The organism is Nonomuraea sp. NPDC023979 (genome assembly GCF_040639085.1).
Classification (GTDB): domain Bacteria; phylum Actinomycetota; class Actinomycetes; order Streptosporangiales; family Streptosporangiaceae; genus Nonomuraea; species Nonomuraea ceibae.
This window is the reverse complement of record NZ_JBEZZG010000001.1, coordinates 389,997-444,960: the sequence shown is the minus strand read 5'-3', so window position 1 is coordinate 444,960 and position 54,964 is coordinate 389,997. Positions and strand designations below refer to the sequence as shown.

Here is a 54,964-nt window from a genome sequence, read left to right as displayed (position 1 = left end):
CATGATGACGCCATGATGGCGTCAACGCAAGCGGGGTTGTGACGTCATGAGGGCGTCATGGGGTCGGCGCGGGGTGGCGTCCGGCATTCGGGGAGGCCGGACCGGCCATGAGCACCGAGGAGTCGTTATGCGGCGGACCGGCTGGGCAGCGGGCGGTGAAGGCCTGAACAGGGGAGGACCATCGTGGGGGAACACACGCCAGAGCACGACCCTCGATCCCGCTTCGAGGACGAGGGCATCCCGGACCTCCAGGACGGCACGCCCGAGCAGCAGTGGGCGGTCGATCCACAGGAGGCGCCGCTGCCCGGGGACGAGCCGATCGCGATCGACGACTACGGCACCACGGTCGACGAGCAGATCCAGGGCGAGCCACTGGACAGCCGGCTGGAGCGGGAGGTGCCCGAGGACCAGCCGGTGTTCGGCGCGGACGAGCCACGGGGCCGCGATGGTGGCGGCGACGCCGGGACCGATCGGGTCACCGACGAGTCAGGGCTGGGTGTCGGCTCGGATCTCGACACCGACCGGGAGGCGGACAGCGGGGTCGAGGAGGGCTGGCCGGCGCAACCGGAGGAGCCGTCGGGCCAGGTGTGGGACGACCCACGGCGGGCCGGTCGGCTGGTCGCGCCCGACGAGGGGGCGCACGGTGACATCGAGTCCGACGAGGTGGCGCGGGAGGTCGGTCCTGACAGCGGCGGCTACTCGGCGGAGGAGTCGGCCATGCGGGTGGAGCCCGAGTAAGGGAGGTGGGCCACGTGTCCGACAAGAAGGACCGCGACAAGCGGCGCGAACAGGACAAGGGCACCACGTTCGATGCCGACCTGCACAACATGGGCGGCGACATCGGCCCGGCCTCGATCCGCGGCTCGAACGCGAACCCGGGCAAGCCAGGCGACGACGCCGAGCCTTCCAGCGGCTATGCCGAGCCCATGGGGTACGTGACCGGCCGCGACGACGAGTGGCCGGTCACGGCGGGCTCCGACGAGAAGGCGGTCGCGAGCCGTACGGACGAGGTCGAAGGCCACGTCGAGACGCTGGGGCCGAGCCCGCACCCGATGCCGCCCGACGCCGTGGAGCCGCAGGGTGAAGGCGGTGACCCCGGCTTCCGTGTGCAGGGGCCGGCGGACGAGGCCGAGCACGGCATGATCGACGAAGGCGAGGACGAGACCCCGGCCGCCGAGCCGGACGGCGGGCACGTGGGCGCTGCGGTCGACTGGGTGCCCTCGGACGAGGACGACCCCGACGCCGGTTCCGGCCGCACCGACGCCGACGACGGCGGCTACCTGCCCGGGGAAGGCACCGGCTACGTGGACCGACCATGACAGCCGACCGTTACGTGCCCGCTGGCTGGGAGGCCGTGCCGACCGCATGAGGGTTCTCACGCCACCTCGAACGGGCTGCCGGGAAGGGTGGGGCCGCCGACCGTACGGGAGAGGGGCGGGAGTGACCGTCTCGCGCCACTCGAACGGGTCACCTCGGGGACGGTTGGCGCCGACCGACCGCGGTTGGATGCCGGCCGTACGGGGCTGGGTGCGACCGTACGGGGCTGGGCGTGGGGGTTGGTGTTGCCGTTCGGGCTGCTCCGGAGCGGGGTGGGGTCAGGTGGGGCGCTGGGATTCCAGGCCGTTGAGGAGGGCTTCCAGGCCGAACTCGAAGGTCTGGACCGGGGCCGTCGCGTAGTCGGTGGGGCTGGGGGCTTCGACTCGGCTGCGTAGCCGGGGGAACTGTTTGGCGATCTCGGCGGCCTTGTCCAGTGTCTCCTGGAAGGCCGCCGTGGCGTCGCCGCCGTCGCGGGCGAGGCGGCGGGTGAGGGACGCCTGCGCGGCCACGCCGAGCACGCAGCCGAGGACGAACGTGAAGACGGCGCCGGCCGCCCGGTCGGCGTGCGCGCCGGTGAAGCCGCCTTTCTCGTAGACGGCGAGGCTGCATTCGTCGTAGCGGGCCTTGCTCACCCCGTAGAACAGGTGTGACCCGAACGCCTGGACGAGCCACGGGTGCCGGCTGAGCATGTCGTGCAGGCCGGTGGCGAGCTCGGTGGCGGCGGCGCGCCAACCGACGGCGTCGACGTCGGGCAGCGCGATCTCGTCCCAGACGCGGTCGCCGACGAGCAGGATCAGGTTGTCCTTGCTCTGTACGTGCCAGTAGACGGCCGTGGCGGCGGAGCCGAGGCGTTTGCCGAGGTTGCGCATGTTGAGGCCGTCGAGGCCCTCCTCGTCCAGCAGTTCGATCGCGGTCTCGACGATCTGTTCCTTGGTCAGGGTGTCGCGCGGCATGCGGCCACGATACTGGACTTGCACTTAGTTCAAGTAGCCGGTTACAGTGCTCTTGCACTTAGTTCAAGTCCGACCCGAGGAGCCCCCGTGAACACCGTCATCGCCGTCAGCCAGCTGCTCGTCGCCGCCGCCTTCGTGAGCATCCCGATGGTCCGGCACCGCTACGGGGCCACCGCGATGGCCCGCGCGCAGGCCGAGCTCCAGCGCCAGGGCGTGCGCACCACCGTCCTCCACGAGAACGGCATGCGCTTCGACGCCGGCGGCCACGAGACCGCGGTTCCCGCCACGGTCGCCGCGATCATGGCGGTGGTGGCGGGGCTCAACCTGTTCGGCCACGCCTGGGCCCCGACGCTGACGTGGATCTTCCAGTCGCTCGTCCTCGTCGGCAACTGCGTCATCCTCTACAGCCAGCTCACGGCCGAGAAGTCGGTACGCGCGGCCTTCCAGCGCAAGGGTGACCCGATGCTGGCCAGGATCGACGTCGCCGCCCTGCTCAAGGCCGCCGAGGACGGCTTCCCCGCCTGGACGTGGACCCTGCAGAACGTCCGTCACGTCGTCGTGTTCGGCGCCTCGATCCTCGGCCTCGTCCTGGTCGCCGTCTGAGCCGGCGACGCGATCAAGCGAACGATCCCGATCAAGTGAACGGCCTTGCGCAAGTGAACGATCCAGAGCAAATGAACGACCCCGAGCAAGTGAATGATTCGATCGAGTGAGTGAGTGAGTCGTCATGCCGGTTTCCGTCGCTCTTGCAGCCACGCTGCAACTCCTGCTGGCCGCCACCTTCGTCGTCATACCCGTGGCCGCCTGGCGCACCGGCGGCCGGGCCCAGCGCGCGGCCGAGGCCGAGGTCGCCAGGCAGGGCCACGCGCCCGGCGTCCTGGCCCGGCACGGCATCAGGTTCGAGGAGCGGGCGCCGGAGCTCGCGCTCGCGCTGGGCATCACCGTCGTGGTGACCGCCCTGGCCGGGCTCAACCTCGCGGGGGCGGGCCGCGTCCTGTCCTGGGTTCTCGAACCGGTCATCTTTCTCGCCGTCGGCTTCGTCACCGCGAGCCAGGTGTTCGCCGTCCGCTACACCGAGGCCGCGTTCGCGAAGTCGGCCGACCCCGGCGTGCGGGAGATCGACGCTCGTGCCGTGATCGCCGCCGCGAGCGGGGGTTTCCCGTCCTGGCTCCGCCCGCTCGTCCTGGTGCGCTTCGGGCTGGCGACGCTGGGCTCGGTCCTCGTCATCATCCTGCTCTCCACCCCGGCGGCCGACGCGTACTTCTCCTGACGACTGACGACTGACGACTGACGACTGACGACTGGCGACTGGCGACTGGCGATTGAGGCTGACGCCCGACGGCTGGCAAATGACGGCTGGCGACTGCGGTCGACAAACGACGGCTGGCAAATGGCGGCTGGCGGCGCATACGGCATCCGACAGCGTTCCGCGACGGCCCGTACTTCTCCCGACACCCCCGTGCTTCTCCTGACGTGGTCTTTCCGCGTTGACCAGGTGACCGGGTGGACGATCCGGGTACGCGCTCAGAAGCCCCCACGAAACGGAACGCGGAGGACCGCACGATGCTCCTTGTCAACCGAGAGTGTGTACGGCGGCTGCTGGACGCGCCGGACCCCGACACGGTCCTGGTCTTCGTCCGGGGCGACTGCCTGGTCATGCCGGCGGCCCAGGTGGACGACACCCATCGCAGCCTGGTGATCGCCCGGCGGGCGGACGTGGCAGGGCTGCTGCCCGGCGACACGGTCACCGACGAGCAGCTCGACGAGGTGGCCACCCGGCTCGACAACGTCGCCAGGGACCTGGCCGGTTAACCCCGGCCAGGGTCAACCGCCGCGCGCGCAGCGGTGGCTCTCCCGCATCAGCGGCCACACGCGGCCGTCGCTGCCCTCGATCAGCTCCGACATGCGGTTGGGCACGTACGCGAAGGCCAGGCCGGTGTCCGGGTCGGCGAAGGCGAACGCGCCCGTCGCGCCGGCGTACCCGAAGGCGTTGGGCGCCCCGAACGGCGGCCACATCGGCCCGCCGGGCAGCATGAATCCGGCGCTGTAGGCCGTCTCCAGCCGCAGGACCAGGTCGCGCCCCCGAGCCTCGACCGCGCGGGCGCGGGCGGCGGTCTCCGGGCGCAGCAGCCTGATGCCGTCCACCTCGCCGATGAGGGCCGCGTACAGCCTGGCCAGGCCGGCCGCGGTGCCGACGCCGCAGGCGGAGGGCACCTCGGCCCGATACAGGCGTGAGCCGCCGAGCAGTTCGGGGGTGAGGACCACGCTGCCGTAGGTGGCGCGGTGCAGCAGCGAGGCCGGCGAGCAGATCGCCCGGTTGAGCTCGTGGAGCTCGGGGTCGGCCCGGCCGTTGCGCACCTCGCCGGCCGTGGGGGCGACGACGCTCGCGAGCCGTCCCTCCTGGTGGGCGGGGATGCCGATGTGCAGGTCGAGGCCGAGCGGCGCGGCGATCTCCCGGGCGAACAGCCGTCCGACGGTGAGGCCGGTGACGCGGCGGACGACCTCACTGACCAGCCAGCCCAGGGTGAGGCAGTGGTAGCCGTGGGCGCTGCCCGGCCGCCAGGCGGGTCTGGCGCAGGCGAGCGCGTCGGCGACCGGGCTTCCGCGTTCGATGTCGTCCAAGGTCAGCGGTGGGTCGATGACCACGACGCCGGAGCGGTGGCCCAGGATCCAGCGCAGCGGCATCGCGCCCTTGCCTTCGGCGGCGAACTCCGGCCAGTAGTCGGCCACCGGCGTGTCGAGGTCGAGGATCCCCCGGTCGACCAGCAGCAGGAGGGCCGCGACCGCCATCCCCTTGGTGGTCGAGGCCAGGAGCGCGAGCGTGTCCTGCCGCCACGGCCTGTCCTCGGCGGCCAGCCCGCCCCACAGGTCCACGACGGGCTCGCCGTGCTGGTAGACGCAGAGGGACGCACCCAGTTCCCGCCCCTCGGCGAAGTTGTCCGCGAAGCGGTCCCGCACCGAGGTGAAGCGCGGGTGGCAGATCCCCCGGATACCGGCCACGGTCTCCGGCTACCCCGGTGACCTGCGGACAAACGGTCGCTTACCTGGCACGTAATTGTGGCGCTTCCCTCCTGTCGCGGATTCTTGGGTCGACGACCGGAACCCGGGAGGACACCATGACCGCTTACGCCGTGGCGCATCTGAAGACGCCGAACCCCCACCCCGACGTGCTGGAGTACTTGGAGCGCATCCAGGCGACGCTCGACCCGTTCGGCGGGCGGTTCCTGGTGCACGGGGCGCAGGTGGAGGTGCGCGAGGGCGATTGGCCGGGGACGATCGTGATCATCGGCTTCCCCGACCTGGACGCCGCCAGGGGCTGGTACGACTCGCCCGCTTACCAGGAGATCCTGCACCTGCGCACCGATCACATCGACGGCGCGGCGCTCCTGGTGGAGGGGGTCGGGCCGGACTACGACCCGGCGAAGACCGCGGCGGCGCTACGGCGGTAGCCATACCCGTATGCGCATACTTTGAGCGTTTCGCGCCTCCCGTTGCGTACCTCCAGACGGCAGATCCCGGTTATCTGGAGGTACGTCATGCCCCGCAGAGTCGCCCTGCTCGCCGCCCTCACGCTCACCCTGACGGCCGCCCCGGCCGCCGCGCAGGCCACGACCGCGCAGGTCACGACTGCGCGAACCACGGCCGCGCACGACCCGGGCCCGGTCCGGTGGTCCGCCACGGACTCCTGGCCGGAGCGCAGGACCGTGCTGCAGTACTGGACGCCACAGCGCCTGCGCGCGGCTCGGCCGCTGTCGTCGCCCGAGCCGCGCCGCACCGCCCGCTCCGACCGGCCGACGCGCGGCAACCCGTGGGCGACGCGCGGCACCTCGTTCACCCGGTCGGCCGCCGAGCTGGCCAACAGCCCCGGCCTGCGGTGGACCGACGGCGGCGCCATCGTCCGCACCACCGGGCGCGTCTTCTTCACCACTGCGGAAGGCCAGAACTCCTCCTGCTCCGGCACCGCCGTGACCAGTGCGAACGAGAGCGTGGTGATGACCGCCGGGCACTGCGTCAAGCTGAACGGCGCCTTCCACCGCAACTGGGTGTTCGTCCCCGGCTTCGCCAACGGCCGCGCGCCGTTCGGCGCCTGGGTGGCGAGCCGCCTGCTGACCACCCAGCAGTGGAACGCCCGCGAGGACATCAACTTCGACGTGGCCGCCGCCGTGGTCGCGCCGTTGCAGGGCCGGACGCTGACCGACGTGGTGGGCGGCCAGGGCGTGGCGTTCAACCAGGCCAGACGGCAGCAGATGTTCTCCTACGGGTTCCCGGCGGCTGAGCCGTTCGACGGCTCGTCGCTGATCTTCTGCAGCGGCCGCGCGTTCGACGACAGCGTCATGACGCGGGACCTCGGGCTGCGCTGCCGCATGACCGGCGGTTCGAGCGGCGGCCCGTGGCTGCAGGGCTTCGACGACTCCACCGGCCTCGGCTGGGTGACCTCGGTCAACAGCTTCAAGTACGACTTCGCGCCCGACTTCATGTTCGGCCCGTTCTTCGGCAACGAGGCGATGGCCGTCTACCAGGAGGCCCAGCGGACCGACGCGACCTGAGCTCCGTTTTCCGGCTGCTGTACCGTGAACCGGCCGGAAGAGGGAGAAGCGGTGAGAACAAGGGCGCCGGCCCTGCTCGAAAGGTTCCAGCACCCCGCGCAGGTGATCGTGACCGGGTTCGCGGCGGTGGTGCTGCTGGGCACGGGCCTGCTGATGCTGCCTGTGGCCGCGGAGTCCGGGGAGTCGACGGACTGGGTGACGGCGCTGTTCACCGCCACGTCGGCGGCGTGCGTGACCGGGCTGGCCGTGGTCGACACGGCGTCGCACTGGTCGGCGTTCGGCGAAGTGGTGATCGCGCTGCTGGTCCAGGCCGGCGGGCTCGGGATCATGACGCTGGCCACGCTGTTCACGGTGCTGCTGTCCGGGCGGCTCGGGCTGCGGGCCCGGCTGTTCGCGCAGGCCGAGACGAAGACGCTGCGGATGACCGACGTGCGCACGGTGGTGCGCAAGGTGGTGCTGTTCAGCCTGGCCTGTGAGGCGGTCGTGGCGGTGGTGCTGACCGGCCGCTTCCTGATCGGCTACGGCGAGCCGTTCGGCAGGGCGGTCTACCTGGGCGTCTTCCACGCGGTGTCGTCGTTCAACAATGCCGGGTTCGCGCTGTGGGCCGACAACCTGATGGGGTTCGTCACCGATCCGTGGGTGAGCCTGACCATCGCGGTGTCGGTGATCGTGGGCGGGCTCGGCTTCCCGGTCTGGTTCGAGCTGCTGCGCGATTGGCGGCATCCCGGCCGGTGGTCGGTGCTGACCAGGATCACCGTGTGGGTGACCGTGATCCTGCTGGTCGGGGGCACGCTGGTGTTCCTGGCCACCGAGTGGCGCAACCCGCGCACGCTGGGCGGGCTGGACGATCCTGGCAAGGTGCTGGCCGCGTTCTTCGCCGCCGTGATGCCGCGCACCGCCGGGTTCAACAGCCTGGACGTCTCGGCCATGTACCCGTCGAGCTGGCTGGTCACCGACCTGCTGATGTTCGTCGGCGGCGGCAGCGCGGGCACGGCCGGCGGGATCAAGGTGACCACGTTCGGGCTGCTGGCGTTCGTCATCTGGGCGGAGATGCGCGGCGAGCACTCGATGCACGTGGGCAACCGCCGGCTGCCGGAGTCGGTGCAGCGCCAGGCGGTCTCGATCAGCCTCATCGGCGTGGCGCTGGTGGCGGTCTCCACCTACGTGCTGCTGGTGCTGACCCCGTTCAGCCTGGACCGGGTGCTGTTCGAGGTCGTCTCGGCGTTCGGCACCACGGGGCTGTCCACGGGGATCACCGCGCAGGTCGGGGTGGCGGGGCAACTGCTGCTGGTGGTGCTCATGTTCGTCGGCAGGACCGGGCCGCTCACGCTCGGCTCGGCGCTGGCGCTCAAGGAGCACACCCGCCACTACCAGCTTCCGGACGAGAAGATGATCGTCGGCTGACGCCTCAGTGGTGGAAGGCGTGCACCACGGCGTGGCCCTTGCCCCGGCCGATGATCCACTTGTTGATCGGCGTGGTCACCAGGAACGCCACCAGCAGGGCCACGGCCAGCGCGCCCCAGAACAGCCCCGAGGCCAGCCCGGCGTCCATCGCGCCCGGGATGGCGACCATCACGCCGTTGTCCACGATCTCCATCACCAGGATCGACACTGTGTCGGCGGCCAGGGCCAGCTTGATGGCCTCTTTCCAGGAGAGACCGGCCCGGCGCAGCGGGATGAGGGTCAGAAGGTAGCCGAAGAAGAAGGCGAGCACGACGGCCAGCGCGATGGACGGGACGGTGTGCCAGCCGAGCGCGGTGGCGATCACCAGGCCGAGCACCTCGCCGATGGCGCATCCGGTGAGGCAGTGCAGGGTGGCCGAGGCCGCCATCCGCCAGGAGACCTTCCCCGGCCCACCATGCGCGTGCTCCCCGTGCTGCGCGTGCTGATCATGTCCGTGCTGACCATGTTGTGCATGATCGTGATGGTTGTGGTGGTTGTGGTGGCCGCCGTGCTCGGACATGCTGTTTGTACCCCTTAGTCGTATCTCGGCGGCGACAGTAACATACCCCCCTGGGGTTCCACAATATTGTCGGTAGCGATCTCTAATGTCCGCCGCATGACACATCAGGAGGCCGTCTGGGAGGCGGTCCGCGCCCTCGTCATCGGCCGCGACACCGGCGCGCTGGCCGACCGCCTCATCGCGCTCACCGACGCCGAACGGGCCGACGTGGCGGGCCGGCTGCCCGGGTTCGTCAAGGAGCTGCGCGAAGGCTTCGCCCGGCCCCATCGGGACGACGCCGACGAATGGGACCTCCGCTGGCTGGTCAGCGACGCGATGGAGAGTCACCTGGCGGCGCTGCGGCTCGTGGGCGCGGGCACGATCCCGGGCCCGGCGGGCGCGGTGGCCTGGCTGACCCGGCGCGAGTTCAACCCCCGCTGGGCGCCCGACACCGGCTGGCCCGACCTGGCCCGCTTGCTGGTCACCCGCCCGGCCGCCTGGCGGGCCGACGTCGCCGCCCGGCTCGCGCGTAAGATCCGCAGGCCCGGCGACCGCACCGTGCCCCTGGTGCTCGCCCTGCTGCGGAGCTGCGGCGGCGACCCTCCCGCGCACGACCCGCTGGTGGTCGCCTGGCTCGCCGCCGGCGTCGTACCCGGCGACCCGCTGGCCGCCGCGCTGCTCCCGCGGATCTTCGACGCCCAGGGCGCCGGCCGCACGCTGCGCGACGAGCGGCTGACCCCCCGGCCGACCGCCTGGCTGTCCCTGCTCGCCTCCGGCGCGCTTTCGCGCGAGGCGGTCCTCGACGGCTGCGTGGGCCGCTTCCTGCGCGGCGGTGACGCCCTCGACCTGCGCTTCTTCGTACGTTTGCACAAGCTGGTCGATCCCACGCCCGAGGAGTCCGCCGCCCGCTCGCGCGACTACCTGCGGCTGCTGCCCGCCGCCCCTGGCACCGTCGCGGAGCTGGCCCTGGCCCAGGTCCGCCGCACCGGCCCGCACGACGCCGCCGACGTCGCCGAGGCGATCGGCGCGCTGACCTTCCGCGCGGAGGCCAAGCTGGCGCTCGCCGGCCTGAGCTGGCTGGACGACGAACTGCGGCGCATCGCGTCCCGGACGTCCCAGACCTCGCGGGCCGACAAAGCGGCCGCCGCGTCCCGGGCCGACGAGCTGGCCCCGGCGCTGGCCACCGCGTTCGCGCACCCGTCCTACCAGGTGCAGGAGCGCGCGGCCCGGCTCGCGCTCAAGCACGCCGCCACGTTCGGCACGGGCGGCGCCGCCGTGGCCGAGGCGGTGTCCCTGCTGCCCCCGGACCTCGGCCGTCAGGTGGCCGAGCGGTTCGGGGGCGACGCGACGCCCGAGGAGCCGGCCGAGCCGTTCACCCCGCTGCCGCTGCCCGTGCTCGCCCCGCCCGGCCCGTTCCCGGAGCCGACGCTCGCCGCCGACGGCTGGGCCGTGCAGCGCTGGGAGACGGCCGAGAGCTGGCTCGCCGCCTTCGTCGAGCAGGCGGCGCGCGACCGGGCGGCCCTGCGCGCGGCGCTGGCGCGCGCGACCCGTTACTCCTATCCGGGCCTGTACGAGAGCCCGTGCTGGCTCAGCCCCGGCCAGTGGATCGGCGCCCTCGCCGACGAGGTGATCGCACCGGGCTCCGATCCCGGCGTCCCGGTCGGGGGCCCCGCCGACCCCTGGGAGTCGGTCTTCACCGCCATGCGCGTCATGCCCGAGCCGGAAGCGACGCAGCAGCCGGCAGCGGTGTTCGGGGGGTTCTTCACGCAACTGCTGGGGGAGATCGCCACCCGGCTCCACGGCACCGCGCCCGCCCCGGTGAGGCGGCACCACGACCGGCTGCCGGAGCCCGGGATGGCCGCGCCGCCGCACCTGTTCGTGCTGCGCCGGCTCGCCGAGCTCTACGCGGCGCTGCGCGAAGGCACGCTGCCGCCGGTGCTGCTGGCGACGCCCACCCTGGCCACTGGGCACCTCGACCCCGCGGTGCTGGTCGACCGGCTGGAGGCGTGCGCGGCGGCGGGCGTCGAGCCGCTGCCCGCCGACCTGGCGCAGGCCCTGCTGCGGCTGCCGCGCGGCGCCTGGCCGGAAGCTGCCGAACGGGCCGCGCGGGTGGGGTCGCGGGGCGCCACGCGGGCCGCCGCCTGGCTGGCCGGAGGCGGCCTGCCCGATCCGGTGACGGGGCTGGAGTGGGGCTACCGGCTGGGCGCCGTGGACCACGTGTTCGACGACGACCACGTGCCCGAACACACCGACGACGTCTGGGTGCGGCCCGTCCTGCGGGCCCGGCCGACCGGCGACGAGCTGATCGACGAGCTGCTGCGCGAGCCCCGGAGGTGGAGCTGGGGCGATCACGCCGACACCGTCGGCTGGTGGCCGGCGATCCTCCCGTCGCACCGCGAGGTGGTCGCCGTCAACCTGCTGCCCTGGCTGTTCGGCGGAGGGGCCGCCGATGCGACGCTCGCGGCCCTGGCGCAGGCGGGCGGGCCGGTCGGAGAGGCGACCGCGATCAACCTGGCGCGTTCGCTGACCCGTCCCGACGGCGAGGCGGCGCCGTTGCTGTTACGGATGGCCGCCCGGGGCGACCTGCCCGCCGAGGCGGTCGGCCGGCAGCTCGCGCACTTCGTCCGGCGCACCCGGCGCGAGGTCCGCCCGGCGTTCGGCGCGCTCGCCGACGCGGCCAGGCAGGGCGCGCACGCGCAGGTGTGGGAGATCGTCAAGGCCATGCTGCCGGACCTCCTGGCCGTGGGCGAGCGGCCGGCCGCCGTCCACACCGAGGCGGTGACGCTGGCCGTCGACGTGGCGGCCTGGGCGGGCGCGCGCGACGAGATCCCCGCGGTCACGGCCTGGGCCACGAGCCGCAGCCGCAGCCGCTTCGCCCGCGAGTGCCGCCGCCTGCGCGACCAATTGAGCGGCGCGAGCCGCTGAGCCCGGCATCGGACGAACAGCACGGTAGGCGTACGGGAAGCGCCGTCCTAGGCTGGGCGCATGGATCTTGACAGCGCGCTCTGGGACGCCGAGCCCGGCTGGCTCAACACCGCCTCGTACGGGCTGCCGCCCCGCCGGGCGTTCGAGGAGTTGCAGGCCGTGCTGGCCCACTGGCGGCACGGCAGCTCGGACTGGAAGCCCTGGGACGCCTCCGTGGGCCGCTCGCGCGCCGCGTTCGCCCGGATGGTCGGCGCCGCCGCGGAGGACGTGTCCGTCGGCTCGACCGTCTCGCAGATCATGTCCACCGTGGCCACCGCGCTCCCGCCGGGCGCCGAGGTGGTCGTGCCGGAGATCGAGTTCACCAGCAACCTGTTCCCGTGGGCGGTGGCCGCCCGCGTCCGGACCGTTCCCGCCGACCGGCTGGCCGACGCGATCACCGCCTCGACCGGCGCGGTGGCGTTCAGCCTGGTGCAGTCGGCGACCGGCGAGGTGGCGCCGCTGGCCGACATCGTCGCCGCCGCCCGCGACCACGACGCGCTCGTCATCGCCGACGGCTCCCAGGCGTGCGGCTGGCTCCCGGTGAACGTCGACGGCGTCGACGCGCTGGCCTGCGCCGCGTACAAGTGGCTGATGGCCCCGCGCGGCGCGGCGTTCGGCTACCTGTCGCCGCGCCTGCGCGAGCGCATGCGCCCGCTGGCCGCCAACTGGTACGCCGGGGCCGACGAGGGCGGCTCCTTCTACGGCCCGCCGCTGCGGCTCGCGGGCGACGCGCGGGCCTTCGACCTGTCGCCCGCTTGGTTCTGCTACGTGGGGGCCGCGCCCGCGCTCGAACTGCTCAACGAGATCGGCGTCGAGCGCGTCCGCGACCACGACGTGGCGCTCGCCAACCGCTTCCGGGCCGGACTCGGCCTCGAACCGTCCGACAGCGCGATCGTCTCCGTCGACGCGCCTGGCGAACGGCTGGAGGCGGCCGGCATCCGGGCGGCGGTGCGGGCCGGGAAGGTCCGCGCAAGCTTCCACGCCTACACGACGACCGCGGACGTGGACCGCGCGCTGGAGGCCCTGGGCGCCCCATAACACCGCGATAGGGGGTCATTTGGGACGACCATTCCTCGTATCCGTCCTCGTACGGTGGCGACACCCCCCGTAATACGAGGAGAGTCACATGCTCCCCAGAAAGACCCTGACAGCGGGCCTCGCGCTCGGACTGACCCTCGTGGTCGTCCCCGCTGTAGCCTGGACCGCGCACAGCGCCACCGCGGACGACCTCAGCCCCTACGCCGCGGCGCAGGCGCAGGCTTCTGTCAACGAACCACCGCCCGGCCTGATCAACGCGCTCAGCGACGACCTCGGCATCAGCCAGCAGCAGGCCGAGACCCGGCTCGTCAACGAGGCAGCCGCGGCGACCGTCGAGCCCGGCCTGCGCGCCCAGCTCGGCGCGGCCTACGGCGGCGTCTGGCTCAGCGGCCCCACCGCTGCGATGACCGTCGCCACCACCGACCAGGCGCAGGTCGCCGCCATCCGGGAGACCGGTGTCGAGGCCCGCGTGGTCGGCCGCTCCCTCCAGCAGCTCGACGCGATCAAGGCCACCCTCGACCGGGCGGCCGCGAAGGCGCCGAAGACCGCGCCGGTCTGGTACGTCGACGTCGTGAACAACGACGTGGTCGTCCTGTCCTCCACGCCCGCCAAGGCGCAGGCCTGGGTACGGGCCAGCGGCGCCGACGCCTCGGCCGTCAGGGTCGTCCGCTCCAACGAGCAGCCGCAGGCCTACTACGACGTACGCGGCGGCGACGCGTACTACATCGGCAGCGGCTCCCGCTGCTCGGTCGGCTTCTCGGTGAGCAAGGCGGGCTCGCAGGGCGGCTTCGTCACCGCCGGCCACTGCGGCAGCACCGGCGCGACCACGACCGGCCACAACCGCGTCAACCAGGGCGTCTTCCGCGGCTCCTCCTTCCCGGGCAACGACTACGCCTGGGTCGAGGTCAACTCGCAGTGGACCCCGACCGGCGTGGTCAACGCCTACGGCCGGGGCATCCAGCCGATCCGCGGCTCCCAGGTCGCCCAGGTGGGCGCCTCGATCTGCCGCTCCGGCTCGACCACCCAGACCCACTGCGGTCAGGTCAGCCAGCTCAACACCAGCGTCACCTACCCGCAGGGCACGGTCTCGCAGGTGACCAGGACGAGCGTCTGCGCCGAGCCCGGCGACTCCGGCGGCTCGTTCTACTCCGGCGACCAGGCCCAGGGCGTGACCTCGGGCGGCTCGGGCAACTGCAGCTCGGGCGGCACGACGTACTTCCAGCCGGTCAACGAGATCCTGCAGGCGTACGGCCTCACGCTGGTCACCCAGGGCGGCAACAGCCCGACCCCGACCGGCAGCAACACGCCGACGCAGTCGCCCGGCGGCACCTGGGCGGCCGGCACCACCTACGCGGCCGGCGCCACGGTGACGTACGGCGGCGCCACCTACCGGTGCCTCCAGGGCCACACCGCGCAGGCAGGCTGGGAGCCCCCGGTCGTGCCCGCCCTGTGGCAGCGCGTCTGATGTCCTGACCCGTTCGAACCGGGCCCAGGCCGGGGAGCCCCCTCCTCCGGCCTGGGCCCGCCGGTTTGTCGGTGCCGGACGGTACTTTCCGATCATCCCCCTGACGATGGAGGTTGGTCGATGTACCGACAGGGCGACATCCTGATCGTGCCGGTGTCCGAGGAGGACGCGCCGCGCACCGTCCGGCCCGAGCCGCGTGACGCCCGCGGGCGGCTCGTGCTGGCGCACGGCGAGGCCACCGGCCACTGCCACGCGATCCCGGGGCCCGGCACGCTGTCGGGCGGGTTCCTGCACCTGCCGGAGGGCGGTCGCCTGGTGCACGAGGAGCATGACCCGATCTCGCTGCCCAAGGGCTGGTACCGGGTGGTCCGCCAGCGCGAGTACGTGCCGGGCTCCTTCCGGGTGGTGGCCGACTGATGGCCGTGCACACCGATGAACGGGTGGCGTGGGAGCGCATGGCCTTCGCCACCGGGCCGGGCGGCGACGCCGACGCGGCTGTCCGGCAGGCCTACAGGGAAGCGGGCCTGCCGGAGCCGGACCACGTGATCGTGGTGGCCTCGCCGCTCGCCGGCGCCCGCGCCGCCGCCTGGCTCACCGCCGACCCCGCCACCCGCCCCCGGCCCGCCGCCCCGAACCTCCAGGAAACCGCCCGGACCGCGTCTGAAACCCCCGAAGGCCAGGCTGTGGGTGGGTCGGAAACCCCGGCCAGGGCGGAGTCCTCGGAGGGGGCGGGTGTGCTTGCGGGGTTGCCGGTCGGGGTGGTGGCGGGGCGGTCGGTGCGGCATGAGGTGCGGACCCTGCCGTGGGAGCGGGCCAGGGCCGCGCTCTCGGCCGAGCTGGGTCCGGCGGGGTGGGCGGCCCGGTGGGAGGAGACCGGCGGCAGGCTGTGGCCGCAGGTGAGCCGCCTGGTCGCCGACGTCCGCCGCGCCATCGCCGAAGCCGCCACCATCGAGGTCACCGCCGGAAGCGACACCGCCGCCGCGGACGGCAGCCAGCAGGTCGGGGAGGAGTTGCGGCGGGTGACGCTCGATGCGGTGCTCGGGCAGCATGACGCCCCCTGGCTGTCGGCCTTCGAGGGGCTCGGCGGGCTGGACGGGCTGGAGCGGGTCGCCCGGTGCGCGAGCTGGTGGTGGCCGTACGAGCGGGTGGCGATCGTCAGCGCCCGCCCCGCCGAGCTGCACCTCGACGAGCTGGGCCGCCTGCACGCGGCGGACGGCCCGGCGTTGGTGTGGTCCGACGGGTTCGCCCTACATGCCTGGCACGGCATGCCGGTGCCCGCGGGGTTCACGATGACGGACCTGACCCCGGCGCGCATCCGTGAGGAGTCCAACGCCGAGCTGCGCCGCGTCATGCTGGAGCACTTCGGCGTCGACCGCTATCTGGCCGAGTCGGGGGCGCGGCCGGAGCATTCGGACGAGACGGGCGTCCTGTGGCGGATCGAGCTGCCGGGTGACGAGCCGGTCGCGATGGTGGAGGTGGTCAACTCCACGCCCGAGCCCGACGGCACCCGGCGTACGTACTTCCTGCGGGTGCCGCCGTGGGTGCGGCGGGCGCGTGAGGGGGTGGCCTGGACGTTCGGCGTGAGCGAGGAGAGCTACCGGCCGGAGCGCGAGACCTGAGGCCAGGCGGCCGGGATGCGTTCCAGCACCCCGTCGCCGAACACCTCGTAGAGCCCGAGCGGTTCCAGGTGCACGTAGCCGATGTGGCAGTCGCAGGCGGCGGCCGGGCAGGCGCGCGGCCGCAGCTGGGGCGCGTAGCTGCCGTCGTAGAGGTTGCCGAGCGGTTCGGCGACGAAGTGGCAGCGCCGCACGTCGCCGTCGCCGTTGACGGACACGACGCTGTCGCCGGTGCGGCAGGGCAGCCCGCGGCTGGGGTGCGGGAAGCGGCTGTGGTGGAAGAGCGGGTCGAGGGCGGTCCAGTCGGCGGCTTCGGCGTCGGTGTAGAGGCGGCCTTCCTCGGCGTTGACCCACAGGTACGTCTCGGGAGGCAGGTCGGCGCGCAGCCGCCGGGCGTCGGCGAGGTGCGCCGGGTCGCCGACGATGCCGACGCTGTGCCGCACGGTCAGTGATCGGAGCTTGGCGAGGAACCGGTCGTAGGGCACCTGGGTGGGGTGGTAGGTGACCCAGAGGGCGGCCCGGTCGGAGGCGTCGGCGAGCCAGCCGGTGCGGCAGCTCAGGTTGGTCTGGATGGCGACGCGGCGGACGTTCGGCAGCCATGACAGCTCGACGAGCGCCTTCCGGTACCAGGACCTGACGAGCCCTTCGCCCCAGGGCGTGAACAGGATGGCCACGTCGAAGTCCTGCCGGGCCACCCAGGCGGCGAAGCGTTCGAGCGCGGCGCGGTCGGCGCGCAACTGTTCGGGCGTGTCGCGCCGCTTGGCGAAGGGGCAGTAGGCGCAGTCGTAGTCGCAGCTCGCCAGCGGACCTCGGTACAGGATGGTCAGCATGCGTCGTAGCCGTCCATGAGGGCTCTGACCTGCGGCGAGAACAGGGCGGGCCCGATCGCGTCGGACCAGGCCAGGCCCTCGGCCGTCAGCTTGATCACGTCGGGCTCGATCACGAGCCACTGCCGGAACTCCGCCAGCGGGAAGTCGTCGAGCGCATCGGCGCCGAACCGCTCCCGGTAGAGGTCGCGGTCCAGGCCGCCGGCCTGCAGCAGCGACTGGATGAGGTGCCGCCGCCTGCGTTCGCCGGGGGTGAGCGTGAAGCCGACGTTGGCGTGGCCGAAGTCGTCGCGGCTCACGTAGTCGTCGATGATCGCGCGCACCTGGCGGGCGCCGACCGCGTACTCGAAGGAGTAGTGCAGGTCGCCGGTGTAGGAGCGGGCGCCGCAGCCCAGGCCCACCATGCCGTCGGTCTGGCAGCAGTATTCGGTGGCGTTGGCGGTGCCGGGCAGCCGGAACATCCGCATCGACACCTGCTCGTAGCCGGCGTCGGCGAGCCGGTCGCGGCCGAGTCGGTAGAGCTCCAGCCGCTGGTCGTCCCAGGCGCGGCCCTGCTTGCCGAGCCCGGTGAGCGGCCGGACGTACAGCGGGTAGAGGTAGATCTCCTCGGGCTTCCAGGTGAGGGCGGTGTCCAGGGAGTGGAGCCAGGAGGCGGGGGTCTGGCCGTCGATGCCGTAGATGAGGTCGAGGTTGAGGACGGGGACGGCGCTGGCGCGGATGGCGTCGAGCGCCGCGTCGACCTCGGCGCGTTTCTGCGGCCGGACGGCGGCGCGTGCCTCGGTGTCGACGAAGCTCTGCACGCCGATGGAGACGCGGGTGGCGCCGCGTTCGGCGAGGACGGCGAGGCGGTCGGGGGTGGCGGTGGCGGGCGAGGTCTCGACGGACAGCGGGATCGCGCCCAGGTCGACGGACATGGCCCGTTCGGTCAGGTCGAAGAGCCTGGTCAGCTCGCGGGCGCTGAGGTAGGTGGGGGTGCCGCCGCCGAACGCGGCCGTGGTGAACGCGCTGGTCTCCAGGGCGCCGGCGGTCTGGACGGCCTGGCGTTCGAGGGCGTCGAGGTAGGCGGTGACCAGGTTCTCGGGGGCGCCGGTCCGGGTGAACAGGTTGCAGAAGCCGCACCGCATCTCGCAGAACGGGATGTGCACGTACAGGGCGCCGGGCCGTTCGCCGGCCCACACGTCGGCCAGCGCGGGGCGGGGGTCGAGGGGGCGGTAGGCGGTCTTGTGCGGGTACGCGTAGACGTATCCCTCATACGGGCGCATGGGGCTCCAGGATGAACTGCGTGTACGGGACGGTCCACACGACTTCGTGGCCGATCCGGTGGCCGACGTGGCCGTCCTCGCCGTACGCCGTGCCGTGGTCGGAGCAGACGATCACCAGCGTGGGGCGGGGCATGAGGTCGTAGAGCCTGCCGATGTGGCGGTCCACGTACGCGAGCGCGGCGGCGTGGGTGTCGCGCGAGTCGGCGGTGGCGCCGGGCAGGTAGAAGTGGTTGGGCTGATGGAGGGCGGACACGTTGAGGAACAGGAACACCCGGGTCCTGATATTTCGCAGAATGTCGCCCACGCGGTCGATCTGGTGCTCCAGCGACCGCGGGTCCGTCACCCCGAACTCCGGCTCCCAGTGGCTCTCCGCGAACAGCCCCGGCAGCGCCGACCCGAGCGGCGTCCGCTTGTTGAAGAAGCCCACGCCCCCGACGCACACCGTGTGGTAGCCGGCCGCGGCCAGCCCGGCGGGCAGGTCGGGCTCGTCGAACACCCACGTGCCGTCGCCCGTGGTCTCGCTGCCCGGGAACGTGGCCGCGAACAGCCGGGGATGCGGCCCCGGCGTCACGGGCGTCGGCAGGAACCCGGCGAGGAAGGCGGCGTGCGAGGCGTAGGTGAAGCTGCCGGGGCTGTGCCGCCGCTCCCACCGGGCGCCGCCGGGCAGCAGGTTGCGCAGCCGCCCGGCCCTGGCCAGCTCGTCGGCCACGTCGTAACGCAGCGTGTCGAGCGTGATCAGCAGGATGTCGTGGCTGCCGACGATCTCACGCATGTCCATCGAGCACCGCCCTGACCTGCTCGGCGTAGGTGTCGCGGCCGTGTCCCGCCAGGTCGCCCAGCCCCGGCAGCAGGTCGCCGAACGCGTTGACCTCCGCCACCGCGACCGTCCGCCAGTCGGCGCCCACCATCAGGTCGACCCCGGTGCTGAGGGTGCCGGGGAAGCAGGCCGCCGCCCGCGCGCACGTGTCGAGCACCCGCTCCCACAGCGCGGTGCGCGCCCGCAGCGGCTCCAGGTCGCCGCGCTCGCCGCCGAGGTGCAGGTTGGTCATCGGCCAGCGCCCGGACCGCACCACCGCGTGCGTCGGCTTCCCCGCCACCGTGACCACCCGCAGGTCGAACGCCCTCCCGCCCACTGACGCCTTGGGGAACCACCGCTCGACGTGCAGCCCGTCGGGGGCCAGGAAGTCGACGAGCCGCCGCACGTCCGCCTCGTCCTCGTAGGTGCGCACCCGCAGCGAGTTCAGGTAAGCGCCGCCGGTCCGGGCGGCCGACGTGACGGCCTTGACCCGCCCGGCATGCGCCTGGAACGCGATCACGCCCGACGACGACGAGCCGTGGGCGGGCTTGACGAACACCCTCTTCCAGCCGCGTACGGCCATGAGCTCGCGAAGTTCCCCGTACGACGAGGCGGTGAAGCCGGGCGGCACCGGCACCCCGGCCGCCTCCAGCACCGCGTGGCAGCGCCGCTTGTCGAACAGCACGCCGATCTCCGCCACGTCGCCCAGCAGCCGGACCCCGGGGACTGCCGCGACGCGCGCCAGCCCGGCGGTGAAGGCCTCGTACCAGGCCGCGCCGCCGCCCACCCGCGCCGGGTCGCCGGGCCCGCGCAGCAGCGCGTCGGCCTCGGCGTCCTCGCCCGGCGAGTCGATCCGCAGCAGCGCCTTCGCGGGCGCGCGCAGCTCCCGCCCGGCGAGCACGTCACGCCACGGGATCACGTACGGCTCGGCCAGGCCGTGGGCGGTCACCGCGGCCCCGAACATCGTCACCCGCCGGTCGCCGGGGGTCCCGACGACCGCGAACTCCACGCTCACTCGCTGACCGCGACGAAGGTCCAGCCTCGGTCGGACTGCTCCATGCCGGTCAGGTCCACCTCGACGCCGGGCAGGGCGGCGGTGATCCGCTTCATCATGGGCTCGGTCAGGTAGTGGTGGTGCAGGTCAAGCTTGCGCAGGTGGGTGAGCGGCTGCCCGCTGAGCAGCGCTTCGGCGCCCTCGTCGCGCAGCACGCCCAGCGACAGGGCCAGCGACTCCAGCCGGGCCACGACGGGCGCGGCGGCCACAGCGGCGGCGATCTCGTCCTGGATCTCGCTGTCCTGCAACCCCAGGTGCCGCAGCGCGGGCAGCCGCTCCCCCGACAGGATCGGCGCCAGGTCGGCCACCGTGGCGTCGCCGCCGTACTCCTCCACGCCCAGCCACAGCTCCAGGTGCTCCAGCGCGGGCAGGTCCGACGCTCCCACGGCCCTGACCACGGCGGCCGGCAGTCCACCGGTCTCGAACCGCAACACCCGCAGCGCCTCGTGCCGCACCGGCGACAGCTCCAGCCCGGTGCCGCCCCGCACCTCCAACCGCTCCAACCTGGGGAACGCCTCCAGCAGCGGCGTCATGTCGGACTGCTGGATCCAGGAGATCTCGGCCTCCTCGGACTCGATGTCGCCGACGAACAGCGAGCGCAGCCCGGTCAGCCGGGGCGCGTGCGCGACCAGGCGCTCCACGACCGACGCCGAGCTCGTCTCGTAGCACTCCTCCCAGGCCCCGATCACCAGCGCCGTGACCCGCGCCGGGTCGACGGACTCGACGAAGGCGTCGATGACCTGCGACATGCGCGTCCGCTCGTCGCCGGGCCAGGTGACCGCTTGGAGCCGCCAGGCCACCTCACCCTCCGGCGGGGACTGGCCGTCCCGCGGAGGGTGGGCGACAGGCAGCCCGGCGTACATGTCCGTGTAGGACAGCGTGTAGCCGAGCGCGGGGTCGTACTCGATCATGGCAGAATGTCCTCGCCTGGGGGGATTGGCGAGTCCTGTCCTACCAGATCGAGCCGACAATCACCGCTCCCGGTAATCGGCCGCCACCCCGATCAGCGAGATCAGGCCCGAGGCGAACTCCATCGCCTCCTGGTGACCCTCGCTGAACGGCGGCTGGAAGCCGACGCCCTCCCATCTCCGCGTCTCCGGGTTCCACAGGTCGCTGCCGACCTCGAAGTCCCAGCCGTAGATGCCGAAGTCGTACCAGAGCTCGTCGGCCGAGTTGCCGGCGGCCGAGTAGAGCACGTCGGTCACCGGGCCGGTCTGCTGCGGCCAGGTGACGGTGCCGCGCTCGGCAGCGATGGCCTCCTCGATCGTGCGGGCCGAGCGCAGGAAGTACGCCTCCTCCTGGGCGGTCGGGCGGGGCAGCGTGACGCGGCCGTCGAGCTTGTACGCGCCGGGCGGCCACATGAAGTAGCCGCCGTAGCTGTGCACGTTCATGGCGAACTTGATGTTGCGGTACTTCTGCGCGAGCCAGATGACGTTGCGGCTCTCCGGCTCGGAGTGCTCGGCCGGACCCGCGTAGTTGCCGCTCTGGCAGTTGGCGGAGGCGCCGAAGTAGCCGTCGTGCAGCGATCCGGCCGCGTAGTTGCGGTTGACGTCCACGCCCCAGGTGTTGCGCTGCGCCGGGTCGGCCTGCTGGGCGGGGCAGTGGTTGGTCATGTTCTTACGCTGGGAGTTGAAGTCGTAGAAGCTGTAGTTGGCGCCGTCGGGGTTGACGGTCGGCACGATGAACACGTCGGTGCGCTGGAGCAGCTTGCGGGTGGCGGAGTCGCGCGCGTAGTTGCGCAGCAGCCGCTCGGCGGCCTCGATGGTGACGAGCGGCGTCACCCACTCCCTGGCGTGCTCCTGGGCGTAGGCGAGGACGCCGGTGCGCGAGCCGTCACGGTGCACGCCGATGCGCAGCGCGAGCACCCTGGCGGGCTTGCGGGAGACGTCGGCGGGCGCCTTGAGGAAGTCGCTGAGCTGGGTGAGCGCCACCGGCGCCATGACCCCGGCGCCCGGGTCGCCCCTGTAGGTGGAGGCGCGCAGCCCGGGGGTGGCGTCGAGCGCGGCGGCCACCTGGGCGGCCGTGCTGGTGGGCGTCCCGGAGCCGTCGGTGGCCAGGCTGACCGTGACGCGCTTGCCGTCCGCCCGCACGTCGAGCGCGCGGTCGGGCGCTCCCGGGTCGACGAGCTCGACGGCCAGGTCGTTGCCGCCTTCGGACCCGTACGCGCGTGAGGTGACGACGACGGCGGAGCCGGGGACGGCGCCGAGCAGCGCCTGGGCGTGGCGGCGGTAGCCGTTGGTCAGGTGCGGCAGCTCGACGATGTCGGTGAGCCGGGGGAAGCTGCGGTGCAGGGCCTTGATGCGCTCGTTGAGCTGCGCGGGCGGCATGTACTGGGTGATGAAGTCCTTCTGGTAGCGGTGACCGGTGCGGTCGGGGCGCTCGCCGTCGGGCCACTCGCTGACGCGGGCCTGCGCGGTGCCGCCGGTCGCGGAGGTGACCGTGACCCAGTCGGGCCGGGTGTCCACCGGCGCCGGGGTGGCGAACTGGTGTCCCAGGTAGGCGCCCGCGTCGAGGTAGGGCGCCATGGCGACCTCGCCGGTCGCGCCGCGCCTGCCCTTCCAGGTGGCGGTGAGCGCTGCCGCGCCGCCGGCGCTGCTGGACGCCTCGACCGACAGGAAGTAGCCGTCGCGGGACTTGAACCAGACGGCCCGCTCGATGACGATCTGGTCCCGTGCGGTGGCGGTGGCGGCAGGCTTGGGGGCCGGCGTGCCCGTGGCCAGGGTCGCGCCGAGCGGCCTGAGCGCCGCGAGCTGGGTCGGCGTCACCACCGCGTCGACCTGGATGCTGCCGTCGGCCTGGGGTCGCACCCGCTCGGTGAGGTCGGCCCCGGCCGCGACCAGCCGGTCCATCGCCGCGCGGTCCGGAACGGAGAGTGTGACCAGCGAGACGGGCTCGGGGTCGGTGGGCCCGGCGACCGCCGGGATGGACGGTTCGGCCGTCACGAACGTGGTGAGAACGACGGTCAGGACAACTGCGGCTGCCCGTAGGGCTCGCATCGGCTCCTCCTGGGGATCACCCGTATGAGGATCATTGAAAGCCGACAAGGACGAACCGGCAAGACTCACACCTTGCGACGCTCCGGCGACCTGCGGAAGGATCTCCCAATCAACCCCCCGCCGTTTTTGGAGCGCCGTCGTGGACTCACAGGAGAGCATCGGCCGGTTCGGCTACCGCCAGGAGTTACGCCGTGGGGTCGACCTGACCGATCTGGTGTTCTATGGCCTGATCTTCATGGTGCCCATCGCGCCATTCGCGATCTTCGGCCTGGTCTATGAGCGTTCAGGTGGTATGCCGGTATTGGTATACCTCGTCGGCATCATCGCGTTGCTGTTCACCGCGAACTCGTACGCCCAGATGGTCAAGGCGTTCCCGCTTTCTGGATCGGTCTACAACTACGCCGGGCGCGGCATCGCGGCGCCTGTCGGGTTCATGACGGGCTGGGCGATCCTGCTCGACTACCTGCTCGCGCCGAGCCTGCTCTACCTGATCGCGTCCATCGCCATGAACGCCAGCATCCCGGCGGTGCCCGTGTGGGCCTGGCTGATCATCTTCGTGACGGTCAACACGGTGATCAACCTGCGCGGCATCCGCATGACGATCAAGCTCACCAAGGTGATGATCGTCGCCGAGCTGGCCGTGCTGGCGCTGTTCCTGCTGGCCGGGCTCTGGGCGCTGCTCAACGGGGCGGGCCGCGGGTTCAGCCTGACCCCGCTGTTCAACCCCGAGACCTTCTCCTGGCCGATCGTGTTCGCCGCCGTGTCGGTGGCCGTGCTGTCGTTCCTCGGCTTCGACGGCATCAGCATGCTGGTCGAGGAGTCGACCGGCGGTTCGGAGCAGGTGGGCCGGGCGATGCGGCTGGCGCTCGTCCTGGCGGGCGTGCTGTTCATCACCCAGGTGTGGGTGGCCGCCCTGCTCGCGCCCGAACCGCTCAACTCCGACACCGCCTTCTACGACGCGGCGGCCATCGCGGGGGGCGAATGGCTGCGGCATCTCACCACCACCGCCACCGCGATCTCCTGGGGTGTGGCCAACACCCTGGTCGCCCAGGTCGCGGTCTCGCGCCTGCTGTACGCGATGGCCCGCGACCGGCAGCTCCCGGCGTTCCTGGCCCGCATCTCGGTGCGCAACTCGGTGCCCGCCAACGCCATCCTGCTCGTGTCGGTGCTGTCGGTCGGCATCGGGCTGTGGATGTCGACCGTCGACGGCGGCGTCGACCTGCTCACCAGCCTGATCAACATGGGCGCGCTGGTCGCCTTCATCGTCCTGCACGTCTCCGTCGTCGTGCACTACACGGTCCGCCTGAAGTCGGCCAACCGCTGGGCCCACCTGGCCGCGCCGCTCATCGGCATGGCGATCCTGGTCTTCGTGGTGATCAACGCCAACATCCTCGCCCAGATGGTGGGCCTCGTCTGGCTCGGCGTCGGCGCGGTCGTGCTGGCGATCCTGTACGCCATGGGGCGCCGTCCCACGCTGCGCGATTCGGTCAAGGAGCCGGCGTGACCCGGCAGCCGCTCCACCACGACCTGTTCCTGATCGCGCACGACAAGTCGGGCAAGCCGCTGGCCCACCGGTCGGCGACGTCACTGGCGCTGGCCGGGGCGGTGCTGATCGACCTGGTGCTCGCCGAGCACGTGAGCGTCGCCGCGGGCTCGGCCGCCGTCACCGGCCGCGCCGCCACCGGCGACGCGGTGGCCGACGACCTCCTGAACGTGATCGCCGCCGACCGCATCGGCCACGACCCGCCGTACTGGGTCAGGAGCCTGGCCGAGAACGTGTACGACCGCACCCGCGACGCGCTGACCGCCGCGGGCCTGCTGGTGCCGGTGACCCGCCGCCGCCTGGGCATGCTGCCCTACGTCCGCCACGAGCCCGCCGACATCGCCCTGCTGGTACGGGCCTCCGCCGGGGTGCGGTCGGCGGCCGAGGGCCGCAAGAGCCCCGACGCGCGCAGCGCCGCGCTGTGCGGCCTGGTGGCCGTGCTCCAGATCGAGGCTGCGCTCTACCTCGGCCTGCCGTCGCTCAACGAACGGCTGCGCGCCCTCGCCACCGGCCACTCGCCGCTGGTCAAGGAGCTGGTCGGCATGGTCGACACGCTCGTGCAGGAAGCCGCCGTCGCCGTCTACAGGTGACCCCCGGCCGCAGGTGTCAACGGCTCTCCCCGTGGTACGTGTACGGCAACCGACACGGGGGGACACCATGGCCGAGCTCCTGACGGACGAGGAGATCGACACGGCGCTGGCGGGCCTGGAGGGCTGGCGCCGCGACGGCACGGCGCTGACCAGGGACATCCCGATCACGCCTGACAACTTCGACTGGCTGCGCCAGGCGGTGACGAACGAGGCCGAGGCGCTGGACCACCATCCGGAGATCGAGCGCACCGACTCCGGCATCCGCTTCCGCCTGTCGACCCACAGCGCGGGCGGGGTGACCGCCAAGGACGTCGAGCTGGCCGCGCACATCGACCAGGTCGTCGACGGCGCGGCCCGCGACCGGGGCTGACGCCCGCCCGGTCAGCTCACCCGAGCACCGACTCGATCGCCTCGACCGCGGCGGCCCGGTGCCCGGCCAGCAGCGCCACCGCGCCCTCGGCGTCGCGGCGGCGCAGCAGGTCGAGCGTGGCCCGGTGCTCCTCGATGACCCGCCGCCGGTTGGCCTCCTCGGCGTAGTAGACCGAGCGGTAGGCGTCGGTCGAGTCCCACAGCGTCCTGATCAGCCGCACCAGGCGCGGCAGCCCCGCGCACTCGAAGATCGCCATGTGGAAGCGCCGGTTGGCCTCGGCCATGGCCAGCACGTCGGCGGCCTCGGCGGCCCGCTCGACCTCGGCCTGCGCCGCCTCGGCCGCCGCCAGCCCGGCGTCGGTGAGCCGCCCGACCGCTCGCCGGACGGCCTCGGCCTCCAGCAGGTCGCGGATGAGATAGACCTCGCGCAGGTCGTCGAGCGAGAGCTGCTCGACGTAGTAGCCCCGGTGCGCTCGATGGCCGACCAGGCCCTCGCCCTGCAGCGTCTTGAGCGCCTCGCGCAGCGGGACGCGGCTCACGTCGAGCTCGTCGGCCAGCACCTCCTGCCGGATCGGCTCGCCCGGCCGCAGGCGGCCGGTGGTGATGGCCCGCCTGAGCTCCTCCAGGACGAACTGCTGAGCCGTGGGCGGCCGGCGAGAGGTCATTGGCCCAATATCCCACGGACCCACTGCTCGTCCCGGCCCAGCTCGGGCGGGTCCAGCCGGTAGGCGGGCGGCGTCACGTCCAGGCCGATCGGGTTGGCCACCTGCCCGTCCGCCAGCGGCTCCAGCCCCAGCTCGGCGGCGAGCGCGAAGGCCTCGGCCAGGTCGTTGATCGGCCCGCACGGCACCCCGGCGGGCGTCAGCGCGGCGAACCAGTCGTCGGCGCCCCGCGTGGCCAGCGTCGCGTTCAGCTCGGCGACCAGCTCCTCGCGGTGTGCCACCCGGCCGGCGTTCGTGCCGAACCGCTCGTCGGCCGCCAGGTCGGGCCGCTCCAGCACCCCGCACAGCGCCCGGAACTGCCGGTCGTTGCCCGCCGCGATGACGATCGGCCTGTCGGCCGCCCGGAACACCTCGTACGGCACGATGCTCGGATGCCGGTTGCCCATGGCCTTCGGCACCACCCCGGCGGCGGCGTACGCGGAGGCGTGGTTGGTCAGCGCGGACAGCAGCGACGACAGCAGCGACACCGTCACCCGCTGCCCCTGCCCGGTGGCGTCGCGGTGGCGGAGCGCGGCCAGCACGCCGAGCGCCGCGTGCAGCCCGGTGATCACGTCGACCAGCGCGACGCCCGCCTTCGTGCCCGGCCCGTCAGGCTCTCCGGTGACGCTCATCAGCCCGCCCACGGCCTGCGCGATCAGGTCGTAGCCCGGCAGCTCGGCGCCCTTGCCGGTGCCGAACCCGGTCACCGAGCAGTAGACCAGCCCCGGGTTGAGCCCGCGCAGCCTGTCGTAGCCGAGGCCGAGTCGGTCCATCGTGCCCGGCCGGAAGTTCTCCACGAGTACGTCGGCGCGCGCGGCCAGCGCCGTGGCCACCTCCAGGCCGGCGGGGTCGCGCAGGTCGAGGGCGATCGAGCGCTTGTTGCGGTTGACGGCCAGGTAATAGGTCGCCACCCCGTCGGCGTCGTGCGGCGGCCCCCACGAGCGGGTGTCGTCCCCGCCGCCGGGCCGCTCGACCTTGACCACGTCCGCGCCGAGGTCGGCGAGCAGCATCGTGGCGTACGGCCCGGCCAGGACCCGGCTGAAGTCGGCGATCAGCAGCCCGTTCAACGCCCCGCCCATGGCTACGCCCCTCTTCCTGTGACATATTTGGATTTTGGATCCAAAATACAGGAAGGGCTTCCCCGTGCATCCCTCGACGCTGTTCGCCATCGACGGCCTCCTCACCGACGAGGAACGCGACATCCGCAAAGCCGTGCGCCAGGTCTGCGACAAGGAGATCCGCCCGCACATCGCCGAATGGTTCGACACCGGCGAGCTGCCCGCCCGCGAACTGGCCCGCACCCTCGGCTCGGTCGGCGTCCTCGGCATGCACCTCGACGGCTACGGCTGCGCCGGGCTGGGCGCCGTCTCGTACGGGCTGGCCTGCCTGGAGCTGGAGGCCGCCGACTCCGGCCTGCGCAGCCTCGTCTCAGTGCAGGGCTCGCTCGCCATGTACGCCATCTGGAAGTACGGCAGCGAGGAGCACAAGCGCGAATGGCTGCCCCCGATGGCCGCCGGCGAGCGCATCGGCTGCTTCGGCCTGACCGAGCCCGACTTCGGCTCCGACCCCGGCGGCATGCGCACCACCGCCAGGCGCGACGGCTCCGACTGGGTGCTCAACGGCGCCAAGATGTGGATCACCAACGGCTCCGTGTCCGACGTCGCCGTCGTCTGGGCGCGGACCGACGACGGCGTCCGCGGCTTCCTCGTCCCGGCGGGCACCCCCGGCTTCACCGCCCACGACCTGAAGCGGAAGGTGTCCCTGCGCGCCAGCGTCACCAGCGAGCTCGTCCTCGACGACGTACGCCTGCCCGCCGACGCCATGCTGCCCGGCGCGCGCGGCCTGTCCGGCCCGCTCGGCTGCCTCAACGAGGCCCGGTACGGCATCGTGTTCGGCGCGATGGGCGCGGCGCTCGACTGCCTGGAGACCGCCCTGGACTACGCCGGCTCCCGCGAGGTGTTCGCCCGCCCGCTCGCCTCCTACCAGCTCACCCAGGAGAAGCTCGCCGACATGACCCTGGAGCTCGGCAAGGGCCTGCTCCTCGCCCTCCACCTCGGCCGCCTCAAGGAAGCCGGCGCCATCACCCCCGAACAGATCAGCGCCGGCAAGCTCAACAACGTGCGCGAGGCCCTGGACATCGCCCGCACCTGCCGCACGATCCTCGGCGCGAGCGGCATCACGCTGGAGTACCCGGTCATCAGGCACGCGGTCAACCTGGAATCGGTGCTCACCTACGAGGGCACCTCGGAGATCCACACCCTCGTCCTCGGCAAGGCCCTCACCGGCCTGCCCGCCTTCCACTAGAGCCGCGTACACCGCCTCCGTCCCATAGGCGTCTATAGGCAGTTAGATCCCTCTATCTGCTGGAGACGCATGATGCGCGTCCACTTATCAGCCGCAGCCCTTCTCGCCGCCTCGGCGGTGTTCCCGGCGGTCGTCGCCGTGCCGGCGGACGCCGGGAGCGCGCCCAAGGGGGTGCCCGGGGGCGCGGTGTCCGTACGCGTGGCGAAGATCGTGGACGGTGACACGATCGACGTCACGCGCGGCGCCACCAAGCTCCGCGTCCGCCTCCTGGAGGTCGACACCCCCGAACGCGGCCAGTGCTGGTCGAAGACCGCCACGTCGAGGACGGCCGCGCTGCTGCCCCTCGGCAAGGTCGCCTACCTCGTGGCCGACAAGGACCCCAAGGACCGGTACGGCCGCTGGCTCTACTACGTGTGGAACGCCAAGGGCGTGCACGTCAACCGCAACCTCGTCCGCTACGGCTACGGCAGGGCGGTCCTCTACCGGCCCAACGACCGCTACATCAAGGTCATGCGCGCCGAGCAGAAGAAGGCCCAGCGGGAGCGGCTGCGCATCTGGTCCGGCACGTGCGACCGGACCGGCGCCTCCCCCACGCCCACGCCCACCCCGACTCCGGCCCCGACTCCGGCCCCGACCAAGCCGCAGCCGGACACCCGCACCGATCCGCGGTTCCGCACCTGCGGCGACGCCAACCGCGCCGGCTACGGCCCGTACTACCGGGGCCAGGACCCCGAGTACGCCTGGTACCAGGACCGCGACGGCGACGGCGTGGTCTGCGAGCGCTGAACCGGCTCAGCCGGCGAGCGTTTCCCGGACGGCCCGGGTGATGCGGCCGCGGATCGGGCGGGGGGCGGCAGGCAGGAGGGCGGGCAGGTCGGTGCGGCGGGCCTGGAGGAAGCCGGCGTTGAGGTTGGAGAACAGCGAGAGCGTGTGCGTGACCTGGTAGGGCTCCAGGCCGCTCCCGGCGAGCAGCTCCCGCATCGCCGACAGCGGGACCGGCCGGTAGCCGACCGGCCGGCCGAGCACCTCGCCCAGCACGTCCGCGATGTCCTGCCCGCCGATCGCCTCGACGCCTTCCAGCTCGTACGTCCTGCCCGCGTGGCGGCTGGGGCGGCCCGCGGCGAGGTCCCGGTGGATGTCGGCGGCGACCCGTACGGCGACGTCGGCCAGGTCCTCCTTGGCGACGACCGACACCTTGCCGGCCCCGAACGGCGCGGCGAACACGCCGCTCTGCCCGGCGGACGCGGCGGCGGTGGCGGCCAGTCCGACGGGGACCTCGCTGTAGAGGCCGTTGCGCAGGATCGTCACGTCGAACGGGGCCGCGGCCAGGCGTGACTCGGTCCAGCGGTGCGGCAGCGCGATCGTCATCAGGTCGCCGGAGGCCGCCAGGCTGGTGTAGACGACGTGCCGGACGCCCGCGGCCTCGGCCGCGTCGGCCACGGCGCCGTGGCGGGCGAGCACGACGTCGTCCTCGGCGTAGCCGGCCGAGACGAACACAAGGACGTGCGCGCCGCGGAACCCGTCGGCGAGCGACGCCGGGTCGTCGAAGTCGATCCGGCGCGCGCTCACCCCGTCACCCGCGCGGGTGCCGCCGACCACCTCGATGCCGTCCTGGCCGGTGAGGCCGCGGTGGATCAGGCCGCCGAGACCGCCGGAGACACCGGTGACGAGAATCATCTGCTGCTCCTTGCTGTTGACATGTGGTGCAGATTCATCCACACCGGACGGCAGGCCCATAAGGAGGCACTTTCGTGTCAGCCACGAACACCGCGATAAGCCCGCAGGTCAGCGGCCCGTGCGGCGACGACGACTGCGGGATCCGCGACGTGCTCGACCGGCTCGGCGACCGGTGGACGGTGCTGGTGCTGGTCGAGCTGGCCAAGGGCACGCGCCGCTTCCGCGAGCTGGAGCGGGCCATCCCCGGCATCTCCCAGCGGATGCTGACGGTGACCACCAAGCGGCTGTGCCGTGACGGCCTGGTCGAGCGGACCGTCTACCCGACCATCCCGCCGCGCACCGACTACCGGCTGACCGAGATGGGCGCGAGCCTGGCGGGCATGGTGTCGGCGCTGGCCGACTGGTCCCGCGACCACAAGGACGCAATCGCCGCCGCGCGTGACGACTGGGACCGGCTTGCGTAACTTGCGGGTTACGTAACCCGTAGGCTACAAAGGGCGGGTGAGAACGGGAGTGTTCGAGGCGCTGGCCGACCCGGTCCGGCGCAGGCTGCTGGAGCTGGTGGCCGAGCGCGAGCGTACGGCCGGCGAGCTGGCCGGGGAGTTCGAGACCAGCCGCCCGGCCGTGTCCAAGCACCTGCGGGTGCTGCGTGAGGCCGGGCTCGTCACGTACCGGAACGAGGCGCAGCGCCGCCTCTACCGGCTGGACCCGGGCCCGTTGGAGGAGGCGGGCGCCTGGATCGAGCGCACCAGGAGCAACTGGGCCGGCCGCCTCGACTCCCTCGAACGCCACCTCGACCGGCTGGAGGACACCTGACCATGCACGACGACACCGCCCCCGCCCCGGACGACCGGCGCGGCACCCTCGGCCTCGGGCCGGACGGCGAGTGGCAGATCCGGTTCGAGCGCCGCCTGCCGCACCCGCCGGCCCGGGTCTGGTCCGCCCTGACCGACCCCGCCCAGCAGGGCGAATGGCTTCCCGGCGTGACCCTCCGGCCGGAGCCCGGCAGCACGGTGACCTTCGACTTCGGCGACGAGGGCCGGGCGGAGGGCGCGGTCCTCGCGGTCGAGCCAGGCCGGCTCGTCGAGCACACCTGGCTCTGGCCGGGCGAACCCGAGTCACGGGTGCGCTGGGAGCTCGCCCCCGACGGCGACGGCACCCGCCTCGTGCTGCTGCACCGCCCGGTGCGCCGCGAGCCGGCGGCCGACTACCGCACCGGCTGGCACGCCATGCTCGACTCCCTGCACTCCCACCTCACCGCCGAACCCTCGGCGACCCCGGCATCCTCTACCCGTGCAGCCCCCGATACCGATTCCGCTCCAGGAACGCCCCCTGCCCCGTGGCCAGCCTGAGCGCCGCGTCGGCCACCAGCGCGGGGATCTCCGGATGGATGTGCGCGACATGCGGCGGCACCCACGACCGGTCATGCAGCCGCGGATGCCCGGGCTGGGACGACAACGCCGTGAGCACGAACACCAACGGCGCCCAGATGGTCCGGAACCGCAACCCGATCCGGTTCCCCGTCACGTCGTCGACCATGTGAATCTGGAACAGGTCGGCGGCGTCCATGTCGCAGAACTCGGCCCGCCCCCACGCGAAATGCGCCCACATATCGGGATGCGTGAAATGGGCGCCCTGCGTGGTGACGGTCAACGGCCCCGCCCCGTCGACCACCCACTGCCCCTGCGCCTCCGCCACCGCCTTGCTCTTACGCAGCGCGTTGGCCGCCTCGTTGACCGCATGCGCCGCGATCACGAACGACAGCGACCCGAAGGCGAACATGTTGCTCCGCCGGTACGCGACCGGGCTCTGCGGCTTCCACAGGTGCCGCTGCGCCGGAGCCACGAGCAGCGCCCGCTCCCCCGGCTCCAGCCGCGCCGGACTCGGCACGAACGGCCGCGACGCCAGCTCGTCCGCCGTCCTGACAGCCAGCAGCCCACACATGAACGACCAGTCCTGCGGCCCGATGACAGGCGGAGGAGGCGGCACGTATCGCACAGAAGGTCCTACCTGGGGGGTATGCGAGACAGTCTGCCGCGATCATACTGACCCGACCCCGCCCACCGCCCGCCGTGTTTGTCGGAGTTCCTGGCCGAAGCCTCGTGGTGACCCTTCCCCGCGCCGCACGCAGCCCCGAGTCGGATCACCACGGCCGGTCAGTCGACGGGCGCGAAGCCGCCGGCCGGGCCGGGCTCGTAGGTGATGCTGCTCGTGTTCACCCACGTGCCCATGTCGGAGTAGGTCGACGCGCCGCCGCCCTGGTAGTACTTCCACGGGCCGTAGCGCCAGGCGCATCCGGTGCTGGCGCAGACCTGCACCTTCAGCCGGAAGGTTCCTGTCGTGTTCCCGTTGTCACAGTCGATCCAGGCGGAGTGCAGGTCAGTTCCCCAGCCCCGGGAACACGTCACGGCCTGCGCCGGGGCCGTGGCCAGGGCGAGGGTGAGAGCGGTCGGGAGAGCGAGGGTCGAGGCGATGATCACGTGCCGTAGCTTCATGCGGTGGTCCCCTTCTGCCTGAGGAGGTCCGATGGGAAGTGACGCCTTGGTCAGCTTGCAGTGGATCACGACAGGGGGCAAGCATTACTTACCGCATTGGTCAATTGGGACAATAAGTCCCCAATTTCCGGCCTCTACGCTGGGCTCATGCCGCCGTGTCTCGACGTCTACGTCTGGCTGCCAGAGTGCAGCTCCGAGGTCCTCGGGCGATTCATCGAGAGCTACGTCAAAGCGGCCGATGATGACGAGCGGCTCCACACCCACATCCGGGCTCACACCCAAGGCGGCGCGGACGACGTTGCCACGCTCTATCTCAAGGCTCGCGACCATTACCAGGCGAGCATCACGTTCACCCGTGACGGAGCGACCGTCCTCGGTCTCAGCGTCGACGCCCCGGACGACCTGCCGCAAACGCTCAGGCTGGCTGAACAGCTCATGGAACAGCTCCGGCAGCAGTTCGCCGCCCCTGCCGGATGCGCGGGCGTCGAATTGCCGCCGGCAGGCGACCGCTCCGAATGGCACGAAGAAGCATGGGTGCTGCTCCGCACCGGCGAGCTCACTTTCTGATCCTCCACGGCACGACGGGTAGCCACCGGTGACCGGTTCTGTCATTACCGACTGGCAGCATGTCGGCGTGATCGCGACTGCCGCTGACTATGCCTGGTTCACCTACAACCGATTCGTGTACGACGCGTACACCGACCTCCGGGACGCATACTGTTTCACCCTCGTCCGCGGACTGACACCTGAGCAGGTCCTGGCCCGGACCGGTGCCGAACGCTTTCCGCCCGTGGGGCTCAAGGGCCTGATCAAGGCAGCGTTTTCCGACCTCGGTAGACCCCGCACCGGGTATAGCCACTTCTTCGGGGTCACACTCGTCGACGACTGGGCGTTCGTCGTCGAACCCAACGGCTTCATGGGCGTCATGCCCGGCGTCGCCGGACGATTGTCAGCGGGCACCCGGCTGGTGTCCCATTTCCGCAATGTCAACGGGCAGGAAGACTTCCTCTGGATGGAAGACGGCCAGGAGCGCCTGGCCTTGGAGCCAAGCTTCTCCGACATCGAGTCCTACAACGCATGGGAAGAGGAATTCAGCGAGATCGGGCGGCACGTCGGATTCGACGCCGACCACAGCTGTGAGTCGTTCTTCGCGATGGCCGAGTACCTGACCGGGGTCAAGGTGACGCCAGAACTGCTGGAGCAGTCGGTCTACCTATGTGGGGTCGCGCCCTACTCCCGACAATAGAGCGGGATGTCTCACCACCGGCAGGCTCGGTTCTCGCACGTCAGAAGCTACTTGGCCAAGTGTCGGCTGATCACCAGGCGCTGGATCTGGTTGGTGCCCTCGAAGATTTGCATGATCTTGGCCTCGCGCATGTATCGCTCGACCCGGAACTCACGCGTGTACCCGTACCCGCCGAAGACCTGGACCGCGTCCGTCGTCACCTTCATCGCCGTGTCGGTGGCCACCAGCTTGGCCACCGAAGCCTGGCGGCTGTACGGGAGGCCGGCGTCGCGGCGGCGGGCGGCGTCCAGGTAGGCGGCGCGGGCACAGTCGACCCCGGCGGCCATGTCGGCGAGCAGGAAGCCGAGCCCCTGGTGGTCGATGATCTTCTTGCCGAAGGTCTGGCGTTCCTTGGCGTAGGCGACGGCCTCGTCGAGGGCGGCCTGGGCGAGGCCGGTGGCGCAGGCGGCGATGCCGAGGCGGCCGGAGTCGAGGGCGCTGAAGGCGATCTGCAGCCCCTGTCCTTCCTCGCCGAGGAGGCGGTCGTCCTCCAGGAAGGCGCCGTCCCAGTGGGCGCTGGTGGTGGGGATGGCGTGCAGGCCCATTTTCTCCTCGGGGCGGCCGAACGTGAGTCCGTCGGCGGCGCCGGGGGCGAGGAAGCAGGAGATGCTCCGGTCGCCGGTGCGGGCGAAGAGGGCGTAGAAGTCGGCGATGCCGCCGTGGGTGATCCAGGCTTTGTTGCCGGTGACGCGGTAGCCGCCTTCGACGCGGTCGGCGCGGCAGGTGAGGGCGCCGGCGTCGGAGCCGGCCTGGGGCTCCGACAGGCTGTAGCCGCCGATGAGCCGCCCGGCGAGCATCTCGGGGAGCCAGCGTTCGCGCTGTTCGGGCGTGCCGTAGGTGAAGACGGGGAAGCAGGCCAGCGTGTGGACGCTGGTGGCGACGGCGACGGCGGCCCAGCGGGCGGCGAGCTCCTCGATGACCTGGAGGTAGACCTCGTACGGCTGGCCGCCGCCGCCGTACTCCTCGGGGTAGGGCAGGCCGAGCAGCCCGGCCTCGCCGAGGGTCGCGAACAGCCCTTCGGGGTAGGTCTCGGCGCGCTCGTGTTCGTCGACGCGGCGGGCGAGCTCCTTGTCGGCGATGTCGCGGGTGAGGTCGATGAGGTCGCGGGCGTCCTGGTCCGGCAGCAGGCGGTCAACGGTCACGGCATCTCCCGGGTGGAGGCGGTCGGCGAGGACGAGGCGGCCGGGGCGGGCAGCTGGGCGAGTGCCTTGGCGGCCCGCTCGCGGAACTCGGCGACGCGGGCGAGCTTGATGTCCTCGTACCCGCGGATGACCTCCGGCAACGCGGCCAGTTCGGCGACGGCGTCGGCGGTGGCGGGGGTGAGCCGGGTGAGCGCGTCTCGCATGAGATCACGGTATTCGGTGACCAGCTCCCGTTCGACCCGGCGGACGCGGGCGTAGCCGAAGACGTCGAGGGCGGTGCCGCGCAGCAGGCGGGCGGCGCGCAGGCCGTGGAAGACGGGGGCGGCGGTGCGCGTCAGGCGGATCTTGCGCTTCATGCCGAGGGCGCGCAGCAGCGGCGGGTGGAGGAGCACGGACACGACGGCGTCGGGGCCGTACTCCTGTTCGCGTCTGGCCCGTTCGGCGGGGTCGAGGTGGAGGCGGGCGACCTCGTACTCGTCCTTGTAGGCCATGAGTTTGTGCAGGCCGCGGGCGTAGGCGAGGCCGATGCGGGCGCCGGCCTCCTCGCCGGCGCGTTCTACGGCGCGGGCGGTCAGGCGGCGGACCTCGTCGGCGTACGTGCGGGCGTAGGTGGCGTTCTGGTAGCCGGTCAGGTCGGCGACGCGGACGGCCAGCACCTCGTCGAGGCTCGGTTCGGCGGCGTGGGGGGCGGTGGGGGGATCGACGACGGTGGCGCGGCCCCAGCGGAAGGCGGCCAGGTTCTGCTCGACGGCGGCCTTGTTGAGCCGGATGGCCTGTTCGATGGCGTCGGCCGAGACGGGGATGCAGCCGTGCTGGTAGGCGGCGCCGATGAGCACCATGTTGGCGGGCATGTGGTCGTCGAAGAGGGATTCGGACAGGCCGTGCGCGTCCACGTACAGGTTGTCCGCCTGCCGGGTGGCGGATTCGACGCGGGCGAGCGCGCCGTCCGCGGAGCCGAGCCGGTCGCGGCCGGTCACCATGGCGGCGGTGGGCACGACGGTGGTGTTGATCACGGCGATGGTGCGGTCGGGCGTGGCGACGGCCAGGTTGGCGTCGGCGGCGGCGCCGAGCAGGTCGAAGCCGATCAGCACGTCGGCGGTGCCGTTCGCGGCGCGGACGGAGCCGGTGATCGGGTGCGGGGAGATGCGGACGTCGCTGACGACCGGCCCGCCCTTCTGCGCGAGCCCGGTCTGCTCCAGCCCGGCGGCGTGCAGGCCGTCGAGGTGGGCGGCCATCTGCAGGATCTGCGAGACGGTGACGACGCCGGTGCCGCCGATGCCGGGCATCCTGATCAGCACGGACCGGCCGGCGAACCGCGTCACGGGCTCGGGCAGCGTGGCGGGTGGCTGCGGCACCGGGCGTGCGCGCTTGGTTCCCGGCTTGACCAGCAGGAACGACGGGCAGTCGCCCTTGAGGCAGCTCAGGTCGGAGTTGCAGGACGGCTGGTGGATGCGCGTCTTGCGCCCGAACTCGGTCTCCACCGGCTGAACCGACAGGCAGGTGGACACCTCCCCGCAGTCGCCGCATCCTTCGCAGACGCGCTCGTTGACGACGACCTTCTCGGCGGCGACGGGCAGTTTGCCGCGCTTGCGCAGCCGCCGTTCCTCGGCCGCGCACCGGTCGTCGTGGATCAGCACGGTCACCCCGTCGAGCGCGGCGAGCTCCCGTTCCACGTCGGGGAGGTCGTCGCGGTGCCTGACGGTGGCGATCGGGTCGAGCGTGATGTTCCTGTACGTCCCGGGCTCGGGGGTGGTGACGACGACGCGCCGTACCCCTTCGACGGCGAGCGCCCGCGTCAGCGCGGGCACGTCCAGGCGGCCCTCGGCGCGCTGGCCGCCGGTCATGGCGACGGCGTCGTTGTAGAGGAGTTTGTACGTGATCGTCACCCCGGCAGCGACGGCGGCCCTGATGGCGAGGGAGCCGGAGTGGTGGAAGGTGCCGTCGCCGAGGTTCTGGACGAAGTGGCGGTCCTCGGTGAAGGGGGCCAGGCCGATCCACTGGGCGCCCTCGCCGCCCATCTGGGTGATGCCGACCTGGTGGCCGCGCCCGCTGCCGTCCAGCGCGATCATCGCGTGGCAGCCGATGCCGACGCCGACCAGCGTGTCGTCGGCCGCGCGGGTGGAGGTGTTGTGCGGGCAGCCCGAGCAGAAGTACGGCGTCCGCGCCGCCACGACGGGCAGCAGCGGCCGGCGCTTGGGAGGAGCGGCGGCGGGGGCCGCGGTGGCCCGCGGCAGCCGGTCGGGGCCGAGGCACGCGGCGACGGCCGAGGCGACGGCCTCCGCGCCGAGGGTGCCGCGCGCGGTGAGCAGCTCGCGGCCCGTCTCGTCGGTGCGCCCGACGACGACCGGGGTGCGCTCGCCGCCGTACAGCGCCTGCTTGAGCTGGCCCTCGATGAACGGCACCTTGTCCTCGACCACGAGCACCCGCTCCAGGTCGGCGGTCATGGCGACGAGCTCGGCGGCCTCCAGCGGGTACGGCATCCCGAGCCGGACGAGCCGGACGCCGAGCGCTTCGAGGTCCTGCTCGCCCACGCCCAGGTCGGCCAGCGCGCGCAGCACCACCTGGTAGGAGGTGCCGGAGGCGACGATGCCGAGCGTGGCGCGCGAGGAGTCGGCGGTGACCCGGTTCAGCCCGGTCGCCTTGGCGTAGGCGCGGGCCAGGTCGAGCCGCCGGGTGAGCATGTCGTGCTCGGCGTCGAGCGAGGCGGGGCCGACGAGGATCGGCGGCGGCCCGGCGTCGGCGCGTGCGGGAGCGGGGATGCCGGCGCGCAGGCTGTCGAGGTCCACGGTGGCGGAGGCGTCGGCCACGTCGGCGAGGATCTTCAGGCCGGTCCACAGGCCGGTGGCCCGCGACAGCGCGACGGCGTGCAGGCCGAACTCGATGATCTCGGCGACGGTGCCGGGGGCGAGCAGCGGCATGGCGAGGCTCTGGCACATCGGCTCGCACGAGCTGGGCACGGTGGAGGACTTGCTGCCCGGGTCGTCGCCGATCCAGGCCACGGCTCCGCCGAGCGCGGCGGTGCCGGCCACGTTCCCGTGCCGGATGGCGTCGGCGGCCCGGTCCAGGCCGGGGTTCTTGCCGTACCAGAAGCCGGTGACCCCGGCGTGGCGGCGGCCGGGGAGCTCGCGCAGGAGCTGGGTGCCGGCGACGGCGGTGGCGGCCAGCTCCTCGTTGAGGCCCGGCTGGAACACCACGCCCGCCTCGTCGAGGAAGCGCCGGGCGCGGGCCATCTCCAGGTCGACCCCGGCGAGCGGGGAGCCCTGGTAGCCGGAGACGAAGACGCGGGTGTCGAGGCCGCGTCCGGTGTCGAGGCGGCGCTGCTCCAGGGTGAGGCGGACCAGGGCCTGGATGCCGGAGATCAGCACCCGGCCGCTCTCGGCGGCGTATCTGTCGTCGAGGGACACACTCACGCGTTCCTCCAGGCGGTCGTGCGGTGGGGGACCCCAAGCACAGCAACGCATCCCTGGTGAGCGCAAGTATCAGGGGAGAAACCCGCCCGAAGACGCAAATAGTTGGAGTGGAAGCCGCTGGATGCATATGTTCTTTGCGCACAGGAGGAGGTTGGCGCATGTCAGTCGTGGACGAGATCGATCATCAGGTGCTGCGGCTGCTGCGGGAGGACGGCCGCCGGACGTTCTCGGAGATGGCCGAGCGGATCGGCCTGTCGGTGGCCGCGGTGAAGCGGCGGGTGGACCGGCTGCGGGAGCTCGGCGTGATCACCGGGTTCAGCGTGCAGATCGACTACTCCAAGCTGGGCTGGGGCATCGAGGCGTTCACGGAGCTGCGGTATCCGGGGACGACGCCGGTCAGCGAGATCGTCCGCACGGCGACGGACGTGCCGGAGGTGCAGGCGGTGTTCACGATCGCGGGCGACCCCGACGCGCTGATCCACGTCCGGGTGCGCGACCTCGGCCATCTGCAGCAGGTCATCGACCGGTTGCGCCGGGCGGGGGACGTGACGGGCACCAAGACGCTCCTGGTGCTCGGCTCGTGGACGCGCGACGCGCTGGCCTGAGCGACCCTTGTCCAGGCGATTTCCGAATGCCATTCTGGAATCGCCGCCGAAGGAGCGTTCATGGACAAAGAGGCCATTCGCCGTAGGTATCTGGAGGAGCGCGACAAACGCCTCCGGCCCGACGGCAACGACCAGTACCTACGGCTCACCGGTCAGCTCAGCCACTACCTGGACGACCCGTACACCCCGATGACCGCGCGCGAGCCGCGGCGCGACCACGTGACGGTCGCGTTCATCGGCGGCGGGTTCGCCGGGCTCGTCACCGGGGCGCGGCTGAAGGAGGCCGGCGTCGACGACGTCCGCATCGTCGAGAAGGGCGGCGACTTCGGCGGCACCTGGTACTGGAACCGCTACCCCGGCGCGCAGTGCGACACCGCCTCCTACGTCTACATGCCGCTGCTGGAGGAGACCGGCCACGTCCCCACCGAGAAGTACGCGCACGCGCCGGAGATCCTGGAGCACTGCCGGCGCATCGGCAAGCAGTACGGGCTGTACGACAACGCGCTGTTCCACACCGAGGTCACCGACCTGACCTGGGACGGGACGCGGTGGATCGTCTCGACGAACCGGGGCGACGCGTTCACCGCCCAGTTCGTGGCGATGGGCGTCGGGCCGCTGCACGTGCCGAAGCTGCCCGGCATCCCCGGCATCGAGTCGTTCCGCGGGCACTCGTTCCACACCAGCCGCTGGGACTACGCCTACACCGGCGGCGACGCGCTCGGCACGCCGATGGACCGGCTGGCCGGCAAGCGGGTGGCGATCATAGGCACCGGCGCGACCGCCGTGCAGTGCGTGCCGCACCTGGCCAGGGCGTGCGGCGAGCTGTACGTGTTCCAGCGGACGCCGTCGTCCGTCGACGTGCGCGGCAACCGGCCGACGGACCCCGAGTGGTTCGCCTCGATCGCCACGCCCGGCTGGCAGCAGCGCTGGCTGGAGAACTTCACCGCCAACCAGACCGGCGCCCTGGCGGAGGAGGACCTGGTGATGGACGGCTGGACCGACATCGCCCGCCGCGTCCGCGCCAGGATCGCCGAGCTGCCCGCGGGGGAGCGCACGCTGGAGCGAATGCTGGAGGCGTTCGAGGACTCCGACTTCGAGAAGATGGCCGAGATCAGGGCCCGCGTCGACGCGATCGTGGCCGACCCGGAGACCGCCGACCGGCTGAAGGCCTGGTACCGCCAGCTCTGCAAACGGCCGTGCTTCCACGACGAGTACCTGCAGGCCTACAACGAGCCGGGCACCCACCTGGTCGACACCGACGGCAAGGGCGTCGAGCGCATCACCGAGACCGGGGTGGTCGCCAACGGCAGGGAGTACGAGGTCGACTGCGTCATCTACGCCTCCGGGTTCGAGGTCGGCACCGAGTTCTCCCGCCGCGCCGGCTACGACCTGACCGGCCGCGACGGCGTCCGGCTGTCGGAGCACTGGGCCGACGGCATGCGCACCCTGCACGGCATCCACGTGCACGGCTTCCCCAACGCCTTCATCGTCCAGCCCACCCAGGGCGCGAACCTCATCTCCAACATCCCGCACAACCTCACCGAGGCCGGCCGCACGATCGCCACGATCGTCAAGCACGCCCTCGACCACGGCCACACCCAGGTCGAGGCCACGGCCGAGGCCGAGGACGCCTGGGTGGAGCTGCTGCTGTCCGGGGCCGGCTCCCTGCTGGGCTCGCCCGACTGCACGCCCGGCTACTACAACAACGAGGGCGTGGACCCGGGCCGCGCCGGCCGGCTCATGGTCGGCCATCCGCAGGGAGCCGTGGCCTACTTCCGGTTCATCGACGAGTGGCGCTCCTCCGGCGACTTCGACGGGCTGGCGTTCCGCTGAGCCGAGCCGAGTTTCGGCACCGCCGCCACCAGCGCCCGCGTGTACGGGTGCGCGGGCCGGGTGAGCACCTGCCCGGCCTCGCCCTCCTCGACCGCCCGGCCGTCCTTCATGACCAGGACGCGGTGGCTGACATGGTGAACGACGCCCAGGTCGTGCGAGATGAACAGCATGGCGGTGCCGTACTCGGCCTGAAGGTCGGCGAGCAGGTCGAGCACCTGGGCCTGGACCGACACGTCGAGCGCCGACACCGGCTCGTCGCAGATCAGCACGTCGGGGCGGGGGCCGAGGGCGCGGGCGATGGCGACGCGCTGGCGCTGGCCGCCGGACAGCTCCCTCGGATGGCGGGCGGCCAGCTCCGGCGGCAGGCCGACGCGTTCCAGCAGGTCGAGCACCCGGTCCCGGCGTTCGCGGCGGGGCAGGCCGAGCGGTTCGGCGACGAGCCGGCCCACGGTGTGGCGCGGGTCGAACGAGCCGAGCGGGTCCTGGGAGACGAGCTGGACGCGTGACCGCAGCGGCCTCCTGGCCCGTTCCGGCATGCCGCTCCACGGCCGCCCGAGCAGCGTGACCCGGCCGTCGTCCGGTTCGAGCAGGCCGAGGGCCAGCCGGGCGAGCGTGGTCTTGCCGGACCCCGACTCGCCGACCACCCCCAGGGTCTCGCCCTCGCGCAGGCTGAACGACACGCCGTCCACGGCCTTACGGGTCCCGTACGCCCTGGTCAGGCCGGTGCCGGCGAGGACCTGGACGTCCGTGACCGGCCTGGGCGGCACCGGCGTGCCGGGGGCCGACAGGCGGGTGCCGCGCGAGGCGGCGGACGGGACGGCGGCCAGCAGCGTGCGCGTGTAGGGGTGCCGGGGGTCCGGCAGCACCTCGTCCGCCGGGCCCTCCTCGACGACCCGGCCGTCCTTCATCACGAGGATGCGGTCGGCGATCGAGGCGACGACGGCCAGGTCGTGGCTGATCAGCAGCAGCGCGGTGCCCGCGGCCTTGCGCTCGGCGAGCAGGCGCAGGATCTGGCCCTGCACGGTGACGTCGAGCGCGGTGGTGGGCTCGTCGGCGATGATCAGCTCGGGGTCGGCGGCGATGGCGGAGGCGATCAGCACCCGCTGGCGCAGCCCGCCCGACAGCTCGTGCGGGCGCTGCCCGGCGCGGGCCTCCGGATCGGGCACCCCGGCCGAGGCGAGCAGCTCCAGCACCCGATCCCGGCGGCGGGCGCGCGGCACCACGTCGTGCACGGCCAGCACCTCGGCGATCTCGGCGGCCACCGTGCGCAGCGGGTCGAGCGAGACGAGCGCGTCCTGCAGCACCAGCCCGGCGAACCTGCCGCGCAGCCGTCGCCAGTCGGCCTGCCCGAACCGGAGCGCGTCCCGGCCGCCGATCCGGAACGAGCCGGCCGTGACGGTGGAGCCGGGTCCGGCCAGGCCGAGCAGCGACCGCGCCGTCACGCTCTTGCCCGAGCCGGACTCGCCCACCACCGCCACGCACTCCCCCGCCCGCACCGCCAGCGAGACCCCGCGCACCACCTCGGCCCGGCCGAAGCGCACCCGCAGGTCCTCCACCGCCACCAGCGTCCTGAGCAGCGGCGGCGCGGCGCTCACGGTCATGGCGTCCTCCCTTCGAAGCGGCGTTGCATGCGCCGGCCGGTGACGGTCAGGCAGATCACGGTCAGCGTGATGGCCGCGCCCGGGAAGAGCGCCTGCCACCAGGCCACCCGCAGGTAGTTGCGGGCCTCGGAGAGCATCGAGCCCCATTCGGCGGCGGGCGGCTGCGGCCCCATGCCGAGGAAGCTGAGCCCGGAGGTGGCGATGACCGCCGTGCCGAGCCCGATCGTGGCCAGCACCGGGATCGCGCCGAGCACGTTCGGCAGCACGTGGCCGGCCACGATGGCCGCCCGGGAGCGGCCGAACGTGACGGCCTGCTCGACGTAGCCGGACCGGCGCACCACGAACGTCTGGGCGCGGACGACCCGGGCGTACGTGGGCACCTGGGCCACGGCGATCGCGAAGATCACGCTGCCGGTGCCCGGTCCGGCGATCGCCACCACGAGCAGGGCCAGCAGCAGCTCCGGCAGCGTCGAGAGCGTGTCGAAGGAGCGGGCCAGGGCCTCGTCCAGCCAGCGGGGCGAGAGCCCGGCGGCCAGGCCGAGCAGCACCCCGGCGGTGACCGCCAGGCCGGTGGCCGCCACGCCGATGCTGATCGAGTGACGGGCCCCGTACACCACCCTGGCCAGCACGTCGCGGCCGAGGTGGTCGCTGCCGAGCCAGTGGGCGCCGCCGGGCGGGGCCAGCGCGGCGGCCGGGTCGGCGGCGAGCGGGTCCACGGCGGTGAACAGGCCGGGCACGGCCACGGCGGCCGCGAGCAGCACGAGGAACGCCAGCGGCGCGAGGATCCGCATGTCAGGCCCGCACCCTGGGATCGATGACCCGGTAGGCCAGGTCGAGCAGCGTGCTGATCGTCACGTACACGACCGCCGACAGCAGCACCACGGCCATCACCACCGGCAGGTCGCCGCCGGTGACGGCCTGCATGGCGACCTGCCCGAGCCCCGGCCTGCCGAACAGCACCTCGGTGATCACCGCGCCGCCGAGCAGGGTGCCGGTGAACCAGCCGGCCAGCGTCACCGCCGGGAGCAGCGCGTGCCTGAGCGCGTGCCGGGCGACCAGCGCCCGCTCGGTCAGCCCGCGAGCCCGCGCGGTCACCGCGAACGGCTGCTCCAGCGCCCGTTCCAGCCCGTCGCGCAGCACCTGGCCGAGCACGCCCGCGATCGGCAGCCCGAGCGCCAGCGCCGGCAGCACCAGCGCCTCCGGCCCGGCCGCGCCCGACACGGGGAACCAGCCGAGCGTGAACGAGAACACCGACAGCAGCACGATCCCGACGAGGAACGGCGGCACCGACACCGACACCAGCTCCGCGGCCGAGGCGGCGGTCCGCGACCAGCGGCCCCGGCCCGCGGTGACGAGCGCGATGACGCCCGCCAGCGCCACGCCCGTCGCCGCGGCGGCGAGCGTGAGCTGCGCGGTCGGCCACACCTGGCCCGCCAGGATCTCGCCGACGCCCCGCTGCGACTGGTACGAACGGCCCAGATCACCTCGGAGCAGCCGGCCCAGGTACGCCAGGTACTGGACGACCTCCGGCCGGTCCAGGCCCCACTCGGCGATGATCCCGGCCCGGATCTCCGGCGTGTCGGGGCCGTCGCCGACCAGGATGTCGACGGTGTCTCCCGGCGCGAGCAGCAGCGCGAGATAGGCCGCCGTGGCCGCCGCCCACATCACGGCGACCCCGGCGAGCAGCCTCCTGATCATGTGCCGATCCGCACGTCGTAGGCGCTGCGCGGCGTACCCGAGCCGGGGTCGAACCCGAGCCCCCGCACGCCCGCCCGGGAGGCGATCTGGTCGGCGGGCACGTAGATCGGGAACACCACGGCCTTGTCCGTCACCACGACCCGCTGCACCCGGGCGTAGAGCTTCTTGCGCTCGGCCTGGTCGAGCGTGGCCGACGCGCGGTCGAGCCAGCCGTCCACGCGCGGATCGACGTACCCGGACCGGTTGATCGCACCGTCACGCGGCAGGATCAGGTTGAGCGCCGCGCCCACGTCGGAGTCGCCGCGCGAGTTCTCGAAGATCTCGTACGCGCCGTCCGCCACCGCCTGCTGCGCGGTGCCCTGGTCGACGATCTTCACCTGGAAGTCGATCCCGGCGCTCTGCTTGACCTGGGCCTGGATCGCCTGCGCCAGGACGTCGCGGCGGTCCCTGACGAACGGGGCCGACGACACGCTGCGCACGCTCAGCCGCTTCCCGTCCTTGACCCGGTAGCCCTGGGCGTCGCGTTCCGTCCAGCCCGCCGCGTCGAGCAGCGCGTTGGCCTTGGCCGTGTCGCCGCCGAAGGAGCGTTCGAGCGAGGCGTCGTAGAACGGGCTCGCCGCGCCGACGACGCTCCACGCCCGCGTGGCGGTGCCCTGGTAGACGGCCTTGAGCACGGCGTCCACGTCCACCGCCTCCCGGAACGCCTCGCGGACGCGCTGGTCGTCGAAGGGCGGGTGGGTGACGTTGAAGTAGTAGGAGAACGACGTGCCGGAGTTGAGCGCGGTCTGGAGGGCCAGGCCGGGATCGCTCTTGATCAACTTCACCTCGGTGGCCGGGACCCCCTCGATGACCTGCACCTGGCCGGAGGTGAGCGCGCCGACCCGGACCGCCGCCTCGGGCAGGAACCGGTAGACGACCTCCGACAGGTACGCCGGCCCCTGGTGCCCGGCTCCGGGAGGCGCCCAGGCGTAGGCGGGGTTGCGCCGGTAGCGGATCTCCTGGCCCTGCACGTACCGCTCCAGGATGAACGGCCCGGTCCCGACCAGGTCGGGGCCGCCGAACTTCAGGTCCTTGGCGGTCTTCAGCGACCTGGGCGACACCTGGCCGCCGTACGGCGAGGCGAGGAAGTCCAGGAAGAGGCCGTCCGGCTCCTTCAGCTTCACCTTCAGCGTGTGCGAGGCCACCGCCTCCACCTCGTCCAGCGCGCCGAGCTGGATGGACGCCACGGCCGGGTTGTAGTCCGGCACGCGGAACTGGTCCAGGTTGGCCTTGACGGCCGCCGCGTCGAACGCCGTCCCGTCGTGGAACTTCACATCGTCACGCAGCTCGAAGGTGTAGGTCAGGCCGTCGTCCGACACCTTCCACGACCTGGCCAGCCACGGCTGGAACGAGCCGTCCTTCCCGCGCGAGACGAGCGCGTCGAACTGGTTGAACACCAGCAGCCTGGCCTTGTTCTGCGACCACTGGTGCGGGTTGAGCGTGATCGGCTGGGTCTCGATCGCCCACGTCAGCGAGGCGGCCTGCTCGCCCTGCGGGGCCGTCTGTGTGCCGCAGGCGGCCAGCGCCAGCGCGAGCAGCAGGGGCGTCAGCCGCTTCACTGCCGCTCCCAGGCGTCGGCGAGCAGCTCGTAGGAGCGCACCCGGTCGGCGTGGTCGTGGGTGATGGTGGTGACCAGCAGCTCGTCGGCCCCGGTCACCCGCCGCAGCACCCGCAGCCGCTCCGCGACCTCGCCCGGCGTGCCGGTGAACTGCGTGTCGGTACGGTCGCGGACCAGGTCACGGTCGGCCTCGCTCCACTCGTACGCGGCGGCCTCCCGCGGCGTCGCGTACGGCTGCGCGCCGGCCCCGGTCCTGATGCCGCGCACCCACAGCCCGTACGGGGCCGCCAGCTCGCGGGCCTTCTCCGTGGTCGGGGCCACGACGGCGTCGGCGGAGACGATCACGTACGGCTCCGCCAGCGTGGCCGACGGCTTGAACGCCTCCCGGTACGCCTGGACGGCCTCCAGCACGCTGGCCGGGCTGACGTGGTAGTTCGCGGCGAACGGCAGGCCGCGCTCACCGGCGACCCTGGCGCTCTGGCCGCCGCTGCTGCCGAGGATCCACACGGCCACGTCGGCCCCCTCCCCGGGCACCGCGCGAGCCTGGTGGGTGCCGCCGAGGAAGGCGAGCACGTCGTCGACCTGCTCGGCGAAGTCCGGCGTCTCGGCTCCGGGCTGGCGCAGCAGCGACTCGTGGAAGACGAGCCGGGGATGCCCGGCGAGCCGCGACCAGTCGAACGGCGCGGGGATCAGCAGCCCGTCGACCGTCCGGGGGCCCGGCGGGGGCTCGGGCGCCCGGGCCGGGGCCTGGCCCGGGGCGGGTCTGCCCGAGCGGCCGAGGCCCAGGTCGAGGCGGCCCGGGTGGAGGGCGTCGACGAGGCCGAACTCCTCGACGACCGACAGCGGCGTGCGGTGCCCGAGCTGGACCGCCCCCGAGCCCACCCGGATGGTCCGGGTGGCGGCGGCGATCAGCGCGATGAGCACGGAAGGCGCGGAGCTGGCCACGCCGGGGGCCAGGTGGTGCTCGGCCACCCAGTAGCGGCGGTAGCCGAACTCCTCGGCCCGGCGGGCCAGGTCGAGCGTGTTGCCCAGCGCGTCGGCGGCGCTGTGGCCGGACGTGATGGGGGCGAGGTCGAGGATTGAGAGGGTCATGACGTCCTTCCGGGGAACGGCCGGCTGGGGACCGCCTCGCGCAGCGCGGGCGCGATCTCCGCCTGGAACAGCTCCAGCGCGTCCCGGTGCTGGCGGGGGGTGAGGCCGTCGGCGTCGGCGTGCAGGTGCATCACCTCGTGGCCGAACCGCTTGTGATAGCGCAGCACCTTGTCCACGATCTGCTGCGGGCTGCCGACCAGGATGGAGCCGCGCTCGATGGCGTCCTCCAGCGTCGGGAACACCGGCCGGACGCCGAGCTCCGCCAGCAGGGCGATCCTCGCGTCGTAGATCGGCCGGTAGGTGGCGATCGCCTCCTGCGAGGTGCGGGCCGTGTAGAAGCCCGCGGTGCCCGCGCCGACGAGCGCGTCCGCCGGGTCGTGCCCGTGGTGCGCCCACCGCTCGCGGTAGTGATCGATCAGCTCGGCGTACGGCTCGATGGGGTTGGTGACGTTGGCCGAGAACAGCGGGTCGCCGTAACGGGCGGCCAGCTCCACGGACTCCTTGCTGGTGGCGCTGCCGTGCCACACCCTGATCGGCCGCTGGAGCGGCCGGGGCAGCACCTCGGCGTCGGTGAGCGGCGGCCGGAACCGGCCCTCCCAGGTGACCTTGTCCTCCCGCCACAGGCGGCGGAACAGCTCGTAGCCCTCCCGGTTGCGCTCCCACTGGTCCTCGGGGGTGACGTGGAAGAGCTGCGCCTGCGCGGTCCCGTTGCCCTTGCCGATGATCAGCTCCAGCCTGCCGTCCGACAGGTGGTCGAGCGTGGCGTAGTCCTCGTACGCGCGGACGGGGTCGAGCAGGCTGAGCGTGGTCACGGCGGTGAACAGGCGGATCGTGGCCGTCCTGGCCGCGATGTTGGCCAGCACCACGGGCGGCGACGACGACAGGAACGGCCGCTCGTGCCGCTCGCCCACGCCGAACCCGTCGAAGCCCAGTTGCTCCGCCAGCACCGCGTTCTCGACGACCTCGCGGAGGCGCTCGGTGGGTGAGCGGTCGTCGTGGTGCGCAATCAACGTGATAGCAAGAAACTTCATGATGCCTCCGCGTATCGGCTGGCCGGGCGGGCCAGCCCCAGCAGGCCGCGCAGTGTGCCCGCCTCGTACCCGGACCGGAACGCGCCCCGCGCGCGCAGCTCGGCCGTCAGCCGCCGGGTGATCTGCTTCAGGTCGTCCGGCACCACCCCCGGGCGCAGCCGGAACCCCTCGATCCCGGCCCGCCGCCAGTCGAGCAGCAGGTCGGCCAGCTCCCCCGCGGTGCCGGTGAAGATCGCCGCGTCGGAGGTCAGCTCGGCCCCGGCCAGCTCGTCCAGCCGGGCCCTGCGCGCGGCGGCGTCGTCGCCGACGAACACGAGCAGATCGGCGAACACCTTGACCTCGCCCGACAGGCCCCTGATCTCCCGGACGACGTCCCGCGCCTGCTCGGTCGAGCGCGGCGTCACGTACACGACGTCGGCCGCCCGCGCCGCGAACTCGTACGGCAGCCGCGCGTGTGCCAGCGCGGTGACCACGGGCTGGCCCTGCGGCGGGCGCGGCGTGATCGACGGGCCCTTCACGGTGAAGAAGCGCCCGGTGAAGTCGATGTGGTGGAGTTTGTCGCGGTCGACGAACCGGCCGGTCGGCACGTCGCGGATCTCCGCGTCGTCCTCCCAGCTGTCCCACAGCCGGCGCGCCACCTCGACCGCGTCGGCGGCCTCGGCGAACAGGTCCCGGACGTGGGGCGAGTCCGCGTCCAGCCCGTCGAGCGGCGGGAACGCGCGGCGGCCGAAGTGCCGCGCGTCGCTGCCGCGCGCCGAGATCCGCGCCTGCCACCCGGCTCGGCCGCCGCTGACGTGATCCAGCGTGGCGATGCCGGTGGCCACGTGGAACGGCTCGGTGTGCGTGGTCGTGGCCGTGGGGACGAGCCCGATCCACCTGGTCAGCGGCGCGATCCGGGCCGCCAGCAGGACGGCGTCGAACCTGCCCCGCACCTGCCCGGTCTCGTCGTCGTCCCCGTCGGCCAGCAGCGACTGCAGGCCCAGCGAGTCCTCGATGGTGACGAAGTCCAGCAGCCCGCGCTCGGCCTCGGCGACCTGCGCCGCCCAGTAACGGGCCGAGAAGATCGTCTCCGGCCTGGCGGTGGGCTCCCGCCACGCGGCCGGATGCCAGCCCGCGCCGTCCAGGGCGACGGCCAGGTGCAACGTCATGACAGCTCCAGGTGTTCGCGCAGCGTGGCGCCGGTGTACTCGGTACGGAAGACGCCGCGCTCCTGAAGCAGCGGCACCACCCGGTCGACGAAGTCGTCCAGGCCCCCGGGCGTCAGGTGCGGCACCAGGATGAACCCGTCCGCCGCGCCCGCCTGCACGTGTTCGTCGATCTGCCTGGCCACGCTCGCCGGGGTGCCGACGAACGTCTGGCGGCCGGTCAGCTCGATGACCAGCTCGCGGATGGTCAGCCCCTTCTCCTGGGCGAGCGCCCGCCACTTCGCGGCCACTGCGGCGCGGTCGGCGAGCCGCACCCGGCCCTGCGCCACCTCCCCCGTCAGGTCCGGCTCCACGTCCGGCAGCGGCCCGTCCGGGTCGTAGGCCGACATGTCGCGCCCCCACACCTGCTCCAGGAACGCGATCGCGGTCTGCGGGCCCACCTGCCGGCTGCGGATCACCGCCGCGTTCTCGGCGGCGTCCTCCTCGGTGTCGCCGAGCGCGTACGTGGCCGCCGGCATGATCTTCAGCTCGTGCGGCGCCCGGCCGTGGCGGGCCAGGCGGCCCTTGACGTCGGCGTAGAACGCCTTACCGTCGTCCAGCGTGCCGTGCCTGCTGAAGATCACGTCCGCCGTGGCCGCGGCGAACTCCCGGCCCTGCTCCGAATCGCCCGCCTGGATGATCACCGGATGGCCCTGCGGGCTGCGCGGCAGCGTGAACCGGCCCGCCACGTCGAAGTGCTCGCCCCGGTGGATGACCGTGCCGATGCCGCCCGGCCGGACGAACCGCCCCGACTCCCGGTCGGCGACGAACGCGTCCGGCTGCCAGGAGTCCCACAGCGCCCGCGCCAGCCGGACGAACTCCGCGGCCCGCGCGTAACGGTCGGCGTGGTCGAGGTAGCCGCCGCGGCGGAAGTTCTCGCCGGTGAACGCGTCGGACGTGGTCACCACGTTCCACCCGGCCCGGCCCTCGCTCAGGTGGTCGAGCGTGGCCAGCCGCCTGGCCAGCTCGTACGGCTCGTTGAAGGTGGTGTTGACGGTGGCCGCCAGCCCGAGCCGGGACGTGGCCGCCGCCAGCGCGCTGAGCACGGTCAGCGATTCGGGCCTGCCGACCACGTCCAGGTCATGGATGCGGCCCTTGAGCTCGCGCAGCCGTAACCCCTCCGCGAGGAAGAAGAAGTCGAACAGGCCGCGCTCGGCCGTCGCCGCCAGATGGGTGAAGGAGGAGAAGTCGATCTGGCTGCCCGAACGCGGATCGGACCAGACCGTGGTGTTGTTGACGCCGGGGAAGTGCGCGGCCAGGTGCACGCGGCGGCGCGGCCGGCTCACCGGTCCCGCCGGTGCGGCTGGTGCCAGGAGTCGGGCAGTCCCTCGATCGTCTCCGCGAACGCCGGACGCCGGTACAGGTCGCGGGCGTAACCCCACAGGTGCTCGAACTCGCTCAGGTCGAACACCTCCAGCCGGGCCAGCGACACCCAGAGCCGCACGTCGGCCTCGGTGATCGTGTCGCCCGTCAGGAACCGGTGCTCGCCCAGCAGCGCGTCCAGCCGCTCCAGCGCGGCCCGGGAGGCGCCGGTGTTGACCTCCGCGTAGATCCAGGCGTTCAGCTCGTCGATGCGCGGACGCAGGCGCACCGGGTACAGGTCGGCCCCGGCGCGGGCCCAGGCGTCGAACTGCGTGCCCAGGTCGATCGTGATGTCGGGGAAGTGGTTGCTCACGATCCGGCCGGTCAGGCGGTCCCACAGGACCGGGACCGACAGGTGGCCGTCATAGCCGGGCCGCGTCGCCTCGTACGCCTGCCCGAGCAGCGTGAACCCGTTGACCGGGTCGGGGCCGCGGTGGGCGCGGAACGCCCAGCCCCGGCCGTCGCGCTCGTCGTCCACGTACGACAGGGTGACGACGTCCTCCAGGCCCTTGAGCTTGCGAACGATGGCGACGCGCTGGGCGTACGGGCAGGTCCAGGCGGCGTAGACGTGGTAGCGGCCGGGTTCGGCGCGGAAGCCGCTCGAACCGTCGGCGGTGACTCGCCCGCGGAAGGGGTAGGCGGGGGTGCGGGCGTAGTGGCCGTAGGTGGCGTGGTCGGCGGGGCTCGCGAAGGCCGGCGCTTGCGTGGTCACGGTGGCTCCTGCGGTGGGCACGACGGTGGGCACAGTGGCTTCTGCGGTGGGCACGGTGTCAGTGGTCACGGGGGCTTCCTCAGGGGTGGGCGGTGAAGCGGCCGAACCGGCCCTGGTGGTAGAGCAGCGGGCGGGCGGCGGACTGCACCCCGGCCTCCGCCACCAGGCCCACGACCAGCACGTGATCCCCCACGTCGCGGATCTCGTACGGCAGGCACACCAGATGGGCGGACACGTCGAGCAGCAGCGGCGCGCCCAGCGGGCCGGGCCGCCATCGGGTGGGCTCGGCGAAGCGGTCGACGCCCTTGCGGGCGAACCGGGACGCCACGTCGGCCTGGTCACCGGCCAGCACGTTGACGGCGAAGTGACCGGCCGCGCGCAGGGCGGGCCAGGTGGTCGAGGAACGGTCCACGTAGAAGGAGACGAGGGGTGGTTCGAGGCTGACGGAGGAGAAGGAGGTGGCGGTCAGGCCGACGGGGACGCCCGCGTTCTGCGCGGTGATCACCACGACGCCGGCGGCGTGCACGGCGAGGGCCTGGCGGAAGCGGTCGGCGTCGACGACGGGGCCGGGCAGCGTTTCCGTCATCGGTCCTCCTCCGGGTCCGCTTCGTCGTCGGGGAGGTCGTACCAGTGGATGTCGCCGGGAAAGGGGTCAAGATCGATCACGAGAATGTCCTCACGGGGAGAAAGGCGTGGCTGGGTCGTGATCAACGACACTGCGCGCTGGCGACGTGACCGAAGTCCACGTGCGGGCGCCTGGTCAGGTTGAGTCCCTGGCTCATACCGGAAACGTACGTCGCGCCGTCCGTTAAGTCAACATTTCCTACTCGTTTTATAGGAATTGGAGACGCGCGGGCGGGAACGGGTTGTCGGGCAGCAGGATCACCCGGCGTCCCTCCCTCGGACGCAGCGCCGCGTCCAGGTGCAGCAGGGCGGCGCCGATGCCCGCCGCGCCCACCATGTAGCCCGTGTCGGCCGTCAGCTCGCCCGGCCGCAGCCGCCGGTACGCCTGATACCAGCGCAGCCCCCGGCCACCCGACCCGTCGGCGGTCCCGATCAGATGCTCGGCGAGCGCCTGCGCGTGATCCAGGTACGCCTGCCGCCCCGAAGCCGCCCACAGCCCCACGAACAGCTCAAGCAGCCCGGCCGCGCCGCAGCACTGGCATGCCGCGTTCCAGAACCCCGGCGTACGCCGCTGCGGCACCTCGCTCTCGACCACGCCGTGCGCCAGCCGCTCGACCCAGTCGAGATCCCCCGGATCGCCGCCCACCCGGTGAAGCTCGTGGAACATCCGGGCCACCCCCGCCGAGCCCGAACAGAACCCCAGATAGTGCAGCTCCCTCGCCTGCGGCACGTGATGCGGCACCACCGCGCACCGCCCCGCCACCACGCTCACCTCCCGCACGAACCCGGCCCCCCGCCGCGCCGCCTCCAGGAACCGCATGTCCCCGGTGGCCCCGTACAGCCTGGCCAGCAAGAACGCCGTCCCCGCCGTCCCCGCCAGGAACCCGGGCGCCACCGCGTCCGCCGGCAACGCCGCCCGATCCCCGCCCTCGGACTCCCCCGCCCGATCGTCAACGGGCCTCACCGCGGGCGGGGGCGCCTCACGGGGGTCGGCGCGCCCGGAGGAGGCCGGCGGTTCACCGGGGTCGGCGCGCCTCAAGGGCTCGTCGGGAGTGTGGGCGTCGTGGGGCGTGGGGGCCTCGCCGGGGCGCCCTGGCGGCGTCCCTTCAGCGGACTGCGGCGAGCGGGGCGGCTCATTGTGCGGCGGGCGAGCGGGCGAAGGTGGAGGGGGCGGAGGGGGTGGGGGCGGAGAGGGTGGGGCGCCGAAGCGGTGGCCGGGGACGGCGAGGCCGGCGATGCGGGCGCCCGCCTCCAGCGCCACGTCCTCGCAGGCGCGCACGCCGAGCGCGGTGGCCGCGCGGAGCAGGGCGAGCACGATGCCGCCGTCACCCCGCTGCGCCGGGTCGCCGGTCCAGCCGGGCCCACCGGGCAGCGGGCGGGCGGCGGCGGCGATGCGGGCTGCGGCGGCCGCGGCCTCCTCCTCGAACCCGCCGTCGTCCAGCGCCCAGCCGGCCTCGGCGAGCGCCACCACCGTGCCCGCCAGCCCGTGGTAGAGGGTCAGATCCGGCTGGTCACGCCACCCGGCCGCCAGGTAGCGGGCCCCGGCGCGGGCGTCCTCTAGGTACGTCTCGTCACCGGTGGCGTCGGCCAGCTCGAGGAAGAAGAGCACGATGCCCGCCGCCCCCGCGTAGAGGGACGCGGGCTCGGCGGGGACGGCCGCCCGGCCGCCCGGGTCGGGGTTGGCCGCCCAGTGCCGCCGCCCCCGGCCGTCGTCGACGGCGGCCGACCGGATCCACCGTGCCGCCTCGACGGCGGCGTCGAGGGGTGTGCGCGCGCGGGTCGTGTCCGAGCCCATGCGCTCAGTATCCCACAGAGACAGTAGGGAATTCCGCTACGTGTTACCGCTAACGCAACGCGCCGGGAAAGGACGCCTCTCCCGGCGCGTACCGGGAGCTATCTGTAGGTGATGTCGGAGGAGGAGTAGAGGCAGTTGACCCCGTCCGCACCGGAGCCGATCTTCTCGGGCTCGCTCCCCTTCGGAACGCCCCGGTACTTCTCGCAGATCGTCGCGCTCCCGTACACCGTGATCCGGCTGAACCTGGCCGTGTCACCCCAGTTGGTGTTGATCCCGGCCAGCACCTTCGTGGACCGGGCGGTGACGCCGTCCATGACCACGTGCCGCTGGTAGGAGCTGGAGCAGTTGCCGCACGCCCGATAGAGCTTGCCCGAGCTGTGCACCTGGAAGTCGCGGATCGTCACCGTGCCCGCGCCGTTGTGCTGGAACACCTTGTCGGAGCCCGACTTCGCGCCGCCGCCCTCGACCAGGTAGCGCGCCGAGGAGCTGGAGCTCTTGAACGTGGCGGCGTCCTCGCCCACGTCGTTCCACCACACGTTGCGGATCGTGCACGAGCCCTCGCAGTGGATGCCGTCGCCGGCCGGGGCGTCGATGATCACGTTCTGGATGGTGCCGCCGTTCGCCACCACGAACATCGGGTCCTGGCTCTCGCCCTGCCCGCCGTCGCCGATGCCGTAGTAGCGCTTCATGCCGCCGTCGAAGAACGTGCCGACCTCGCGCGTCTCCGTCTGGTGGACGCTGCCGGTGTCGGACGGCCACGCGCCGCTGCCGTCGCCGCCGCCGCTGTCGCCGGAGCCGAGCTTGACGAGCCGCCACTGCTGGTTGGCGCCGTTCAGGTCGTCCCACTGGGAGACGCGGGCGCCGTCGCTCGTGGCCCACTCCCAGGCCTCCAGGGCCTTGCCGCTGTGGCGGTTGATCAGGCGTACGTGCCCGCCGTCGGAGTCGGCCAGGCGGAACTGCTGGTTCCAGCCGTTCAGATCGGCCCACTGGACGATCTGCGCGCCGCCTTCGGCGTTCCACTCGTAGACGTCGAGCACCTTGCCGCTGTGCCGGGACTTGAGCCGGTAGTAGCCGTCGCCGGAGCTGACGAACCGCCACTGCTGCTGGTTGCCGTCGTTGCGCGCCCACTGCACGATCGGGGCGCCGTCGGCGGCGGCGAAGTTGTACAGGTCCAGGGCCTTGCCGCTGTGCCGGTTCACCAGGACGTACCAGGCGCCGGTGTCGACGGTGGCGGCCTGGGCCGGCGGTGGCAACACGGCCAGGGCGCCCGTCAGTGCCGTCACCACGGCGGTGGCGGCCACGGACAGGCGGCGCAAGAGTTGACGTAACATGTCCGCTCCCTTCGGGTAAGCGCTTTCCCTGATTGATCCCACGCCCCCGGCAGGCCGTCAACGAATGAGCCCTTCCCTCGGCGACAACCAGCGACTTCTCATGAAAGTTTCACGCTCGTCCGCTCTCCCAGCCGCGTGCCACCAGAAAATCAACCCTTGTTGCAGTTATGGGCGCCTCCTAGAATCAACAAGCCATCAAGATCTTT

General features: G+C 72.6%; 53 protein-coding genes. 25 read left to right on the top strand and 28 right to left on the bottom strand.

Annotation, left to right across the window (positions count from 1 at the left end; genetic code table 11):
- Positions 1-183: 183 nt before the first annotated feature.
- Together AB0G11_RS02170 and AB0G11_RS02165 are read left to right on the top strand one after the other, a co-directional pair.
- Positions 184-738: a DUF5709 domain-containing protein gene (locus AB0G11_RS02170; protein ID WP_219518060.1), complete on the top strand. Its 555-nt coding sequence runs from the start codon at positions 184-186 to the stop codon at positions 736-738.
- Between the two features lie 14 nt (positions 739-752).
- The gene (locus AB0G11_RS02165) at positions 753-1,319 is read left to right on the top strand and encodes a hypothetical protein (RefSeq protein ID WP_357583375.1); all 567 of its coding nucleotides are present in this window, start codon (positions 753-755) and stop codon (positions 1,317-1,319) included.
- A gap of 276 nt (positions 1,320-1,595) precedes the next feature.
- On the opposite strand, the gene AB0G11_RS02160 is transcribed toward AB0G11_RS02165, so the two are convergent.
- Positions 1,596-2,270 (bottom strand): TetR/AcrR family transcriptional regulator, encoded by a 675-nt coding sequence (locus AB0G11_RS02160; protein WP_357583373.1) that lies wholly within the window; start codon positions 2,268-2,270, stop codon positions 1,596-1,598.
- A gap of 87 nt (positions 2,271-2,357) precedes the next feature.
- Between AB0G11_RS02160 and AB0G11_RS02155 the strand changes: the two genes are divergently transcribed.
- From AB0G11_RS02155 to AB0G11_RS02145, 3 genes are all read left to right on the top strand, one after another.
- Complete coding sequence (locus AB0G11_RS02155; RefSeq protein ID WP_308126206.1) at positions 2,358-2,873, top strand: hypothetical protein; 516 nt, start codon at positions 2,358-2,360, stop codon at positions 2,871-2,873.
- Between the two features lie 124 nt (positions 2,874-2,997).
- Positions 2,998-3,540 carry a hypothetical protein gene (locus AB0G11_RS02150; RefSeq protein WP_357583371.1) on the top strand — a complete coding sequence of 181 codons (543 nt, stop codon included), beginning with the start codon at positions 2,998-3,000 and terminating at the stop codon, positions 3,538-3,540.
- 293 nt (positions 3,541-3,833) lie between these two features.
- Positions 3,834-4,082, top strand: coding sequence for a hypothetical protein (locus AB0G11_RS02145; protein WP_219518054.1), 249 nt, complete (start codon positions 3,834-3,836; stop codon positions 4,080-4,082).
- Between the two features lie 12 nt (positions 4,083-4,094).
- On the opposite strand, the gene AB0G11_RS02140 is transcribed toward AB0G11_RS02145, so the two are convergent.
- On the bottom strand, positions 4,095-5,270 hold the full coding sequence (locus AB0G11_RS02140; RefSeq protein WP_357583369.1) for a serine hydrolase domain-containing protein: 1,176 nt from the start codon (positions 5,268-5,270) through the stop codon (positions 4,095-4,097).
- Positions 5,271-5,386: 116 nt separating this feature from the next.
- On the opposite strand from AB0G11_RS02140, the gene AB0G11_RS02135 reads away from it, so the two are divergent.
- From AB0G11_RS02135 to AB0G11_RS02125, 3 genes are all read left to right on the top strand, one after another.
- Positions 5,387-5,719, top strand: coding sequence for a DUF1330 domain-containing protein (locus AB0G11_RS02135; protein WP_357583367.1), 333 nt, complete (start codon positions 5,387-5,389; stop codon positions 5,717-5,719).
- Positions 5,720-5,806: 87 nt separating this feature from the next.
- A complete protein-coding gene (locus tag AB0G11_RS02130) occupies positions 5,807-6,817 on the top strand; it encodes a peptidase (protein WP_219518049.1) in 1,011 nt (336 codons plus the stop codon).
- Positions 6,818-6,868: 51 nt separating this feature from the next.
- Positions 6,869-8,221 carry a potassium transporter TrkG gene (locus tag AB0G11_RS02125; RefSeq protein ID WP_357583365.1) on the top strand — a complete coding sequence of 451 codons (1,353 nt, stop codon included), beginning with the start codon at positions 6,869-6,871 and terminating at the stop codon, positions 8,219-8,221.
- A gap of 4 nt (positions 8,222-8,225) precedes the next feature.
- Here AB0G11_RS02125 and AB0G11_RS02120 read toward each other — a convergent pair whose 3' ends face one another.
- Positions 8,226-8,780: a DUF4396 domain-containing protein gene (locus AB0G11_RS02120; RefSeq protein ID WP_219518047.1), complete on the bottom strand. Its 555-nt coding sequence runs from the start codon at positions 8,778-8,780 to the stop codon at positions 8,226-8,228.
- A 96-nt stretch (positions 8,781-8,876) separates the two neighbouring features.
- Here AB0G11_RS02120 and AB0G11_RS02115 point away from each other — a divergent pair, with 96 nt between their 5' ends.
- The 5 genes from AB0G11_RS02115 (at position 8,877) to AB0G11_RS02095 (ending at position 15,845) form a co-directional block, all read left to right on the top strand.
- Entirely contained in the window at positions 8,877-11,684 is a 2,808-nt protein-coding gene (locus AB0G11_RS02115; RefSeq protein ID WP_357583363.1) for a hypothetical protein, read from the top strand.
- A 60-nt stretch (positions 11,685-11,744) separates the two neighbouring features.
- The gene (locus AB0G11_RS02110) at positions 11,745-12,761 is read left to right on the top strand and encodes an aminotransferase class V-fold PLP-dependent enzyme (protein ID WP_357583362.1); all 1,017 of its coding nucleotides are present in this window, start codon (positions 11,745-11,747) and stop codon (positions 12,759-12,761) included.
- Positions 12,762-12,849: 88 nt separating this feature from the next.
- A complete protein-coding gene (locus AB0G11_RS02105) occupies positions 12,850-14,226 on the top strand; it encodes an alpha-lytic protease prodomain-containing protein (RefSeq protein WP_219518044.1) in 1,377 nt (458 codons plus the stop codon).
- A gap of 120 nt (positions 14,227-14,346) precedes the next feature.
- Positions 14,347-14,643: a hypothetical protein gene (locus AB0G11_RS02100; RefSeq protein WP_219518042.1), complete on the top strand. Its 297-nt coding sequence runs from the start codon at positions 14,347-14,349 to the stop codon at positions 14,641-14,643.
- A gap of 5 nt (positions 14,644-14,648) precedes the next feature.
- The gene (locus AB0G11_RS02095) at positions 14,649-15,845 is read left to right on the top strand and encodes a DUF6745 domain-containing protein (protein ID WP_357583360.1); all 1,197 of its coding nucleotides are present in this window, start codon (positions 14,649-14,651) and stop codon (positions 15,843-15,845) included.
- Here the strand turns inward: AB0G11_RS02095 and AB0G11_RS02090 are convergent.
- From AB0G11_RS02090 to AB0G11_RS02065, 6 genes are read right to left on the bottom strand one after another with little or no spacing between them, the layout of a single operon-like run.
- The gene (locus tag AB0G11_RS02090; RefSeq protein ID WP_219508538.1) at positions 15,821-16,672 is read right to left on the bottom strand and encodes an STM4011 family radical SAM protein; all 852 of its coding nucleotides are present in this window, start codon (positions 16,670-16,672) and stop codon (positions 15,821-15,823) included. The genes AB0G11_RS02095 and AB0G11_RS02090 overlap by 25 nt on opposite strands.
- The gene (locus AB0G11_RS02085) at positions 16,666-17,931 is read right to left on the bottom strand and encodes an STM4012 family radical SAM protein (RefSeq protein ID WP_357583358.1); all 1,266 of its coding nucleotides are present in this window, start codon (positions 17,929-17,931) and stop codon (positions 16,666-16,668) included. The genes AB0G11_RS02090 and AB0G11_RS02085 overlap by 7 nt, the downstream gene beginning before the upstream one ends.
- On the bottom strand, positions 17,918-18,703 hold the full coding sequence (locus AB0G11_RS02080) for an STM4013/SEN3800 family hydrolase (protein ID WP_357583697.1): 786 nt from the start codon (positions 18,701-18,703) through the stop codon (positions 17,918-17,920). The genes AB0G11_RS02085 and AB0G11_RS02080 overlap by 14 nt, the downstream gene beginning before the upstream one ends.
- On the bottom strand, positions 18,696-19,736 hold the full coding sequence (locus tag AB0G11_RS02075) for an STM4014 family protein (RefSeq protein WP_357583356.1): 1,041 nt from the start codon (positions 19,734-19,736) through the stop codon (positions 18,696-18,698). The genes AB0G11_RS02080 and AB0G11_RS02075 overlap by 8 nt, the downstream gene beginning before the upstream one ends.
- A 2-nt stretch (positions 19,737-19,738) precedes the next feature.
- The gene (locus tag AB0G11_RS02070; protein ID WP_357583354.1) at positions 19,739-20,692 is read right to left on the bottom strand and encodes an STM4015 family protein; all 954 of its coding nucleotides are present in this window, start codon (positions 20,690-20,692) and stop codon (positions 19,739-19,741) included.
- A gap of 60 nt (positions 20,693-20,752) precedes the next feature.
- The gene (locus tag AB0G11_RS02065) at positions 20,753-22,777 is read right to left on the bottom strand and encodes a M14 family zinc carboxypeptidase (protein ID WP_357583352.1); all 2,025 of its coding nucleotides are present in this window, start codon (positions 22,775-22,777) and stop codon (positions 20,753-20,755) included.
- A 139-nt stretch (positions 22,778-22,916) separates the two neighbouring features.
- On the opposite strand from AB0G11_RS02065, the gene AB0G11_RS02060 reads away from it, so the two are divergent.
- The 3 genes from AB0G11_RS02060 to AB0G11_RS02050 all read left to right on the top strand — a co-directional run bounded on the left by AB0G11_RS02060 (position 22,917) and on the right by AB0G11_RS02050 (position 25,280).
- Complete coding sequence (locus tag AB0G11_RS02060; RefSeq protein ID WP_357583350.1) at positions 22,917-24,281, top strand: APC family permease; 1,365 nt, start codon at positions 22,917-22,919, stop codon at positions 24,279-24,281.
- The gene (locus AB0G11_RS02055; RefSeq protein ID WP_357583348.1) at positions 24,278-24,910 is read left to right on the top strand and encodes a GPP34 family phosphoprotein; all 633 of its coding nucleotides are present in this window, start codon (positions 24,278-24,280) and stop codon (positions 24,908-24,910) included. Before AB0G11_RS02060 ends, AB0G11_RS02055 begins: the two co-directional genes overlap by 4 nt.
- A gap of 67 nt (positions 24,911-24,977) precedes the next feature.
- Entirely contained in the window at positions 24,978-25,280 is a 303-nt protein-coding gene (locus AB0G11_RS02050; RefSeq protein ID WP_219508532.1) for a 4a-hydroxytetrahydrobiopterin dehydratase, read from the top strand.
- A 16-nt stretch (positions 25,281-25,296) separates the two neighbouring features.
- Here AB0G11_RS02050 and AB0G11_RS02045 read toward each other — a convergent pair whose 3' ends face one another.
- Positions 25,297-25,944, bottom strand: a complete 648-nt coding sequence (locus AB0G11_RS02045) for a GntR family transcriptional regulator (RefSeq protein WP_219508531.1) — start codon at positions 25,942-25,944, stop codon at positions 25,297-25,299.
- A complete protein-coding gene (locus AB0G11_RS02040; RefSeq protein WP_219508530.1) occupies positions 25,941-27,059 on the bottom strand; it encodes a CoA transferase in 1,119 nt (372 codons plus the stop codon). Before AB0G11_RS02040 ends, AB0G11_RS02045 begins: the two co-directional genes overlap by 4 nt.
- Positions 27,060-27,123: 64 nt before the next feature.
- Here AB0G11_RS02040 and AB0G11_RS02035 point away from each other — a divergent pair, with 64 nt between their 5' ends.
- Positions 27,124-28,284 (top strand): acyl-CoA dehydrogenase family protein, encoded by a 1,161-nt coding sequence (locus AB0G11_RS02035; protein ID WP_357583346.1) that lies wholly within the window; start codon positions 27,124-27,126, stop codon positions 28,282-28,284.
- 69 nt (positions 28,285-28,353) lie between these two features.
- The gene (locus tag AB0G11_RS02030; protein ID WP_357583344.1) at positions 28,354-29,070 is read left to right on the top strand and encodes a thermonuclease family protein; all 717 of its coding nucleotides are present in this window, start codon (positions 28,354-28,356) and stop codon (positions 29,068-29,070) included.
- Between the two features lie 6 nt (positions 29,071-29,076).
- Here AB0G11_RS02030 and AB0G11_RS02025 read toward each other — a convergent pair whose 3' ends face one another.
- Positions 29,077-29,961, bottom strand: coding sequence for an NmrA family NAD(P)-binding protein (locus AB0G11_RS02025; protein ID WP_357583342.1), 885 nt, complete (start codon positions 29,959-29,961; stop codon positions 29,077-29,079).
- A 74-nt stretch (positions 29,962-30,035) separates the two neighbouring features.
- On the opposite strand from AB0G11_RS02025, the gene AB0G11_RS02020 reads away from it, so the two are divergent.
- Genes AB0G11_RS02020 through AB0G11_RS02010 form a run of 3 tightly spaced genes read left to right on the top strand, consistent with a single transcriptional unit; the run spans position 30,036 to position 31,313 of the window.
- On the top strand, positions 30,036-30,425 hold the full coding sequence (locus tag AB0G11_RS02020) for a helix-turn-helix domain-containing protein (protein ID WP_308125918.1): 390 nt from the start codon (positions 30,036-30,038) through the stop codon (positions 30,423-30,425).
- 37 nt (positions 30,426-30,462) lie between these two features.
- A complete protein-coding gene (locus AB0G11_RS02015; protein WP_308125917.1) occupies positions 30,463-30,777 on the top strand; it encodes a metalloregulator ArsR/SmtB family transcription factor in 315 nt (104 codons plus the stop codon).
- Positions 30,778-30,779: 2 nt separating this feature from the next.
- On the top strand, positions 30,780-31,313 hold the full coding sequence (locus tag AB0G11_RS02010) for an SRPBCC family protein (protein ID WP_219508528.1): 534 nt from the start codon (positions 30,780-30,782) through the stop codon (positions 31,311-31,313).
- Here the strand turns inward: AB0G11_RS02010 and AB0G11_RS02005 are convergent.
- Positions 31,249-31,905 carry a hypothetical protein gene (locus AB0G11_RS02005; protein WP_357583340.1) on the bottom strand — a complete coding sequence of 219 codons (657 nt, stop codon included), beginning with the start codon at positions 31,903-31,905 and terminating at the stop codon, positions 31,249-31,251. The genes AB0G11_RS02010 and AB0G11_RS02005 overlap by 65 nt on opposite strands.
- A 212-nt stretch (positions 31,906-32,117) precedes the next feature.
- The gene (locus AB0G11_RS02000; RefSeq protein WP_219508526.1) at positions 32,118-32,456 is read right to left on the bottom strand and encodes a hypothetical protein; all 339 of its coding nucleotides are present in this window, start codon (positions 32,454-32,456) and stop codon (positions 32,118-32,120) included.
- Positions 32,457-32,603: 147 nt separating this feature from the next.
- Between AB0G11_RS02000 and AB0G11_RS01995 the strand changes: the two genes are divergently transcribed.
- Both AB0G11_RS01995 and AB0G11_RS01990 read left to right on the top strand, forming a co-directional pair.
- The gene (locus AB0G11_RS01995; protein WP_357583338.1) at positions 32,604-33,023 is read left to right on the top strand and encodes a hypothetical protein; all 420 of its coding nucleotides are present in this window, start codon (positions 32,604-32,606) and stop codon (positions 33,021-33,023) included.
- 28 nt (positions 33,024-33,051) lie between these two features.
- Positions 33,052-33,702, top strand: a complete 651-nt coding sequence (locus AB0G11_RS01990) for a DUF6461 domain-containing protein (RefSeq protein ID WP_357583336.1) — start codon at positions 33,052-33,054, stop codon at positions 33,700-33,702.
- Between the two features lie 47 nt (positions 33,703-33,749).
- Here AB0G11_RS01990 and AB0G11_RS01985 read toward each other — a convergent pair whose 3' ends face one another.
- Together AB0G11_RS01985 and AB0G11_RS01980 are read right to left on the bottom strand one after the other, a co-directional pair.
- Positions 33,750-34,883, bottom strand: a complete 1,134-nt coding sequence (locus AB0G11_RS01985; protein ID WP_357583335.1) for an acyl-CoA dehydrogenase family protein — start codon at positions 34,881-34,883, stop codon at positions 33,750-33,752.
- Positions 34,880-38,344, bottom strand: a complete 3,465-nt coding sequence (locus tag AB0G11_RS01980; RefSeq protein WP_357583333.1) for an indolepyruvate ferredoxin oxidoreductase family protein — start codon at positions 38,342-38,344, stop codon at positions 34,880-34,882. The genes AB0G11_RS01985 and AB0G11_RS01980 overlap by 4 nt, the downstream gene beginning before the upstream one ends.
- Before the next feature lie 107 nt (positions 38,345-38,451).
- Between AB0G11_RS01980 and AB0G11_RS01975 the strand changes: the two genes are divergently transcribed.
- Positions 38,452-38,898 carry an Lrp/AsnC family transcriptional regulator gene (locus tag AB0G11_RS01975; RefSeq protein ID WP_219508519.1) on the top strand — a complete coding sequence of 149 codons (447 nt, stop codon included), beginning with the start codon at positions 38,452-38,454 and terminating at the stop codon, positions 38,896-38,898.
- Between the two features lie 60 nt (positions 38,899-38,958).
- Positions 38,959-40,731 carry an NAD(P)/FAD-dependent oxidoreductase gene (locus tag AB0G11_RS01970; RefSeq protein ID WP_357583332.1) on the top strand — a complete coding sequence of 591 codons (1,773 nt, stop codon included), beginning with the start codon at positions 38,959-38,961 and terminating at the stop codon, positions 40,729-40,731.
- On the opposite strand, the gene AB0G11_RS01965 is transcribed toward AB0G11_RS01970, so the two are convergent.
- The 12 genes from AB0G11_RS01965 to AB0G11_RS01910 all read right to left on the bottom strand — a co-directional run bounded on the left by AB0G11_RS01965 (position 40,668) and on the right by AB0G11_RS01910 (position 54,758).
- Positions 40,668-42,332, bottom strand: a complete 1,665-nt coding sequence (locus AB0G11_RS01965; protein WP_357583330.1) for an ABC transporter ATP-binding protein — start codon at positions 42,330-42,332, stop codon at positions 40,668-40,670. The genes AB0G11_RS01970 and AB0G11_RS01965 overlap by 64 nt on opposite strands.
- Entirely contained in the window at positions 42,329-43,123 is a 795-nt protein-coding gene (locus tag AB0G11_RS01960) for an ABC transporter permease (RefSeq protein WP_357583328.1), read from the bottom strand. The genes AB0G11_RS01965 and AB0G11_RS01960 overlap by 4 nt, the downstream gene beginning before the upstream one ends.
- A gap of 1 nt (position 43,124) precedes the next feature.
- Positions 43,125-44,030: an ABC transporter permease gene (locus tag AB0G11_RS01955; RefSeq protein WP_357583326.1), complete on the bottom strand. Its 906-nt coding sequence runs from the start codon at positions 44,028-44,030 to the stop codon at positions 43,125-43,127.
- Positions 44,027-45,628: an ABC transporter substrate-binding protein gene (locus AB0G11_RS01950; RefSeq protein ID WP_357583324.1), complete on the bottom strand. Its 1,602-nt coding sequence runs from the start codon at positions 45,626-45,628 to the stop codon at positions 44,027-44,029. The genes AB0G11_RS01955 and AB0G11_RS01950 overlap by 4 nt, the downstream gene beginning before the upstream one ends.
- On the bottom strand, positions 45,625-46,719 hold the full coding sequence (locus AB0G11_RS01945) for an LLM class flavin-dependent oxidoreductase (RefSeq protein WP_357583322.1): 1,095 nt from the start codon (positions 46,717-46,719) through the stop codon (positions 45,625-45,627). Before AB0G11_RS01945 ends, AB0G11_RS01950 begins: the two co-directional genes overlap by 4 nt.
- Complete coding sequence (locus tag AB0G11_RS01940) at positions 46,716-47,750, bottom strand: LLM class flavin-dependent oxidoreductase (protein ID WP_357583321.1); 1,035 nt, start codon at positions 47,748-47,750, stop codon at positions 46,716-46,718. The genes AB0G11_RS01945 and AB0G11_RS01940 overlap by 4 nt, the downstream gene beginning before the upstream one ends.
- Entirely contained in the window at positions 47,747-48,898 is a 1,152-nt protein-coding gene (locus AB0G11_RS01935; RefSeq protein ID WP_357583319.1) for an LLM class flavin-dependent oxidoreductase, read from the bottom strand. The genes AB0G11_RS01940 and AB0G11_RS01935 overlap by 4 nt, the downstream gene beginning before the upstream one ends.
- Positions 48,895-50,220 carry an NtaA/DmoA family FMN-dependent monooxygenase gene (locus AB0G11_RS01930; RefSeq protein WP_357583317.1) on the bottom strand — a complete coding sequence of 442 codons (1,326 nt, stop codon included), beginning with the start codon at positions 50,218-50,220 and terminating at the stop codon, positions 48,895-48,897. Before AB0G11_RS01930 ends, AB0G11_RS01935 begins: the two co-directional genes overlap by 4 nt.
- On the bottom strand, positions 50,217-51,077 hold the full coding sequence (locus AB0G11_RS01925; RefSeq protein ID WP_357583316.1) for a glutathione S-transferase C-terminal domain-containing protein: 861 nt from the start codon (positions 51,075-51,077) through the stop codon (positions 50,217-50,219). The genes AB0G11_RS01930 and AB0G11_RS01925 overlap by 4 nt, the downstream gene beginning before the upstream one ends.
- 10 nt (positions 51,078-51,087) lie before the next feature.
- A complete protein-coding gene (locus AB0G11_RS01920; protein WP_357583314.1) occupies positions 51,088-51,594 on the bottom strand; it encodes a flavin reductase family protein in 507 nt (168 codons plus the stop codon).
- A 246-nt stretch (positions 51,595-51,840) separates the two neighbouring features.
- Positions 51,841-53,427 (bottom strand): lanthionine synthetase LanC family protein, encoded by a 1,587-nt coding sequence (locus AB0G11_RS01915; RefSeq protein WP_357583312.1) that lies wholly within the window; start codon positions 53,425-53,427, stop codon positions 51,841-51,843.
- 98 nt (positions 53,428-53,525) lie between these two features.
- On the bottom strand, positions 53,526-54,758 hold the full coding sequence (locus AB0G11_RS01910) for a pectate lyase (RefSeq protein ID WP_357583310.1): 1,233 nt from the start codon (positions 54,756-54,758) through the stop codon (positions 53,526-53,528).
- Between the last annotated feature and the right edge of the window lie 206 nt (positions 54,759-54,964).

What these genes read in the sequence shown, in the direction of transcription:
- AB0G11_RS02160 (WP_357583373.1), bottom strand. Translation starts at nt 2,270, where the DNA reads ATGCCGCGCGACACCCTGACCAAGGAACAGATCGTCGAGACCGCGATC.
- AB0G11_RS02150 (WP_357583371.1), top strand. Translation starts at nt 2,998, where the DNA reads ATGCCGGTTTCCGTCGCTCTTGCAGCCACGCTGCAACTCCTGCTGGCC.
- AB0G11_RS02145 (WP_219518054.1), top strand. Translation starts at nt 3,834, where the DNA reads ATGCTCCTTGTCAACCGAGAGTGTGTACGGCGGCTGCTGGACGCGCCG.
- AB0G11_RS02135 (WP_357583367.1), top strand. Translation starts at nt 5,387, where the DNA reads ATGACCGCTTACGCCGTGGCGCATCTGAAGACGCCGAACCCCCACCCC.
- AB0G11_RS02130 (WP_219518049.1), top strand. Translation starts at nt 5,807, where the DNA reads ATGCCCCGCAGAGTCGCCCTGCTCGCCGCCCTCACGCTCACCCTGACG.
- AB0G11_RS02120 (WP_219518047.1), bottom strand. Translation starts at nt 8,780, where the DNA reads ATGTCCGAGCACGGCGGCCACCACAACCACCACAACCATCACGATCAT.
- AB0G11_RS02115 (WP_357583363.1), top strand. Translation starts at nt 8,877, where the DNA reads ATGACACATCAGGAGGCCGTCTGGGAGGCGGTCCGCGCCCTCGTCATC.
- AB0G11_RS02110 (WP_357583362.1), top strand. Translation starts at nt 11,745, where the DNA reads ATGGATCTTGACAGCGCGCTCTGGGACGCCGAGCCCGGCTGGCTCAAC.
- AB0G11_RS02105 (WP_219518044.1), top strand. Translation starts at nt 12,850, where the DNA reads ATGCTCCCCAGAAAGACCCTGACAGCGGGCCTCGCGCTCGGACTGACC.
- AB0G11_RS02100 (WP_219518042.1), top strand. Translation starts at nt 14,347, where the DNA reads ATGTACCGACAGGGCGACATCCTGATCGTGCCGGTGTCCGAGGAGGAC.
- AB0G11_RS02090 (WP_219508538.1), bottom strand. Translation starts at nt 16,672, where the DNA reads ATGCTGACCATCCTGTACCGAGGTCCGCTGGCGAGCTGCGACTACGAC.
- AB0G11_RS02085 (WP_357583358.1), bottom strand. Translation starts at nt 17,931, where the DNA reads ATGCGCCCGTATGAGGGATACGTCTACGCGTACCCGCACAAGACCGCC.
- AB0G11_RS02080 (WP_357583697.1), bottom strand. Translation starts at nt 18,703, where the DNA reads ATGCGTGAGATCGTCGGCAGCCACGACATCCTGCTGATCACGCTCGAC.
- AB0G11_RS02070 (WP_357583354.1), bottom strand. Translation starts at nt 20,692, where the DNA reads ATGATCGAGTACGACCCCGCGCTCGGCTACACGCTGTCCTACACGGAC.
- AB0G11_RS02065 (WP_357583352.1), bottom strand. Translation starts at nt 22,777, where the DNA reads ATGCGAGCCCTACGGGCAGCCGCAGTTGTCCTGACCGTCGTTCTCACC.
- AB0G11_RS02050 (WP_219508532.1), top strand. Translation starts at nt 24,978, where the DNA reads ATGGCCGAGCTCCTGACGGACGAGGAGATCGACACGGCGCTGGCGGGC.
- AB0G11_RS02045 (WP_219508531.1), bottom strand. Translation starts at nt 25,944, where the DNA reads ATGACCTCTCGCCGGCCGCCCACGGCTCAGCAGTTCGTCCTGGAGGAG.
- AB0G11_RS02040 (WP_219508530.1), bottom strand. Translation starts at nt 27,059, where the DNA reads ATGGGCGGGGCGTTGAACGGGCTGCTGATCGCCGACTTCAGCCGGGTC.
- AB0G11_RS02030 (WP_357583344.1), top strand. Translation starts at nt 28,354, where the DNA reads ATGATGCGCGTCCACTTATCAGCCGCAGCCCTTCTCGCCGCCTCGGCG.
- AB0G11_RS02025 (WP_357583342.1), bottom strand. Translation starts at nt 29,961, where the DNA reads ATGATTCTCGTCACCGGTGTCTCCGGCGGTCTCGGCGGCCTGATCCAC.
- AB0G11_RS02010 (WP_219508528.1), top strand. Translation starts at nt 30,780, where the DNA reads ATGCACGACGACACCGCCCCCGCCCCGGACGACCGGCGCGGCACCCTC.
- AB0G11_RS02005 (WP_357583340.1), bottom strand. Translation starts at nt 31,905, where the DNA reads ATGTGTGGGCTGCTGGCTGTCAGGACGGCGGACGAGCTGGCGTCGCGG.
- AB0G11_RS02000 (WP_219508526.1), bottom strand. Translation starts at nt 32,456, where the DNA reads ATGAAGCTACGGCACGTGATCATCGCCTCGACCCTCGCTCTCCCGACC.
- AB0G11_RS01995 (WP_357583338.1), top strand. Translation starts at nt 32,604, where the DNA reads ATGCCGCCGTGTCTCGACGTCTACGTCTGGCTGCCAGAGTGCAGCTCC.
- AB0G11_RS01980 (WP_357583333.1), bottom strand. Translation starts at nt 38,344, where the DNA reads ATGCGTTGCTGTGCTTGGGGTCCCCCACCGCACGACCGCCTGGAGGAA.
- AB0G11_RS01975 (WP_219508519.1), top strand. Translation starts at nt 38,452, where the DNA reads ATGTCAGTCGTGGACGAGATCGATCATCAGGTGCTGCGGCTGCTGCGG.
- AB0G11_RS01970 (WP_357583332.1), top strand. Translation starts at nt 38,959, where the DNA reads ATGGACAAAGAGGCCATTCGCCGTAGGTATCTGGAGGAGCGCGACAAA.
- AB0G11_RS01965 (WP_357583330.1), bottom strand. Translation starts at nt 42,332, where the DNA reads ATGACCGTGAGCGCCGCGCCGCCGCTGCTCAGGACGCTGGTGGCGGTG.
- AB0G11_RS01960 (WP_357583328.1), bottom strand. Translation starts at nt 43,123, where the DNA reads ATGCGGATCCTCGCGCCGCTGGCGTTCCTCGTGCTGCTCGCGGCCGCC.
- AB0G11_RS01955 (WP_357583326.1), bottom strand. Translation starts at nt 44,030, where the DNA reads ATGATCAGGAGGCTGCTCGCCGGGGTCGCCGTGATGTGGGCGGCGGCC.
- AB0G11_RS01945 (WP_357583322.1), bottom strand. Translation starts at nt 46,719, where the DNA reads ATGACCCTCTCAATCCTCGACCTCGCCCCCATCACGTCCGGCCACAGC.
- AB0G11_RS01940 (WP_357583321.1), bottom strand. Translation starts at nt 47,750, where the DNA reads ATGAAGTTTCTTGCTATCACGTTGATTGCGCACCACGACGACCGCTCA.
- AB0G11_RS01935 (WP_357583319.1), bottom strand. Translation starts at nt 48,898, where the DNA reads ATGACGTTGCACCTGGCCGTCGCCCTGGACGGCGCGGGCTGGCATCCG.
- AB0G11_RS01920 (WP_357583314.1), bottom strand. Translation starts at nt 51,594, where the DNA reads ATGACGGAAACGCTGCCCGGCCCCGTCGTCGACGCCGACCGCTTCCGC.
- AB0G11_RS01915 (WP_357583312.1), bottom strand. Translation starts at nt 53,427, where the DNA reads ATGGGCTCGGACACGACCCGCGCGCGCACACCCCTCGACGCCGCCGTC.
- AB0G11_RS01910 (WP_357583310.1), bottom strand. Translation starts at nt 54,758, where the DNA reads ATGTTACGTCAACTCTTGCGCCGCCTGTCCGTGGCCGCCACCGCCGTG.